The following is a 57,671-nucleotide window of genomic DNA, read 5'->3' as shown; positions in this document are numbered from 1 at the left end:
GTTAATTTTTGCTGTTGTAGATAGATGCGAATCGCCAAGAAGGTTAATGCGGCAGCAATCACGGCGCTGATTGCGTGGTGGAAGACTAAGTGACTTATCAGGAATGTGGGCAAGTCTTCAAAGCTGTCGATAAGGAAAAGCTTAGTGATTAAGCCGATATAGACGAGAAGATGCAGAGCCGCGCCAGTGATAAAGAGTCGTTTAAATTTATCAATCAGTTTGATATCTAACTTGATATTACACCATCGACAAAATAGGTACCCACTCAGGCCGATGATAATCGATATCCAGCCAAGCCCGAGTAATGAGGTTTTGATTAATACGGCAGACAGGATAAACAGCCCAAGCAACATTTCTTATTTCCTTAAATCAGCTTTAGATTTAACTTACTGTTTTAGCTTACATTAAGCGTATCAGCATTTGGGGCAGATAAGCCTCGCATCATATTGGCGCAGAGACTAGCTTAATAGGCTTAAAAAAATGTGAAAATAAAGGGAGCCAGTGGCTCCCTTTATTTCTTTAGAATAATGTTTATCGCCTAAACGATTTCTACTCTGTTGATATTAAATCAAACTCAAAGTGCCTTTAAAATGGCTTCAACACTGGCCTTAGCATCCCCAAACAACATTTGGGTATTTTCTTTGAAGAACAGTGGGTTTTGCACGCCGGCATAACCTGTGTTCATCGAACGTTTAAAGCCGATCACGTTTTGCGCTTTCCACACTTCCAGCACTGGCATACCTGCGATTGGACTGCCTGGATCTTCCATTGCCGCGGGGTTAACCGTGTCGTTGGCGCCGATAACGAGCACGACATCTGTGTCTTTAAAGTCTTCGTTGATTTCGTCCATTTCGAGCACGATATCGTAGGGGACTTTCGCTTCAGCGAGTAGTACGTTCATATGGCCTGGTAATCGACCAGCAACTGGATGGATACCAAAACGCACTTTCACGCCGCGATCACGTAGTTTTTGAGTGATTTCCGCAACAGGATATTGCGCCTGCGCCACTGCCATACCGTAACCCGGAGTGATGATGACTGAAGTGGCATTTTTCAGCATATCCGCCACATCTTCGGCGTTGGTTTCACGGTATTCACCCATTTCTTCATCACCGGTTGAGGCCACACCATCTGTGCCAAAGCCGCCCGCGATAACTGAAATAAACGAGCGATTCATGGCCTTACACATAATGTAAGACAGAATAGCACCCGATGAACCCACTAACGCGCCGACCACAATCAAGAGGTCGTTCGACAACATAAAGCCTGCCGCTGCCGCTGCCCAACCTGAGTAGGAGTTCAGCATAGACACAACCACTGGCATATCCGCGCCGCCAATGGATGCCACTAAATGCCAGCCAAAGGCGAAGGCAATCAAGGTCATCAACAGCAGTGCTGGCATAGTGCCACCTGTCTGAACGAAGTATACCAACAGGGCGAAAGACACTAGCACTGCGACTAGGTTTAGCTTGTGGCGATGTGGCAGCATCAGAGGTTTAGATGAAATCAGTCCGCGTAACTTACAAAAGGCAACGATAGAACCCGTAAAGGTCACCGCACCGATGAAGATCCCGAGGAAGACTTCGACCAAGTGAATGTTAAGCATAGCGCCAGTGAGGTGCTCTTTGCTGGCGGTCTTCACCGCTTCACTTAGCGCATCTTGTACTGCGGCGAGGGTCGTATTGATATCACCACCGACTGCCACCACGACTTGTGATACTTCCTGTGGGTGTAAGTCGATAAAGCTGTTGAAACCCACTAATACCGCGGCCATACCCACAAAGCTGTGCAATATAGCAACCAGTTCAGGCATTTCAGTCATTTCGACTTTTAGTGCTAAACGGATACCAATCGCGCCGCCAATCACCATAGCGATTAAGATCCACGCAATTCCGTTAGTATCGGGGTTGAAAATGGTAGCCAGTAGGGCGATTGCCATACCTAAGATACCGAATAAATTGCCGTGTTTTGCCGTCTCTTGCTTCGACAGTCCCGCGAGACTGAAGATGAAGAGAATGGCGGCAATAATGTAAGCTGCTGTTACCAGTCCTTGAGACACGTTAAACCCCCTTAATCCTTACGGAACATCTTCAGCATGCGCTGAGTGACGGTAAAACCACCGAAGATGTTAATACTGGCGATCAGCACGGCGATAAACGCCAGTACAGTGACCAAAGTTGAACCCTGACCGATTTGCAGTAGGGCGCCGACCACGATAATGCCCGAAATCGCGTTAGTGACTGACATTAAAGGCGTATGCAGTGAGTGGGATACGTTCCATACCACGTAATAGCCAACAACGCAGGACAGCAAGAATACTGTGAAATGCGACAGGAACTCTGGTGGTGCTACCGATGCCACGGCAGCAAATCCTGCAACGCCTAAGGCGGCGAGCACGTATTTGAGCTTAGATGGTGCCTTCGGAGTGGTATTTTTAGGCTCGATTTTCGCCGCTGGTTTTGCTGGCGCCGCAGAAACCGAAATCGGTGGCGGCGGGAAGGTCACTTCACCTTCTTTAATCACTGTCATATTGCGCATGACTACATCATCAAAGTTGATGCTGGCTGTGCCGTCTTTTTCTTTACACATTAACTTCATCAGGTTGACTAAGTTAGTGCCGTAAAGCTGTGACGATTGCGCCGGTAGACGACCGGGAAGGTCGGTATAACCAATCACTTTTACGCCGTTAGGAGTAACAAACAGCTCACCCGATTGCGTGTATTCGCAGTTACCACCCGTCGCAGCGGCTAAATCGACGATCACTGAGCCGCTCTTCATGCTATCAACCATGGCTTTGGTGATGAGCTTAGGCGCTGGACGACCAGGGATTAGCGCTGTGGTGATGATGATATCGACTTCTTTGGCTTGTTCGGCAAACAGTGCCATTTCGGCGGCAATAAATTCATCCGACATGGTTTTAGCATAACCGTCCGATGAACCACCTTCCTCGTTACCAAAATCCAGTTTAAGGAATTGGCCGCCCATAGATTCGATTTGCTCGGCCACTTCTAAGCGGGTATCGAAGGCGCGCACTATGGCGCCAAGCGAACCAGCAGTACCAATGGCGGCAAGGCCAGCTACACCAGCACCAATGACTAACACTTTGGCGGGCGGTACTTTACCAGCAGCGGTAATTTGGCCAGTAAAGAAACGGCCAAATTGATGTGCGGCTTCAACAACTGCGCGATATCCACCAATGTTTGCCATAGAGGAGAGGGCATCAAGTGACTGGGCACGGGAGATGCGTGGTACCATGTCCATTGCCATCACGTTGATCTTACGTTTAGATAACTTCGCAACCAGCTCAGGGTTTTGTGCGGGCCAAATAAAGCTGACGATAGTCGCCCCGTCTTTGATTTGTTCAATTTCGGCGTCGCTTGGCGCATTGACCTTAAAGATCAGATCGGCTTGCCAAACGTTTGTTGTCACCTTCGCGCCCGCAGCTTCAAAGGCTGCATCATCGAAACTTGACAGTTGACCTGCATTGGCCTCAATAACAACTTCAAAGCCGAGTTTTTTAAGCTGCTCAACGGTGGCTGGGGTCGCGGCGACCCTAGTTTCACCGGCGAGACTTTCTCTCGGTATTCCAATCTGCATGACTACTCCCTGATGGTTTATATAATCGTTCCGCCTGCTGTTCTTCCTTCATCGTACTCAACTGCAAAATCTGTCGTCACCAGCGTTTATTCGGCGGGTGATTCGAGTCAGTTAGGGCATTCAATCTAGGATGGACACTTTTTGTTTTTAAAACAAACTATTCTGTGGGCAACAGAAATTATTGTTCGACAGGCTAATGACCATTGTGGCAATACTTTAGCTTGGCACAAGTGCATATTTCTCAAGCAGGCCGTTTCTGCACTGGTCGGATCAAAAACTTTTAACCAGTGCACACTTTTGTAGCTTAAATTTTGCACTTTGTATATTCCAAAATGGAATTAAAAATCCTATTTTATTCTTTTTTGCTTTTCTTAAACCGCGATAAGCTTGTGGACATTACACTGTCATAGGGCCGTCTCATGTTGTTAAAAGAACTTTCATCGCTGGCTTCGCCATTGTCTCAAGGACAAGTCGATAAGCTAAAACAACTCACTTCTGAGTTAAGTGCTGTGCAATTGGCCTGGGTGAGTGGCTATCTTGCTGCCACAGCCAATGCGGGCCAATTAGCGCCTGCCGCACAGGCGCAAACGGCTCAAACTGTGACTATTCTCTATGGCAGCCAAACGGGTAATGGCCGTGGTGTCGCTAAAGCGCTCGCCGATAAGGCGCAGGCGCAAGGTTATGCGGTCAATCTGGCTTCAATGGGCGAATACAATGTTCGCCAATTAAAGCAAGAAGCTGTGCTTTTATTGGTGGTCAGCACCCATGGTGAAGGTGAAGCGCCGGATGATGCGATTGAATTACACAAGTTTTTAGCATCGAAACGTGCCCCTAAGTTAGACAATTTACATTACTCAGTGCTGGCGCTGGGGGATTCTAGCTATGAATTTTTCTGCCAAACCGGTAAAGACTTCGATGCCCGCCTAGCAGCGCTGGGTGCTAAATCACTATTACCTTTAATTGAATGTGATGTGGATTATGAAGCTGCCGCGGGCCAGTGGCACGCCGATGTATTAGAGGCCGTTAAGCCGCTAATCGAAACCTCGTCCGCCAGTGTGGTATCCATCGGCACCGCTAAAGCGATTGGCGAAAGTGAATTTACTAAGCAAAACCCCTATAGCGCCGAAGTGCTTGTGAGCCAAAAAATTACCGGCCGTGGATCAGACCGAGATGTGCGCCATGTTGAAATCGACCTTGGCGACTCAGGCTTAACCTATCAAGCGGGTGATGCCCTTGGTGTGTGGTTTAGTAATAACGAAGTCTTAGTCGATGAAGTCTTAGCGGGTTTGTCATTAGCCGCCGATGAGTTAGTGACCCTTGGTACTGAATCCTTGTCCCTTAAGCAGGCTTTGGTTGATAAGAAAGAATTGACTCAGTTATACCCTGGATTAGTCAAAGCATGGGCCGAATTGAGCGGCAGCGCAGAACTGCTGGCATTGAGCGAAGATAAAGAACAAGTGCGCCACTTTATCCTTAAGCATCAATTTGCCGATTTAGTCACTCAGTATCCGTTATCAAATAACTCAGTAACCTTAAATGCAGCAAAACTGCTTGAGCTACTGCGTCCATTAACGCCAAGACTTTACTCTATCGCCTCAAGTCAAAGCGAAGTCGAAACAGAAGTCCACTTAACTGTGGCCTTAGTGGAAGATGAGCGCCACGGCTCAGCACGTTTTGGCGGCGCGTCACACTTCTTAGCATCTGCGCAGGAAGGCACGCAAGTTAAGGTTTATGTTGAGTCGAACAAGCATTTCCGTTTGCCTGAAAATCCAGAAACACCAGTGATCATGGTGGGGCCTGGCACAGGTGTTGCGCCCTTCCGTGCCTTTATGCAGGAGCGCGTAGCACAAGGGAGCCAAGGCGATAGCTGGTTATTCTTCGGCAATCCTCACTTTGAGCAGGGTTTCTTGTATCAAACTGAGTGGCAACAGTATCTGAAAAATGGCGATCTCAGCCGTATCGATGTGGCGTTCTCACGCGATCAAGCTCATAAGATTTATGTGCAGCACCGCATTAAAGAACAAGGCCAAGCCCTGTGGCAATGGTTGCAAAATGGCGCGCATCTTTATATTTGTGGTGATGCTGAACGTATGGCCAAAGATGTTCACCAAGCCTTGATTGAGGTGGCAGTCGAAGTCGGTGGTTTGAATACCGAAGCTGCTGAAGCCTATTTTGAAACCCTGCGCAGCGATAAACGTTACCAAAAAGACGTGTATTAATCTCAACCGTTGCGCAGATAAGAAACGCATAAGAATAGCCAACGTTGCACACGTGATGATCTGTGCAGCCAGCGAACCCAATTTTAAGAGGCAGTTGCCATGAGTGAGCAAAAATTAGCGTTAAACGAATACCTAAAGACCGACAGTGATTACCTGCGAGGGACCATCAAAGAAGGTTTAGATTCTTCTGTGACTGGCAGTTTCAGTGACGGCGATCAGCAGCTGATCAAATTTCATGGCTTCTATCAGCAGGATGACCGTGATTTACGTAACGAACGTAAAGAGCAAAAACTCGAACCTTTATATAGTTTTATGTTGCGCGCCCGTGTACCCGGCGGTATTTGTTCTCCGCAGCAATGGTTAGGCGTAGATAAAATTGCCTCGACGCTCACAAGCTCGAACAGTATTCGTTTGACGACCCGCCAAACCTTCCAATACCACGGTATTCCTAAGCGTAATTTGAAGACCATTATTCAAGATTTAGATCGTCAAGCGCTGGATTCAATTGCTGCCTGTGGTGACGTTAACCGTAACGTGATGTGTAACCCCAATCCGGTGGAATCTAAACTGCACGAGCAGGCCTATGCGGTGGCGAAACAACTGTCTGATCATCTATTACCACACACTCGCGCCTACGCCGAAATTTGGTTAGATGAAGAAAAGTTACTCTCAACCGAAGATGAAACCGTTGAACCTGTGTATGGCAAAACCTATCTGCCACGTAAGTTCAAAATGGCGGTTGCGGTTCCTCCAGATAACGATGTTGACGTTTACACCAACGATTTAGGCTTTATTGCTGTTGCCGAAAATGGCGAGCTAGTTGGCTTTAACTTAACGGCTGGCGGCGGCATGGGCTCGACCCACGGCGAAGTGGAAACCTTTCCACGCCTAGCAGACGACTTTGGTTTTATCAAAACTGAAGACGTGATGAAGTTTGCCGAAGCTGTGATGACAGTGCAACGTGACTGGGGCAATCGCTCTAATCGTAAGCGCTCGCGCCTTAAATACACAATCGTTGACCACGGCTATGAGAAATTTAAAGCCGAAGTTGAAGTACGTGCTGGGGTGAAATTTGAACCTAAACGTGATGTAGTGATTGGCGATCGCGGCGATCGTTATGGTTGGGTCGAAGGCGTTGACGGTAAGTGGCATTTAACCTTATTTATCGAAAGCGGTCGTATTAAAGATTTACCAGGCCAAACCCTGCAAACGGGGCTGCGTGAAATCGCTAAGATCCACAAGGGCGATTTCCGCATGACCTCGAATCAAAACATGATCATCGCAGGCGTCGCAGCTGAAGATAAAGCTACCATTGAAGGTTTAGCCCGTAAACATGGTCTGCTGGGCCAAGTGTTGACGCAAACCCGCGGTCACTCGATTGCCTGTGTGGCGTTGCCGACATGCCCATTAGCGATGGCGGAAGCCGAGCGTTATTTCCCTGAGTTTATCGATCATATCGATGCGCTGCAGGCAAAACACGGCATTAGCGAGCAAGCGATTGTCGTGCGTATGACGGGTTGTCCTAACGGTTGTGCTCGCCCATTTGCCGCTGAAATTGGCCTTGTGGGTAAAGCGCCGGGCCGTTATAACTTGTACTTAGGTGCAAGTTTTGAAGGGACTCGTTTGAACAAAATGCACAGAGAAAATATCCAAGAGGCGGACATTCTCGCCGAATTGGATACCCTGTTTGGCCGCTACGCCGTAGAGCGTGATGCAGGCGAAACCTTTGGTAACTTCACCGTCCGCGTGGGTGTAGTGAAGGCGGTGATCGATGCCGCTAAGGATTTTCATGGCTGATATTGAGCAAAAAACCAGTGATAAAGTGCCGACTGTGGTCAGCGCTGCCGAACTCAAGGCATTATTGAGTGCGCCTAAGGCAGAGCAAGCGATAGAGCTTGAACGTATTAATCAGTTCTTAGGTGGATTAAGCGCACAAGAGCGAGTTCTATGGGGCTTAACTTATTTGCCCGGTAATCATGCGCTGTCCTCAAGCTTTGGGATCCAAGCCGCTGTAATGCTACATATGATGAGTCAGGCACAGGCGAATATTCCGGTTATTCTCACGGATACGGGTTATTTATTCCCTGAGACTTATCAGTTTATCGACGAGCTGACAGAGCGTTTATCACTGAATTTAAAAGTGTACCAAGCAGTGATGACATCGGCATGGCAAGAGGCGCGCTTTGGCCAGTTATGGGAACAAGGGGTAAACGGACTAGAGCAATACAACCGTTTAAACAAAGTTGAGCCTATGCAACGCGCCTTAGCCGAGCTTGACGTCGGTACTTGGTTTGCAGGGCTGAGACGTAGCCAAGCCAGCACCCGTGAGGCGCTGCCGATACTGGCGATTCATGGCACTCGCTTTAAGTTACTGCCGATTATCGAGTGGTCGAATAAAGATGTGCACCTATATTTGACTCAATTTGACTTGCCGTACCACCCACTTTGGGACCAAGGCTATGTTTCTGTGGGTGATACCCATTCGAGTAAACCACTTGAATTAGGCATGACGGAGGAAGAAACGCGCTTTAATGGGCTGAAACGTGAGTGTGGTCTGCACTACGATATCTAGTCATTTTATTGATTTTAAATATTAAACGCCTCAACTTAGTTTGGGGCGTTTTTTTTATCATTTTAAGGTAGGTGAGGTTTGGGGTGAATTTAATACTCTGGACTGTCGAGGAAGTTAAGTGATGTCATTTAAGCGTCATTTAACTAAGATAGATTGATATTCATAGAGTTAGTTTGCATTCATTTTTAAATGCTAAAAATGTTGTACATTTTTACTCACAGAGTTATGCACATTGGTTAAGCCTGCGCTATATTTTGAAGTTCCCGTAGATGGTTTTGAAGCGTTTTACTGCGTTAATTGACATGATTCATGTCTTTTATGAGGTTAAGTTGTTGTATATCGGTATTTATGGGCTGGGTTTGCTGTGTATCGATATGGCTTAATTAGATGCAGTGAAAGCGTTGAAAACCTGACTCGCACCTGCGAGTATCAAGCAGTTTGATTGACTTGCTAGCTCTCGTTAATCAGCCATCATTACCTCGGTCAGCTGTCGTCAAAGCTGCCGAGGTCAAGTTAAGTCGACCCCAGTTAATCTCTAATAGTGATTTGTTCTTGTTATGGTTATTTCTCAACCTATCTTTGATTATCGAGTAAGATATCCTTGGTGTTTCCTTTATTCTCGTAGCATGATCAGCTTGCAACTTGCGTAAAGCTTTAGAATATTTTCTGTAAGCCTAGGTTGCCCCAAAGAATCCTTGCAATGGGATGGCTTGACTGGATAGATGAGAAACAAGAAATGAGAGTGTGTGGATGAGATGGTATAAATGACGGCCCCTTTATATGCGATGCGAGATCATGTCAGGCGTCCAAGTGTTAATAAGTCGAGTGACCCAGCACCTCAGAGACGAAAGCGTGGTTTTCGTCGTTTATTGTCTTGGTTATTTAAGGGATTAGTTTGGGCATTTATTTGCTCAATTTTATTAGTGATCCTATTACGATTTGTCGATCCTCCTATGTGGACTTGGCGTATCGAGCGTGCCTTATTTCCACCTGCACCTATCGGTGAGATTAGGCATCAATGGCGCGATTTAGCGCAAATTTCTCCCGAATTACAATTGGCTGTGATTGCTGCGGAAGATCAACGTTTTGTTGAGCATACTGGATTCGATTTAGCCGCGATAAGTTCGGCGCTGAAATACAACCAAAAAGGTACCAAAGTCCGCGGGGCAAGTACCTTAAGTCAGCAGGCGGCGAAAAACCTTTTTATGTGGTCGAGTCGCAGTTTCTTTCGTAAGGGATTGGAAGCTTGGTTTACGTTATTGATGGAGTTGACTTGGGATAAGTCGCGTATTCTTGAAGTGTATTTAAATATTGTAGAATTTGGCCCAGGTATTTACGGCGCCGAAGCGGCATCAAAGCATTATTTTGGAAAGTCAGCGGCAAAACTCACCCAATACGAGGCCTCATTACTCGCAGCCATTTTACCCAATCCTTGGCGCTATAAGGTGTCTCCACCGTCATCCTATGTACAGCAGCGCTCAGCTTGGATCCGTAAGCAAATGCGCCAGCTAGGTGACGTCACGCTTAAAAAAGTTCATGAAGCACGATGACGCTCTGGTGAGGTAGTTTGAGTGAGATGAGCTTAATTTGTCATTGGGTTCTTTGCTTAATCGTCGATGACTTTGAGATGTTTTATTACCGAATTGAAATAAGATTGGAGTTATGTTTAATAAACGTTAATTCTAATGCGTTTTTAATGCTGCGAACTCCTATCCTGTTCGCTTCTGTGTCGGTTTAATGTTAAATTATCGGGAAAATTTTATACCTTAGTTTCGCTTAGCCTAAGCATTTTAAACTGGGTTTGTATTGCGTAGGGCTGAGTCGTTGCGTTTTCTGATTTTGCATTATCTGCATAAGGGATATGTAAGAGCGGATAAATATTTAAATACCTAAGGTGAGTTCTTTAGGTATTGTTTTCATAAAATTGAATGTCATTAAATGGAGTTTCTTAAATGAAAAAGATTGTGATTGCCGCGGCAATTATTGCAGCAGGTGCTGGTGGTTATTGGTATATGCAGAATGGCGCGGGTTCTAGTGCCTCTGCTAATCCTTTGCTCGACTATGTGCCTGCCGATACGCCGATATTTTCGGGCCAGTTAAAACCCTTCCCGTTAAAAGCGTATTTACAGTCTATTTCTGGAAATTATCAGCAATATCCAAGTAATACGCTTGATGAACTCGGTGTGCAGGATAGCCCTATGGGCAAGTTCTTCGTTAGCATTTATCAGCAGTATATGGATGGGATGAAAGATCCTGCCTTATTGTTAAAAACCTTCGGTTTCCCCGATGAAGTTAAACCTTATATTTATACTTTAGGTGCTTTGCCAGTATTAAAGATTGATGTTAATCAGGCTGAAGCATTTTGGGCTGTATTAGATAAAGCCGAAAAAGATAGTGGTGTAACCCACGAAATGCGTAAAGTGGGCGATGTTGATTATCGCGCTTATGCACTATCGGATGAAAGCTCAGCAGAGAAAGCTGAACTGTTATTTGCCCAGAAAGATGGCATATTAACGATGACTTTCAGCACCTCTATTACCGAGCCTGAGTTATTAGAAATGGCATTTGGTATTAAGAAGGCGCCGCAGTCATTAGCCGCTTCTGGCATATTAGAAGATATTATTAAGACCCATGGTTTTAAAGATGACAGCATTAGCTTTATTAACCATGTGGAAATTGTAAAGGCATTGACCTCTGCAGATAGCAATATGCTAGCTAAGCAACTGACTCAATTTTTTGCTGATGAAAGTGAGGGGGAAGACCCATTAGCTCAAATCAGAACACCAGAATGTCGTACCGAACTGACTGCGATTGCCGCTAACTGGCCGCGTACCGTTGCTGGTTTAACGGCGTTTTCTGTGACAGAAAAAGAAAGCCATATGGCGGCTTCATTTGTTGTCGAAACGAAGAATCAACCTATTCTTGCGGCAATGCAAAAGATGCGTGGTTTTATTCCATCGCATCTGGCGGATATCGACAGCACTATCTTCTCCATGGGAATAGGCTTAGATATCAATGAAATTACCCCTTCATTAACGGCTATTTGGGATGATCTGCAAAAGCCACAACTGACCTGTGCACCATTGGCAGAGTTGCAGGCTGAGTTGAGCCAACAGAGCCCTGCTATGCTAGGCATGTTTACTGGCATGGCTAACGGTGTGAAAGGCATGAGCGTTTCATTGCTCGATTTTAAAATGAGCACACAAGATCAAGAGCCTAAGTTAGAAAGCTTAGATGCTTTAGTCAGCCTTAGCGCCGAAAACCCATCTATGTTGTTCAATATGGTCAAACCTTTCGCCCCTATGCTGGCTGAAGTGCAATTAGCCGATAACGGCGATGCTACTGATTTATCTCCAATATTGATGTTGCCTCCAGAGTTAGGTGTTAAGCCAATGCTGGCGATTAAAGGCCAACATTTAGTGGTGTATAGCGGTGATAAAGGCTTGGCTTTAGCCAACAAATTAGCAGGCGAGAAACTGTCAGCTAATGGCATGTACAGCTTGTCTGCTGATTACGGCAAGATGTTTACGCCAGTGCTAACACTGTTAGAAATGAGCGGTGAGCCGATCCCTGAAGAAATGCAAATGCTTAAAGATTACAACATGCGAGTTCAAATGAGCTTCGATGTGAATAAGCAAGGCTTGGTCATAGGTTCAGTCGCCAATTCTAAAGCGACTGAAAAGAAGTAATGCGTTAGTAAACTCATATTTGTTTGAAATGAGCCAGCAGATTGCTGGCTCTTTTTTTGGCTTAATTTAGCTTAGCTTGAGCCAACTTAGTGTGCTGTGCTGGCAGAACAAGTTGCGCTTTGGGCTTGGCGGAGCGCATTAAACTAACGAGCCCTTGCCATTGAATATCACTGTTCTGAGGGAGCAAAATATCCGGTTCAGTCCCGATACCGGACAGGAGTCGCCCCTGTGCATCATAGGTTAACGAACTGCTGAATCTTATGTTTAATCCACTGTTTGGCAGTTTGAAATGATACTGACGTGCAAAGTCGCCTGAGGTTTTTTCACCAATCAAATTTGCCCTAGACCAAGATTTAGTACGATAGGCAATCCACTCGCATTCTTGGCGACAATGGGGACTCACGAGTAGAGCTAAGCGATTTTGCCCTTCAGGAGCCACCGCAGGCTTAGTACGAACATACCAAGGGCTGAATTTCTCTTTATCGACAGAGGGTAAGTTACGGGTGAGAGATTTGAGCCTAGGAGGACTGTACTCTAACGCATCCAGAGGCATAAAATTGAGCGGCTGTAGATAATCATTTCTCAGCTCTGGTGAGCGGCGATAGTGCGCAAATCCCATCACATTAGGTGCTAAAGTGTTATTTAAATCCGCATCTTGATATCGCGACAGCATAGTCAATAATTTTGGACTAAAGCCACTGGCATCACGTAAATCAATGATCAGTAAGGGATGTGTCATGCCTTTGAGCAGTTCTTGCTGTTGTTCTTTATCTAATTCAAAGGCGTAGAGATCGCTGATCTTAAGTTTGACAGTCGTATTGTTGACCCTCTCTAATTGATTTGGCATGTCTTGAAATTCGGTGCGCTCAAATTGAGATAATTGGTTAATAAACTCGAGCACATTAATATCTTGAGTCTCGTCTTTTTCACTGATAGTTGCTAATTGAACTTGCGGTTTATGGCTTGGCAGGGCGAGAGTCACCTGCTGGCTTTGCAGGTCATCATTAATTAGCGTAATGACCACATAGGGCTTTATGCTGAGTCCTAAGTCTTCGCGCAGTAGGTTAAGTTTTTTCAGCCAAGGTAACTGCATTTCTTGACTCTGTTTTGCCGGCTCAGGTAAGTAGGCTTGGCTGGTCGCTACCCATTTGCTCATAGGTAAACCATCGATATGAGTGATAAAGGGGAAGTCGTTGTTGACTGGATTATTATCGTTATCCAAGGCTAACCATTGGTCGTTGACTGGCCTTAGCGTTAACGGGAGATCGCCGCTTTGATCATCGAAGTTATGCACTTGAGCGCCTGGATCTTTGAGGGTATTGAGTAATTTAGTGACTTCAGCAGCAAAGCGATCATTGGGAGTAATATCTTGATACTGTTCAACAATAAGGCTAGCCATAAATTTAAGCTGCGGGTTGGCTTTGTCGGCCGTTAAGGCATAAAACGCTGAGTGTTGCTCGATTTGATCCAATAAGGCATAGAGATCTTGGCGTACCTCTTGTGCATTCAGCACTGGTGCAGCGCTATCTTTTGGCGCAGCGAAAAACGCGAGCTTAAGTAAGCTCGCGAAAATAATGACACTGAGTAGCATTACTATGCTGCGGTAGCTAAAACTCATATTCCTCCATGATGTTAAGGCGCGGCTTCAGGGCACAAAAAGGTGTGCGACTATCGGCTTAAATGCCATTAGGATCAATGTAAATCGTCCTGCCCAGCCATAAACTCAGGTCCATCTGAGCAATTTAGCAGCAGGTTTGGTAGATTAGCAGCAAATTATGGTCGATTTTTGTACTTAGTCACTTTATATACCCAAACAATCTTAAATAGCGGGATCAAGTGGGTATATCTTTCTTAAAGAATATCGTTGAGTGAAATTCCGATACCAATACGTTGATTGTGATAGTTGTAATCGATTAGGCTTTCGCCATAACCATTAAAGTATTGAGTATAAAAGCGTAAGTTGCCGACGATAGGATGACTCCAAGTCAGTTCTGCTGAGCCTCTGTCGATATCTTCTAGATTCGTTTTAACGGTTAAAGTGAATCTATGTTCATCAATACCATAAACGCCAATAAACTCTGCTTTACCTATATAGTCATCAATATTCGGGTTATCGTCGCCGCTGGCTTTATATGGATCTATCTTTTCATCTTCAGGAATACGCCACCACACTTTGGTGGAGAAGGCGAGTGGGCCTGCATCAAAAATCATAGTGGCATAGAGTCGATTCCAACTGCGGGAAAGTGGCCCTGCTTTACCATTCGATTGATGTACGGCACCAAATCCCCAAAAGGAATTGGTCACACTGCCAATTTTCCAATCGTTATTAAACAGCATAAAGACTTCAGGCTCGTGATTGGTTTCCCTAAAAGGTGATGAAGTGTCTTTGTTATAAACCTGCCAATAGGATTGATTGGTGTAAGCAAAAAATAAATGGCCATTATCACCAAACACATTGTACCAAATAGGAAATTTAAAACTGATTTGGAACTTAGCCTCAAACTCATCTAAAGAATAGGGGTTGAGTATTGCATCTTCGGTGAAAGGTGCCATGTTGGGATCTGGGCTGTAGGTGACTGGTAAAAGGTAATTCACTTTATGTGGCGTAATCACAAAAGGTAGATCCGCCGTGGCAAGTTCATCTTTTACTCTTCCTTTGACTAATGATTCTTCGGCATTTATGTCCGTACAGGCTAATAGCCCTGCCAATGCAATACCTGAGTAAAGTGGTTTCATCTGCCCTCCTTGATGTGTTTATTTATTTGTCAGTCGTACTCAACAAAGATAGTTATTTCCAGCTTAACATTAGAAAGTGAATTTATGGTTATGGAAAAATCCTGTGTCACTTAATGACAAATCTTGTAGTCAGCCATTTTTAGTCCCATAGAGACATGTTTAGGTAGAATTTTTGGCAATAACATAGTGCCAAAATCATGCACTTAGCGGACAGAAATTATTTTGATGCAATTCGCTTAATCTTATTAAGTCATTTTCATTTCAATGGGTTAACTTGGATTTAGGGCATTTTTGATTTTGAAACCTAAGGTTTTCCCCACTTTAAGTGAGTGGTCACTTATTCTTTTATATCTAAATGATATAAAAACTAATAATTATCTATTTATTATGGAATATAAGACGCGCTATATTTCTACAGACTAAAGTGATCTTGGGGATTCTGATGGAAATTTTCTCTTTACCGGGCCAAGCGGCCAAAGGCAAAGTCTGGCTGGTGGGTGCAGGTCCCGGCGACGTTGAGCTATTGACGTTAAAGGCATGGCGCATCCTTAAAACTGCTGATGCAGTGCTATACGACGCTTTAGTCAGCCAAGATATCCTCGATCTTATTCCCAAAGACGCTGAGAAGATTGCCGTAGGTAAACGTGCGGGCAAGCATAGCGCCGCACAGGACGAGATTAATCAGTTACTTGTCACTAAAGCCTACACTCGTAAAAATGTGGTGCGCCTTAAAGGTGGCGATCCTTTTATTTTCGGCCGCGGGGGCGAAGAGTTACAAACTTTAGTCGAAGCTGGGGTTGAGTTTGAAGTCGTTCCCGGCATTACCGCTGCCAGCGGCACGTCAGCCTATGCGGGAATTCCCCTAACCCACAGAGACCATGCCCAAGGCGTCACTTTTATCACTGGCCATTGTCAGTTAGAGAGTCGCCCTATGGATTGGCAAGGTTATGCTAATCCTAACAATACTTTAGTCGTGTATATGGGGATTCTGAACGCAGGCATTATTCGCCAAGGTCTAGTCGATGCGGGCCGAAGCCCTGAAACACCCGTGGCGATAGTGTCAAAGGCGACCACTAAAGAGCAACGTCGTTTTATCGGCCGTTTAGGTGAGCTTGAACAGCTTGCCGCCGATCCAGAATTACAAATGCCAGCTTTGATGATCATAGGTGAAGTCGTCACGCTGAGTGACACCTTGCATTGGTTCAAACCTGAAGCGATTGAATCGACTCCGGTCAGCGATGAACAGACTCAATCGGTTAGAGTCTCGGCCGTCGCGTCGATAAGCTAAGCCGCAAACAGTTAAAGCTATTAAGCAGTTAAACAAATTAAGCTAATCCATGCTGTGGTAACACGGCGAATTTAAGGTAACGGAGAATAGTATGGCCGGGCGTGAACTAAGCCACTTACAACAACTGGAAGCTGAGAGCATCCAGATCATTCGTGAAGTTGCAGCCGAATTCGATAATCCTGTGATGTTGTATTCCATCGGGAAAGATTCTTCCGTTATGTTGCACTTAGCGCGTAAAGCCTTTTATCCGGGCAAGATCCCATTCCCGTTGCTGCATGTCGACACGGGGTGGAAATTCAAAGAGATGATCGCGTTCCGTGATGCGCAGGCAAAGAAATTTGGCTTCGAGTTACTGACGCACATCAACCCAGAAGGTTTGGCGCAGGGAATTAACCCCTTCGACCATGGCAGTGCAAAACACACTGACATAATGAAAACCCAAGGTTTAAAGCAAGCACTTAACCAATACGGTTTTGATGCGGCTTTCGGTGGGGCTCGCCGCGATGAAGAAAAATCTCGCGCCAAAGAGCGCGTGTATTCCTTCCGCGACCGTCACCACAGATGGGACCCTAAAAACCAACGTCCAGAATTATGGCGTACCTATAACGGCGCAGTGAACAAGGGCGAAAGTATTCGCGTGTTCCCACTATCTAACTGGACTGAACTGGATATTTGGCAATATATTTATCAAGAAAACATTGAGTTAGTGCCTTTGTATTTTGCCGCTAAACGTAAAGTGGTTGAGCGCGGTGGTCAGTTAATCATGGCCGATGACGAGCGGATGAAGTTAGCCGAGGGCGAGCAGATTAAAGAAGAAGTGGTGCGTTTTAGAACCTTAGGTTGCTACCCACTCACGGCCGCCATGTATTCTGAGGCCGACAGTCTAGAAAAGATTATTGAAGAAATGCTGTTAACCCGTTCGAGCGAACGTCAGGGCCGATTGATCGATTCAGATCAAAGTGCCTCTATGGAGCAGAAGAAGCGTCAAGGCTACTTCTAATCTCTACAGGGTTAACCCTATTTCGCGAAAGTGGCGCAAGTAAAGCGCGACCTTCAGCCAAGCAGATCAAGAGTGAGAATAAGATGGACAAAGCGGTCAATAAAACCAATCTCATGGCGGCAGAAATTACCCTCCATGGTGTGAAAGAATATCTAGCCCTGCAGCAGCACAAAGGCTTACTGCGCTTTTTAACCTGTGGCAGTGTCGACGATGGTAAAAGTACCTTAATCGGCCGTCTGTTACACGACAGCGCCCAGATCTATGAAGATCAATTAGCGAGCCTCAAGAGCGACAGTGCCAAGATGGGCACCACAGGTGAAGCCATTGACTTAGCCTTGCTGGTGGATGGCCTGCAAGCTGAGCGCGAGCAGGGCATCACTATCGATGTGGCTTATCGTTATTTTTCAAGTGATAAGCGCAAGTTCATCATCGCCGATACGCCAGGGCATGAGCAGTACACTCGCAACATGGCAACGGGTGCATCAACCTGTGATTTAGCAGTGATTTTAGTCGATGCCCGCTACGGCGTGCAGACTCAGACTAAGCGCCATGCGTTTATCGCGTCATTACTCGGTATTCGTCACTTTGTTGTTGCTGTGAATAAGATGGATTTGCTCGGGTTTGACGAGCAAGTATTCAACCGTATTCGTGCCGATTTTACGGATTTTGTTAAAGATTTCGGTAATCTCGATATCCACTTTGTGCCGTTATCGGCGCTTAATGGTGACAACGTGGTTGAGCGCAGCACCCAAAGCCCTTGGTATCAAGGCGGTACTCTGCTTGAACTGCTAGAAACCATTGATACTCAACGTGAACTCAGCTCATTGCCAGTGCGTTTTCCGGTACAATATGTGTCGCGCCCTCACTTAGATTTTCGCGGTTTTGCAGGCACGTTAGCCTCTGGCATCATTAATGTCGGCGACGAGTTAGTCGCTTTGCCATCGGGCAAACGCAGCAAGGTTGAACGTATTGTGACCTTCGATGGCGACATACAAGAAGCGGTTGCTGGCCAAGCTGTGACTATCACGCTGGAAGATGAAATTGATATTTCCCGTGGCGATTTACTGGCAAAACCCGATTCTGCGCCAGCCGTCGCTAACGTGATCAGCGCTGATATAGTGTGGATGGATGAAAAGCCATTACAACTCGGTCAGTTATACGACATCAAAGTGGCCGGTAAGAAGACGCAAGCCTCTGTGACTGCTATCGATTATGTGGTTGACGTTAACACCTTAGCACGCAGTGCGACGGACACGCTTGGGCTAAACGCGATTGCGCGTGTGACCTTAGAACTGACCGAAGACATAGTGTTTGATGCATATTCGTTAGTGCGTGATACGGGCGGAATGATTTTAATCGACCGCCTGAGTAATGCGACGGTTGCTGCGGTTATGGTGGTGTCGGGTCAACATGTTAACAAGCAAACAGCGTCACAATTTAGTGCCTTTGAAGTCGAGTTTAATGCCTTAGTGCGTAAACACTTCCCCCATTGGCAAGCGATAGATATCACTAAGCTTGGAGCTTAATTTGTGAGTGACTTGTGGCTATTAGCGATTATTTTGATAGGGCTTGTGGCTGGCTTAATTAGCGGCCGTATCAATCCAGCGGTATTGTTTTTATTTGCATTTTTGCTCTGTTATTTGCTTGGCATGGTTGCGCTCGATACCGCATTAACAAGCTTTACCAATATTGGCTTAGTCACGCTGGTCCTGCTGGTGTTGGCCGCGACAGCGTTAGAAAAAACGTCCCTGCTGGGAAAGTTGAGTCAAGTCATAGGCAATAGTTCTTTGCCTATGACAATGGCAAAGCTCGGTTTTTCGACGGCTTTACTGTCGTCATTTACCAATAACACTGCAGTTGTGGCATCACTGATTGGTGTTGTGCGCCGCAATCAAGCACACGCGCCAGCTAAGTTATTATTGCCGTTAAATTATGCGGCAATTTTAGGTGGCACACTGACCCTGATTGGTACCTCGACCAACTTGATTGTGAACTCCTTTGTAGAAAACGCCGGCTTACCCGCCTTAGGCTTCTTCGAGTTTACACCAGTTGCAGTGGTGATCGTCGTCGCAGGCATCTTGTTACTGACCTTACTGGCGAACATTCTGCCCGACAGACGGGAAGAATCAGGTGAAGAAGCGCTGCCATATTTGCTCGAAGCCCATGTGGCGAAAGGTTCGTCCTTGGTCGGTCGCAGTGTGGTGGATAATAAACTTAGGGCGCTGAAAAAGTTATATCTGGTTGAATTAGAACGCAGTGGCATTTGTATTTGCCCTGTGCCGCCCCAGTTAGTGTTGCAAGCGGACGACGTGCTGCGCTTTAGTGGCGCGGTGGAATCGGTTGAGTTATTGCACCAATTCGATGGTTTAGATTGGTTTGGTAAACATCAAGCCAAAGGACAAAATTTAGTTGAAGCTGTACTCGCACCGTCATCCAGTTTAGTGGGCAGTTCGTTGAAAGCATCGCGTTTTCGTGAACAGTTTGATGCGGCTGTGATGGCCATTCGCCGCGGAAATCATCCGCTGAAAGGCGGACTCGGTGACATTATTCTGCAACCCGGTGATGTGTTGTTATTGACACCAGGTGATGGTTTTAGCAATAGCGCAAAGCTGAGTTCAGAGTTTGCAGCGATCAGTGGCTTAGATTTGAATGTGCGTCTAGACAGTCGTCGTGGTCGTTGGGTATTGCTGGGCTTTGCGGCAACGATCATCCTAAGTGTCACTGGCATATTACCCTTGGCTAAAGGTTTAGTGATATTGCTGCTCAGTTATTTTGCCATAGGCGCAGTCACGCTGGCTGAGCTTAAACGCCGTTTCCCATTGGAATTAGTGGTGATCGTGGGGAGTGCATTAGGGCTTGCCAACTTGATGATGAGTACAGGCCTTGCGAACAGTTTAGCCCAAGGATTACTCTCAGTTATTAACGGTTATGGGGTATTTGGCGCTTTTGTCGGCGTGTATTTAATGACCTTATTGCTGACTGAACTGGTGACCAATAACGCAGCGGCGGCGCTGGCGTTCCCTATCGCTTACGCGATTGCGCTTAATTACGGTGTCGATGCAAGGCCCTTTATTATGGCCGTTGTCTTTGGTGCCAGCGCGAGCTTTATTTCACCCTACGGCTATCAGACCAATTTGATGGTATTTAATGCGGGTAATTATCGCTTCAGTGACTTTGTCCGCCTTGGATTGCCGTTATCTGTGCTGTATTCCCTGATAGTGATATTTATGGTGCCGATCATCTTTCCATTTTAGTGATTAGCTTGAGTTTATTGCCCTTATGTTAGCGGTTAGTCAACATGGGGATTGAGGAGTTTTTATGACAAATATCGTGTGGCATCAACATCCTGTAGACCAAGCGGCCAGAGCCGAGCAGAAAGGCCAAAACCCAGTACTACTTTGGTTTACCGGACTTTCTGGCGCGGGCAAGTCAACACTAGCGGGTGCATTAGAGCGGGCGTTATTTGAGGCGGGATTCCACACTTATTTGCTCGATGGCGATAATGTGCGCCATGGCCTGTGTAAAGATTTAGGGTTTACGGTTGAAGACCGTGATGAGAACCTGCGTCGTGTGGGCGAAGTGGCTAAATTGATGGTGGATGCGGGGCTTGTGGTGTTGTCAGCCTTTATTTCCCCGACCCGTGAAGAACGTGATGGTATTCGTGCCCGTTTTCCTGCAGGGCAGTTTATTGAAGTGCATGTAGCTACGCCTTTGAGTGTGTGCGAGCAGCGTGACCCTAAGGGGTTATATGTGAAAGCGCGCAGTGGCGAAATTAGCAATTTCACTGGTATTTCATCACCTTATGAAGCGCCATTAGCCGCCGAATTAACCATAGATACCAGCAAAGGCGATTTAGTGACTCAAGTGCGTGCATTAATCGATTATTTAACGGCGATCAATGTCATTAATGCCGATAAGGCAAAAGCGCTAGCTTAACATTTAGCCCTTATCTTGCTTAAAAGGAGCCTTTAGGCTCCTTTATTATTTCTGGGTTTTATTGCTTATACCATTGATTCATAATTTATTTTTATAGTGCGATAATTATTCTATTTTAAAGTCTTTAGCAAATAAGAGCTGTAGAGCCTTCAAGTATTCTTGATCTGGCTTAGGCTGTACTAGTTGGGCGAGTTCATCGCCAATCGGTGTTAAGCGATAATAACTAAAAAGCAGATTACCGCTCTTGGGCGTAAGCTTCATTTGTATGCCTTGCAGGGCAAATTGAATCGGTGTTTTGTTATTGAGTAAACCGGTTTCGAACTCACTGCTGTGAAGTATTCCTGCATCGACTAAGGTCAGAATACTGGAATAGGGTAGCCCAAACTGGGATAAGCCTAAATTGACTGAGGTGGTTTTACGGAAATACTGGCCAATCCCACCTGACAAGCGGTAGCCACTGATGAGTTTTAGGCGCTGCTCGTTATTTACCTTAGCCGCCATGCCAAGGGCTTTTTCTAGAATTTGTGCTTCCCTGTGAGTCAGTTGCTTGAGCAGCGCTAGGGTACGTAGACTGAAGTTTCCCGGATTCACTATCTCGCTCGACAATATCCGAGCCCACAAATCTTGCATCTTACGGTTATGGATTTGTTCCGCCATCAAGAAAAATTGATGGCTCCAATCGGGATCAAGATCGACCCCAGTGACATCTGAGTGGGTATAACTGAGGGCTAAGGCAAAAATGGTTTCCACATTGGCCTGATATTCGCTCGATAACTTGCGTGCTCTATGTTGAGCTCGCTCGGCTATTGAGGCGTTCGCAGGGCGATATTCTTGCTCACTGGCGAGCCCTAATTGGCGACCAAGTAGCAGGGCTTTTTTGCGAGCGGATACCTCGGATGCTGACTCGCCTTCTTCTGCCAACAGTAAAATATCTGAATCCTTCATCGCGTTATTAATCCTTGAGCCTGCACTGTGGTTGAGGTGTGGGCTTAGTGAACTCTTACATTCGGTTGTAGCTTACTTTAGATGATCATCTCTTTAGTTTGAGCATCTCGTTAAGCCAATTCTTTGGTTCGTTATTATGCCGTTTTATTTAACGACTTTAGCGATTGATTTCGCACTTTTAGTTGGCCAAGACCATAAGGTTTCATTACCCGGTTCAGGATGGCGCGGAACATTCAGCGCTAGCAGTAACGAACATACGGCAAAGCCCGCCCCTATGTAAAATACAAAGGCGGGATCGGTTAACCATAATAAGCCCAAAAGCACAGGAATAATCACTGCGGCTATGTGGTTTATGGTGAAACTGACTGACATAGTGGCGGCAATGTCTTTGCTGTCGGCGATTTTTTGAAAATAGGTTTTCATCGCAATTGCCATCGCAAACAGTAAATGATCGATGACGTAGAGTGCTGCCGCCATATGGGCTTGTTCGACTAGGGCATAGCTGATAAAGACTAAGATGAGTCCAATATATTCCACAGTAAGCGCATTACGTTCACCAATACGTCCAATCAAACGACCAATAGCAGGCGCAAACAGTAGATTAACGGCATAGTTGATTAAGAACAGCGCAGTGATTTCACTGACGGTATAACCAAACTTTTCAACCATCATAAAGCCCGCAAATACCATAAAGATTTGCCGCCTCGCACCTGAAAAAAAGGTGAGCAGGTAATAGAGCCAATAGCGTTTACGCAGTATGATTTTTTTGTGTTGTATTTCCGTTGTCTCAAACTTGGGGTAATACCATGTTATGGTTAGCACAATGATGAGACCTAATACGCCTATAATCAAATACATATGCAGGTAGTCTAGCTTCAACCAAGTCATTACTAGCCAAATGCTGGCATAACCGACTAAAGCGGCCGCCGAACGCCACGCCAGTGCTTTCCCCATAAATCCAGCCGCGTCTTTTTTATCGACCCATTGCAGCGTTAGCGATTGGTTGATGGTTTCAAAATAGTGAAACCCGACAGACATCAACACAGTCGTAAGATATAGGCCTATGACCTGAGGAAAGAAACCTGTTACCGCTACGCCGATACATAAAATGGCGAGCGAGAGCAGGGCGAAGGCTTGTTCTCGAATGAGCAGCAGCACAAAAATCGCCGTAAAAGCCAAGAAGCCGGGGATTTCGCGCAGGCTTTGTAACATGCCGATTTCAGCACCAGTGAATTGGGCTTTCTCAATCACGAAGTTGTTGAGCAATGCCTGCCAAACGGCAAACACGAGTGACATAACAAAGGTCATCCACAGCAAGAGTGCTTTAGGACCTTTTGCTTGAATAGCTTTCATGGATAAGGGACTCAGGCGATAAGTGTTCAAATGCTAATGCTTTTTCCTTAGGTTGGCTATATAAGGTGTGACTTATCCCTTTCAATTTTGTAACAATGTTTAGGCGAATTAACTCTCTAGGTTACAAAGACGCTAAAGCGAGAATATACCTAAGGCGTTATTTTTGTGAGGCAGTTAAAACTACCGCATATACTTGGGGTGTTTGGCGCTAAGTCCGTGATCTATTTCATGTAAATTGGCGGGTAAATCACCTAGTATGAAATATCATAATTGTCATTTTACTTTTGCATACCAAGTTAAATTCCACTGGAATGCCAATGACTCTGGGTGTCCATTGCTACTTTTAGCGCATTTAGTCTGAGCGTTGTGATGTCATTTGATATGCCAAACGGGCATAGAGAGTCGAAATTAAGTCGCCTGCACCGTCTTTTCTAGGCCGCTTATTGTTATTTTGCTTGGGATTAATCGAGGCTAAATTGAAAAGAATTCTTATCATTTACTCTAGTGTTCACGGCCAGACCTCAAAGATTGCTAAAAAGCTCGCACAGCAGTTAATGGCTTTAGGTAATGAAGTGGTTACTGCCGATATCAAGGCCGCTCCAGTGCTCACTGAGTTCGACAAAATCATTATAGGCGCCAGTATTCGCCATGGTAAACATAACCCAAGTTTGTACGAGTTTATTGAAAAGCATCAAGCCGTATTGACGGATAAGGTCAGTGGTTTTTTCTCTGTCAGCTTAGTGGCACGTAAACCCGAGAAAAACACCCCAGAGACCAATCCTTACATGCAGGCATTTTTAAGTAAAACCACTTGGCGGCCACAATTGCTGCGCGTTTTTGGGGGTAACTTGAATTACCAAGGCTATAACGCTTTAGATAGAAATATTATCCGTTTCATCATGTGGTTAACGAAAGGACCTACGGACCCTGTTACCAATGTTGAATACACGGATTGGCAGAAAGTGACTGAGTTTGGTGAGCAGATCCACAGCGCTTAAGCTTGATATCAAATTTCGGTGCTTCATTTAGCCCTATTCTATTCGCGCCCTGAAAGCGGTATGTATGCCTTAGTCACAAGGGCAAAGGAGCATTAAATATGATCAGTATGATGACTAAACTTCGCTCCTTATGCCGAGTTATTATGGCGCAACTGCATGTGTGGATTGTCGTGTCGACTATCTTACTCGTGTGTTCCAGTCCGTGGATTTTTATGGGCCGACGGATACCCGATAACGCCAGTTTTTGGGATTATTTGCATGTATATTTAGGTTTAGCGTGCACTGTGCTTGGGATTCTTTTTTTACTCAGCAATACCTTGCGTGGCAAGTGGCACCAATACTTTGGCTGGTTGGCGGGCGATTGGGCACAGTTAAAGCAAGATATTGTTGGACTTGCTAAAGGCAAATTCCCCGTCGCTGGTGGTAAAGGGCTGTTTAGTGCCATAGAAGGTATTGGCATGCTGTTGCTGGTGGCTACAGGGGTTACGGGCCTAGTTTGGTTTGTTGTTCAAGGGACGCCAACAGCACTGACATGGCGTGGTTATCACCAAGTCTTTGCGCAGGCTTTTATTGGTTTCTTGATCCTACATCTCGTCTTGGCTGCGAGCCATATTCTTGATTTTATTCGGCAATAAACTTCAGAACCCATATTGAGCGCTTATAACAATCACTTGGATTGAACATGCATAAAAATGGCCTCCTAATTTGGAGGCCATTTTTTATTTCAACAATTGTTTTGAATTAGCTAAGACGTTGCTGACGGGTCACACCAATTGCGGCGGCGAAGACTAGAAATAACCAGCCTAGACTGCCACCCGATGAGGTTTTAGCGGGGGCGGCATCTTTCTCAACAGCAAGGTAGTTAATTAACCCAATTAACTCATCTAAGGTTTTGATGCTGTTTAAATTTACCGCATATTTATCGTTCACGATAAAGGCGGGTACGCTGTCGATTTTGAATTCATTCTGCTGGGTGCGCCACAGGGAAAGCTTTTCATTAGTGCTTTTGCTATCGGCTAATTCATCGTATTTAGCAGCATCGACACCAAATTGGGCGAAGACTTTTTTGATGTCATCACGGCTGTTAATTTGCGGCTCGTGCTGATGGCCAGGTGCACTATGATCGTGGCCGTTTGCGCCCTCTGCACCTTGGATTGCGGTAAACATGGCATGGGTTAAGGCGTCTTTGTTATCAACGCTTTGGATCACGGCTAATGAACGCATCACTTCGGTGCCAATGTCGCTATTCATAAAGTCGACATGCTTATTGTCGAAACTTATCTGTTTGTTGAGGTTTGCCTTGATATCAGGCAAATAGTTGGTTTCCATATTGAAGCAGTTATGGCAATAAAATGAATAGAATTCAGTGAGTTTTGGTTCGCTGCTAGGCGCTTTGGTCGAGATTTGAGTGTAATGTGTGCCTTCAACAAAATTGGCGGCAAAGGTGCTCAATGGTGCAATCGCTAAGGTTACAGCCAAGGCTAATTGTTTAATCATAGTTTCCTCAAATTCGGTGGGATTGAATTCACAATGTCAGTCGTTGTTATCGTTGACATTCAACGGTCAACATAAGAGATAGAGTGAGCTTCAACCTAGGAGTTAAGCTAGCCAAAATGCCAGCGTTGACACATAGGTTCAGGTTAAATGGAAAGGCTTAATTATGACTGAATTGACATGAAGCTAGTAGGCTAAATCTGTGATCTCAATGGAAGTTTTACCTTAGATTTGGCAGGACTGTAGACAGGATCGCATCGCTAAGTCGGCGCATGTTGATTAAAGCCCAGTTCTGCATCACCACTGGCTAAATTCTTACGCAATATCCCTAAGCGACTGCCAAGCTTCGCACACCTCGCGAAAACGCGCCGCATCGCCATCGGGTCTGTCTGGGTGCCATTTGAGTGCTAAACGACGCCATTGCTTGCGGATATCACGGGCGGTAGCACTCTCGTCTAATTCGAAAACTCGCAGCGCGTTACCTTTGTTCATCAGATTGATATTTAAGCCAATATAGCTCTTATAATTGCTCCAGAATGCCTCAAGTAATTCTCGTACTACGTTTTCGCTGGTGTCGTAGTTATTCCAATCGAGGTAATACTCACGCAGGGAAGTATCTTGCATTATCAGTAGGTTAACATTTGATGGTACTAAGCGGAAGATTTGAATTTCCATGGCTTTGACTTGTAGCCATTGCTTGGGCAGTAATATTTCCTGCAGCTCAAACAGGGCGTTCATCAGCAGGAAGTTACGTTTGAATAAATCGTTACCCGGATTTTCATCAAGCTGGTGGATCAGCCCTTGGGTTTGTAATTCAGTGGCTAAGTGATGGATTTTCCAACTTTGATTTGAAGCTTGTAAAACCGTAAGCAACGGCCAAATCAGTGGGTTATCGCCCTTAGTGTTTGCAACTCGAATCGATTGAGGTTTTTCAGTGAGTGAGGGTTTGGCAAATAACATACTGACTGTCCCATCCTAAATTGTGAGTGTTACCAATGCGCCGATAAAACCGCTGGGCTGCAACAAATATGACTCGAAAGGCGACGATAAATGATCATTCACTAAGTTGAGCCGCAAACTATGCCACAGAGCCAAAGTGTAGGCAAAGATGAATTTTAGAGCAATACCGTGATGGTTTACTCCTACTTTAGATGGTTTCTCGGCGTAAATAAGCCGTTAACAGCAGTTAGCTTTTAGGGGGCGGCAGTTAAGAGAGGGCTCGCTTTAGACATGATGCCCTTGTTTATATCACATAAAATCAAGGGCATGCTTATTTTTACATAGAGTGAAGGACTAGATCTCGGTGAAGATCACTTCTTGATCTAAGCGAGACTTAGGCAATTTAGCGTTGAAATCATTTTCTGAGTGATAACCTAATGCAACAACCACGCAGGCACATAGACCTTGCTCTCTTAAGCCTAGGACTTGATTCATTTTAGAGGCATCAAAACCTTCGATCGGACACGCATCAATATCTAATACACTTGCACCGAGCATTAAAGTGCCAAGCGCTAAGTAGACTTGTTTTTCCATCCAATGCTGGGCATCTTTCAGCTCAAATTTATGCATATTAGCGAAGAAAGAACGGCCATTATGTTGGCCTTGCTTGGCTTCTTCATTAGCAAAGCGGCCATCCTTCGCTTCTTGCTCGAGTACTTGCAGTAAGTGTGCTTCATCTAATTGAGCACGAGCACAGAGTACGAGTACATGGGAAGCATCGAGAATTTTTTGGGTATTAAACGCATAGTTTTCGGTCGCTTGGGCAACTAACGCTTTACCTTCCGCCGTACTCGCTAACACAAAATGCCAAGGCTGTGAGTTAGTCGATGATGGGCTGTACTGCAATAAGGTTTTGATTTCTGCTATTTTATCCGCAGGAATCGTCTTAGTTGGATCAAAGGCCTTAGTGGTGTAGCGCTTTTTGGCGAAGAAACTTAAATCACTCATGTAACGGCTCCAAATCATTAAGGAATACAAATTCAATGGCAGCATTTTAAGCAGGTTTAAGTAAAAAACAATGTGATCAAAGCAGGTATTAGTTTCAAAAAAAATTTGAAACTGGGAGCTTATGCGCACTAGACAAAGCTTATGTGTGATGGAGTAGATGGCATGAAGTTTCAGACAATCCCAATTATGCGGATCTTTGATGAAGATAAAGCCAAAGAGTTTTACCTTGGCTTTCTGGGGATGGAATTAGATTGGGAACATCGCTTTGAGGATGGCTATCCGATTTATATACAAGTTTCACTTGGTAATTTTGTTTTGCACTTGAGCGAACATTCAGGCGACTGTACTCCTGGCTGTAAGGTTTTTGTGAATGTGAGTGAACTTGATCAATTATTTGCTCATGTGACTTCTAAGCCATATAAATACAACAAAGCTAGTATTGAAGATGCGCCTTGGGGCGATCGTTGCTTTACTGTAACAGATCCGTTTTCAAACAGGATTTTGTTTAATGAAGCAGCAGACACATAACAGAGTGAGGCATTCGAGGCCTGCGGCATTTACAAGTTTACGCGCATGGGCACTGCATTATGCTTTCAGGAGAAAAAATGAGTTCAGTTGAATTGTGGAAAAGCTTTGTTGACGAGTTTGCTCAGTTACATGATGGAGTATTTGAAAAATGGGTCTTGCAAGAAGGGAGCTATCCAAACAGGCAGGAAAATTCAGAAATAAATGAGTTCTTAAAGTCACTAACTGTCCAGCAAAGAGAGATTCTCGTCAAGATGCTTATTAATGCTAGACGTGGTGGTATTCATGATGCCTTAGTACGACTTAATGACAGAATGGACTGCGAAAATGGTCAATATTACGAAAACGGCATTGAGATGGAATTTCAGCCCTTTGGTTCCACCCTTTACTATGACTATGTTTGTCGCCGAGAAGGGGATAATTGGGGGCAAGAATAGGTATTATCGGAATATCTTGCTTCCAATGAACACCCTGCACAGCTGAATGATTTCAGTTACTTAACAAAGCCATCGCTGGTTGAAGGCAAACCAAAAGTGCATTATGTTGTTGATCTAAAATGGATGGCTTGATTTATTATTCGCTAACGCGGATCCGCTTATACCCAATGTTATGTGTAAGGGAATCTTAATGATCGAAAGACCCAAAGTAATAAACCTCACAGAAGCCAGAACGATTCGCAAAGTCCATTGCGGAGAGTGTAACTGGGAGCAGGAAATAGCTGCTATCACTGAAGCTGAGATAAAATGTTGCCCTTGGTGCGGCTGGAGCGATCTGGAAATAAGTACTTTAAAAGCAGAAGGTGGCTTCCAAGAAATAGAATGTCAAAAGCACGGTAGAGTTACGGTTCTACTACCTAGCTGCAATATTGATCCACTAGACTTCATGAACAACTTATTTTGTCCATTCTGTGAGTAACACATAACAATGCAAACCAGCCTGATGGCTTTTTCGTTCCTTGTTTTGCTACGCTACCGCAAAACAATCCACTACAAAGCAGCTGTTTGCAGCTTATGCGTTAAGAGAGATCGGATATATAAATGGAAAAAGCATTAATAGATATTAGGTATTACGCTAGCGACTCCCTATATGAGACAGGTAAGAGTCTACCTTCGAGTTGTTCTAGATTTTTCAAATTTCCTAAGCTGCTTCATTACTGGGGTGCTCGTATAGCCACAATACTTGGTGAAAATGGATTATCCCTCGGAGAATTCGATCACCTATATGTAAACTACACAAATGCTATTCCAGAAGGCACGATGGTTTTTTCCGATAGAACACCAGAAAAGTGGCTTAGGTATATAGACTGTGGTGTAAATTTTGAGAAATTAAAATCATTAAATGAGTCCGAACTTGAACAATTTGTAATTCGCAGTACCTTTGAGTGTCTTGAGCACCTTTGTAAGTTGAGCATAGAAAAAACCGAAAAAATCAAGCTTGCTTCAAACGAGGTGGAAAGATTTGGTTCTGCGGTCGAGCTTCCGGTTAAGGCAAAACATACTAAGTCATATTCGGTTTTGGTTTCATATAAATTGCGCCCAAATGGCGAAGCATCTCATGGGCTTGTAAAATACATTAACCACAAAACAGGTGCTACTTTCACTAAAAGGTTTGTTGATCTTAAGGGACCATCGGATATATTTCCTCTGGTCGGTACAATTTCAGTAAAAGATGGAAAAGTCCTGATCAAGCCGAGGGCATCATTTAAAGCTAGCCTTTACACAAATTCATATCAGATTCCAATGGAGATTGATTTAAGTGAAGCGGCAAGCGCATAACAAGGCGCTCTGGGACAAACCTACGCTGCGCTTTGTCCAGAGCGCGGTGTTAATCCATAGCAATTTTAATTCGAAAATCATAGATTAGAGCAAGAATTCTAACCTATTTATGTCTACTAGCTTTTTACGTATATATAGCAAAACTGGTAGTTAAAATTGGCATTGGGTCACCAGTGAGCGTTGGCGACATGGATGTCGCCGTCGAGCCTATAAGGACATATTCATGGCGTGTCGCTGGAGACACAATGACAATAAACTCCCTGAACAGATAAACGGCTATTTAGCTTTAGTTCAACTCCTGTTAATTCAACGACATAATTTTTATGGTGTTGTGAAAGATGATTGTATCCTGACTTGTCTAATTTAGTCTTTGTCATGAACGTTGAATGTTGGGATCCTAATTTGAATCCTTTGCTCACTGAACGTACTTATAAAGGTCATGACAGTGAGCATGAGGGACAGGACTTAAGCCGCTTAAGCTAACGCAATACTTTGCTTAAAAATGCTTGGGTACGGGCTTCTTTCGGATGGGTGAATAGCTCATCTGGCGGACTAGATTCGACTACATAACCGCCGTCCATAAAGATCACCCGATCGGATACATCACGCGCAAAGCCCATTTCGTGGGTGACAATGACCATGGTCATGCCCTTTAGCGCTAAGTCTTTCATCACGTCTAATACATCCCCGACCATTTCGGGATCGAGTGCCGATGTTGGCTCATCGAACAGCATCAAGTCTGGTTCCATGGCCAATGCGCGGGCAATGGCGACCCTTTGCTTTTGGCCGCCCGATAAACTAGCGGGATAAGCATTGGCTTTGTCACTTAAACCAACCTGTGCCAGTAGATCGAGGGCTTTGGTCTCGGCTTGATCTGGCGTCATCAGTTTTAGACTAATGGGCGCTAAAGTGATGTTTTGGATGACAGTTTTATGGGGGAACAGATTAAAGTTTTGAAACACCATGCCCACTTTTTGCCGCAGTTTATCGACGCAGGCGTTTGGCGCTGTGATCAATTGACCTTCAATCTCAATATCGCCTTGGCTTGGCTGCTCTAACAGATTAATACAGCGCAAAAAGGTACTCTTGCCACTGCCGCTTGGACCGATCACGCTCACCACTTCGCCCTGACGAATATGCTCGTTAATGCCTTTAAGCACTTGGTTATCGCCGAAGTTTTTATGCAGGTTGGTTATTTTAATCACTTTGTTTCAACCTCTTTTCAAATTTCGACAGCACAAACGTGAAGCTGTAGGTTAGGAATAAGTAGATGAGTGCGCAGGTAAATAAGGGCACACTGTCCTCGAAGGTACGGCTACGAATAATTTCACCGGCGCGCATAAGGTCAACACCACCGATAAAGCCAATGACGGCGGTTTCCTTGAGGAGCACGATAAATTCATTACCAAGTGCGGGCAGAATATTCTTAATCGCTTGGGGCAGAATAATCGACTTCATGGTTATTGCTTGGGACAAGCCAAGTGAGCGTGCCGCTTCGGTTTGGCCTTTATCAACGGCTTGAATCCCTGCGCGGATTATCTCAGAAATATACGCGCCGCTATTGAGACCAAAAGCGATAATGGCGGCAGTGATCTTATCGACATCTAAGGCTGAAAGCACGATGAAGTAAAGGATCACTAATTGCACAACTACTGGGGTGCCACGGATCACACCGACATAAAGATTGGCGGGGAAGCGGATATACCACTTAGACGACATCTTCATAAAGGTGGTGCCAATGCCTAACACTGCGCCTAATAACATGGCGAAGAAAGTGACGACTAACGTCACTTTTAAACCATTTAATATCAGCAGCATGCCTATCATGCCATCTTCGCCAATCGGGCTAAACAGCGAGGTATTAATTGCGTCTATCATGCTGATATCACTTTATATGGGTAGAAACGAGCGTCTGATATTGGCCGTCAGCTTTCATGTTAGCCAGTGTTTTATTGATGCTCGCTAGCAGTTCTGGTTGCTTTTTTGACACGGCAAAGCCATAAAACTCAGCAGGAAAATCCAGTTTGATCATCTTTAATTCAGGATTTTTAGCCAGATAGTTAGCGGCAGGTTCGCTGTCGAATAACACTAAATCTACCTTTGAATTTTTAAGCTCCATGATGGCTTCAAAACCCGTATTAAAGGCGGTGATATTTTGGGTGTATTTTTTCGACATAATGTCAGCAGTTGTGCCTAACTGCACCGCAAAGTGCTTGCCTTTAATATCTTCAAGTGTATGAATGCTATCGTTATCTTTGTTGACGAGTACCACTTGAGTCGCTTCGTAGTAAGGGTCAGAGAAGTTGACGTTTGCTTGACGTTCAGCGGTTATCGTCATACCTGAGGCGATAAAATCAATCTTGCCTGAATTGAGTGCGACGATCAGTGAATCGAACTTCATGTTTTCGACTTTCAGTGTCTTGCCGGCGTCTTTAGCGATTTGCTTGGCCAGATCGATATCAAAGCCTTTGATTTCATCGCCACTTTGGCCGCCAACATATTCAAAAGGAGGGAAGGCGGCATTAGTACCAACGACTAACACGTCATCGCTTTTTCCGCATCCAGCTAACAACAAGGTGGCAGTTAAGGTCAGGCCGCCTAATAACATGGACTTTTTCATTTAAGACTCTCTTGTTCGATTTCACTATCAGTGTGGCGACTATAGGCAGATGAGCGTTAAGTGTCAATAATTATGCTGTTAATTTGATTAAAAATTCACTTCTATTTTGCAGTTTTCAGTCGCAAGATTGAGACCCGCTGCTTTCCTGTACAAATTTGTGTGTAAGTTGTTTTTTCTGGGTTGAATTATTGTGCTTTGGTCTATAACTATTGTTACTGTTAGGTTTTTGGCTATCTATACTTTTGTGGTGTTTATTAGCGGCTTCTCAATGAGAGTGTCATAATTTGAACTATCGCCTATTATTCTTTGATTAAATTGGCTAGTTTAGCCGCTCTTTAACGGCAACCTTAGTTGGTGTTATTCCTATTTTATGCAGTTTAATCCTCTGGCTGATTTGATTATCAAGCTAGAAACGATGTTTCAGGAGTCAAAAGTGAACTATCTCAACTCAGCATTAGTGTGCTTAGCCCTGTGCTTATCGAGTGCACTGCAGGCCGAAGAGCAAACTCAGTGGCATTACAGCTTAGGCAGCCATGATTTTGTGGTCGAGGATTCTCACACCTTAGGGGTGAATGCGAGTCTATTGTTAGAACATAAGACCCAAAGTGATATTTTGCTGACGGCGGCGCTGGATGCCTATATAGACGTAGATGTCGATAAACTCGACCCTGACCATATCCCTGTGTGGTTTAAGTCTGCCTATGCCGCGAGCGGTGAACTTTATCGTGTTAATCCCGCGTTTTCATTCGGTTGGCAGTTCGATTTACAGGGAAAGCGTAATACCGTTAGCTCGGTTGAGAAACAAGCGAAGGTATTTCCTGGGCTGACAGCTAACTTTGATGGGCAAGCATTACAGGCTCAGTTCAATGCGGGTGCGGGTTATTACTATCTCGAAATCGATGACGATGTGCCTAGAACTCGAGGTTACGATCGTGGCGATTTTGGCAATGGTACGTTTGCTTATACCTTTATGGGAAGTGTAGGGGCTAATGTGACGCCTAAGCTACATATGCAAGTGGCCGCACAAACCTGGCAAGACGAGGATAAATGGTTAGAGAATCAATATCGCTTTGAGCTGAGTTACCAAACCGATTTTTGGCGGACTAATAGCGTGTTAATGCTGAGTGCTGAGCACACGCAATACAATTTAGACCACTATGCCAAAGTCGATGTTAACTCGGCTGAGTATTTGCCTATTCTGCCATGGGATAGCGATACGCTAGTGCGTTTAAGCTTAGTGGTTCCTTGGTAAGAATAGGGTTATTTATGGGTTAAGTGCTTCTCGACTAAGGCGATCATGGCTTGAGCCGCGAAGGATAAAACTTGGTCTTTGCGCCAAAAGAGGGATAACTCCCAGCGCAGCTCGTCACTCGCCAGCGGGATATTTACGACGCCTGACACGCTGTAGCGCCGCGCGATGGAGCGCGGTAATACCATAACCCCTGTGCCCGCGGCGACTAAGGCAATACCGAAATCGGCTTGGCTAACGCGGGTGATGTTTTTAGGGACAAATCCGGCGTGTCGGCAGGCATTGAGCACTAATTGGTAGAGAGTGTATTCGGTTTCGAACATCACCTGAGGGTCGGCACTAAGATCGCTAAATGACAATATCTGTCGGGTGGATAACGGATTTTCCTTAGGCAGCACTACTACCATAGGATCGTTAAACACGCGTATGCCGTCATAACCCTCATCAAAATCAATAATCCCAGTGGCCAGTTCAATTTCGCCCTTTTGGATTGCCGCGGTTTGCTCTACACCGCCACGGACGAGTAAGTGCATCTCTATCTGCGGATATTGCTGGCGATATTTGGCAATAATCGGGGCAAAAATTTCGGCACTCCCTAGAGGAGCCAATCCGAGATTGAGTTCGCCCGCGGTTAAACTGCGTTGGGCCGTGAGTTCAGCGAGCATGCGTTGTCGGCCAGCGAGTAACTCTTTGCCATGTCGATAAACAACTTCGCCCGCGGGCGTGAGTTTGACTTGGGTGCCGCGTTTACCGCGTTCGAGTAAGATGAGGTCTAGCTCCTCTTCCAATTGGCGTACGGCTTTTGATAGTGCAGGTTGGGTGAGATGGACTTTTTCGCTGGCTTTACCGAAGCCTCCAGCATCGACGATTTCGATAAAATAGCGGATAACTTTGAGGTCCATTAAGGTTCACCTTTAAATGTATTCTTAAAATTCATGCATTACATTCTTAATATTCATTTTTTTTATCAAATAGGCAAGCCTAGAATAGCCCTATAGAAAACTTTGTTCTAACCGAGAAAATCATGTCATTCCCACAAGCCGCAATACGTCAGTGTCGACATTGGGCTTTGTTATTAAGCCAAATCGGCCTCTTCTGTTTACTGTCCTTCGCATGTCACTGGTTCGCCACTTGGGCACATTCTCCTATTCCAGGGAGTGTGATTGGCTTAGGCATACTCTTATTTTTATTAGGTTTTAAACTCATTCCTGAAAATGCCGTACAACTGGGCGCCGCTTGGTTGATTGGTGAGTTATTGCTGTTTTTCATCCCGCCAGTGATATCCGTTATTAAGTACGAAGGTTTGTTTGAGCAATACGGCACCAATATATTGTTCACTTTAGTGATGGGCAGTGTGTGTGTGATGTTTGGTACAGGCTTTGTGGTCGATAGAGTGTTTCGTTTTGAGCGCCAACTGAACATCAAAAAGCAAGCCCGTCGCCACGCTAAGGCGGCTTAATGATGACTGACTCAAAAGTGGTGGATTTTGTGTTGTCGCAGACCGGATTAGCCTTATTCAGCTTATTGCTGACAATATTCTGTTACTTCGGTGCCAAGCGTCTCTATAAGTACCATAGAGTCTGGTGGTTAGCGCCCATAGTGTTAGCGCCAATAGTGATTACCTTATTGGTGTTTAATCTTAAGATCCCGCTGCCAACCTATTTTGAATACACCCATTGGTTGATGGCCATGTTAGCGCCCGCGACTATCGCCTTTGCTTTGCCGATTTATCGTGAGCGTAACTTGATCCGCCAGTATCCGCTGACGATAGGGTTAGGTGTAACGGCCGGATTGTTTCTGGGGATGATGTCTTCTTGGCTGTTGGTGAAGTTTGTGCCCTTGCCGGTGGAATTGTCTAAGAGTTTGCTGGTACGTTCGGTGTCGACGCCCTTCGCGATGGAGGCGACCAGTGCCTTTGGCGGCGTGCCTGAGTTGACGGCCATGATGGTGTTAATTACAGGCGTCATTGGCATCTTGGTGTGCGAGCCACTATTTAAATTTATGCGTATTCGTACTTCGTTAGGTAAAGGTGTTGCTCTAGGCGCATCTGCCCATGGTGCAGGCGCCGCAAAAGCCAATGAAATCGGCAAGCAAGAGGGCGTTATCGCCAGTTTGACTATGATTTTTATTGGTATCGCTATGGTGTTAGGCGCACCCGTTTTTGCATTGATTTTTATCTAGGCTTTGAATGCTATCGTGTGAGTTTTATGACTTGAATTTACACACCTCAATTTCGGCAAATTTGCCTCTTCGAGCGCTAACTCCTTCTCGGTTATGCGCTTTTTTTTTGAGCTTACCTTCATAAAATGTGGCATGCTGTACCAAGTTGAAATACATAGTATTAATGGTGATACCTATGTCTAGTAAGTCAGACAAACAACCAAACACGCAATACAGCGTGAGTTTACGCCCGATTATTGAAAGTGATCTTGAAGCTATTTTTGTGCATCAAAGCGATCCCATTGCTAACCAGCTTGCTCAATTTCCTCCTCGAGATCGAGAAGCATTTTTTAAACATTGGCATCAAAATATTCTGGGACAAGTAAATGTATTGCCAAGGGCGATAGTGGTCGATGGCAAGTTTGTGGGCAATATTGGGCATTGGCAAAGTGATGGACAAGCGCTTATAGGGTATTGGATTGACCGTGAATATTGGGGCAAAGGTATCGCGACACAGACCTTAGCGCAATTTTTGCCTTTAGTCAGTTTAAGACCCCTCTTTGCCCATGTGGCTAAACATAATTTAGCTTCACAGCGAGTGCTGCTCAGACACGGCTTTGTGCTGACAGACCAACTGATACAAGAGTGTGAAGATACTGAAGCTTTACTCGAATTTGTCTTACGCTAGCGGATAAGATGCTATAACGCGACATTTTAGGGCGTATGTTAACGCTTTCATTCGCCTAAAATGACGTATTTAGATGCTTGAAACCACTGTTGTACAGGGACTTTTGTTAAAAGTGCAAAAAGTCGCCCATTATTTTCATTTCAAATTATTCTACTGAAAAAAGCCTCTTCCTAAGATTTTATCTCTACTGTAATTGAAAAGCCTAGATCTAGGTGCTTTATTGCTCTGGATTGGTGACAGGTTAAGCTGGTTTTATATAAAAAAATTGAGAAGAAAGTGCTGATCTTACTGATAAAAGTCTAATTGCATTCTATTTCTTTCACTGTAGAACTCCTATACTTAGCCAAAACCTGTGCCATAGCACAATCGATCCCTTATCTATTCAGTGAAATCTATATGAAGATCCGTTTTCTGCTCAGTAGTTTTATTCTTGCGTGCAGCAGTCTCACCGTTGCCACGACAGCGCATTCAGCCGATTCGGCCTCTGTCGCATATAAAAGCACCAAAACTCAATCGACAGCAAAAACGAAGCAAGCACCATTAAAGCAAGAAATTGCAGGACGTAGTGCGATAGTCGTGGACTTAAAAACCAATGAAGTGCTTTATTCCAATAATCCTAATGCAGTAATGTCAATTGCATCTGTCACTAAGTTGATGACAGCAATGGTGGTGCTGGATGCAAAGTTACCTATGGAGCAAAAGCTTGCGGTAAATATCCGTGATACCAAAGAAATGAAAGGTGTTTATTCTCGAGTTCGTATCGGCAGTGAAATCAGCCGTAAAGAAATGTTATTGCTGACCTTAATGTCATCAGAAAACCGTGCCGCTGCAAGTCTTGCACATCATTATCCCGGTGGTCATAAAGCTTTTATTAAGGCGATGAATGCCAAAGCAAAAGCACTGGGAATGAAAAATACCCGCTATGTTGAACCTACAGGTTTATCCTATAAAAACGTTTCGAGTGCCAGTGATCTGATTGTCTTACTCAAGGCCAGTGAAAAGTATCCTATGCTAGGCCAGCTGAGTTCGACCGAGAAGAAGACGGTTACCTTTGCCAACCCAAGATACAGTTTAGATTTTCGTAATACCAATCGTTTGGTTTATAAAGATAACTGGGATATTCATCTAACCAAAACAGGCTTTACGAATGCTGCGGGGCACTGCCTTGTGATGCGTACTGAAATGGCAAAACGCCAAGTGGCATTTGTCGTGCTCGATGCTTACGGCAAATATACTCATATTGCGGATGCTAACCGTTTACGTAACTGGCTAGAGACTGGCAAAGTCACTCCTATTCCTGCTGAAGCTAAGCAATACAAGAAACAACGTAGCCAGCAGCAATTAGCTAAGTTGAGTGAGACCTAGTTTCTCGGTTGCAGCTTTATAAAAGTACAAACATAAAGGCCAGATGAGCAATCAATCTGGCCTTTATGTTTTAACGCTTTGAGTTGCTACTCAATTTTGGTAAATTTATGATGGATTTGAGCGTACCATAGTCGTTATTTTATGTTCTCAAGGATGACATTCGTGTGGATGTATTTTTAAAAAAAATTCAACTTATCTATTTTCCCTTCTTATTTCTCAGCCTGTTATTTGTTTCTGGTTACAGTTTTGTCCATTGGCTGTTGTTGGTTAACCTTGAGTTTTTTAGCCTAGATGAAGATATCGTTAATTTGTGGCTGCCGCAGATACTGTCTTGGGTATTGTCGATCATTTATATCCGGCCTAGGCTAAAACGACTCAAGTTTGTTAAAGATAATTCGCGCTTTTTCTATTTATTGATCGCGGTGCAATTAATGGCTGTTCCTTGCATTGTTGCGCAGGAATATCTCAAGACGACCACGGGGAAGTTAACGCAATTAGCATCGATACAAGAATTGTATCTCCATAAAAATACTCAGTATTATCAGTTGCAGCAATCTTATATTGATAAGATGCAAATTGGTTTGCAGCGAAGCCTAGAGGTTACAGGTAAACATAGTAGTCACTTAAATATGGCACTGTATATCGCTATGCCGATTTTTGCCGAGCGTGCAGACAGTTGGCATGCTAAGGCCCTCGCTTGGTATGGTAAAGTTTATCAGCAGGAGATCAGTAATCGACTTGAACCCAATGAGAAAGAAGCGCAATTCAAAGCGTTTTTGGCTAAATCCCTAAATGAGTTCAATGAGTTGGACCCCCAGAGTTTTGTTTACCTTGAACGATTAGCTCCATCCTCACTTCGTTCAGAGTTGCTCAGCGCCGCACAAAAAAGTCCGCTTTACCAAGCCGAACATCAAACGATTTTTATGCCCAAATTTGAGCCATTTGAGGCTCGTAATGGCCATAAGTTAGTGTGGATTTTTATCTGGTTTGTTGTTGGCGCTTTAGTCTGGTTTGTACTCTTACTGCGGGTCAATCTGGATGAGAAAAGCGTAAAGCCGAGACGCAAATAAATCACGCTCGGCCTTGGATTTAATAAAGTTTAGGCATGTTCAAACATTAAGAACAAGTAAACGATAAACAAGACTATATGAGTCGCGCCATGCAATGCATTGGTGCGACCGCTACTAAAGCTGACCTTACAGACCATTAAACTGGTGATTAACAGCACCATGTCGGCGGGTGACAGGCCTAAATGGACTTCTTGATCTATCACGCTGCCAATAATTAATACCGCCGGGACTGTGAGTGCAATCGTCGCGAGCACTGAGCCAAAATACAGATTCATCGCCCGCTGTAATTGATTGTTTAACGCGGCCTTAAAGCCTCCCACAGCTTCGGGGGATAAAATCAAGCAGGCCACAATAAAGCCCCCTAATGCCTGTGGAGCGCCTAGGGTTGCTACGCTGTAATTGATGGGCATAGCTAAGGTTTTTGCCAACAAAATGACCACGAGTAAGTAGCCAATTAATAGAATTGTATGGTAAGCATTACTGCGTAGTATGCCGTGGTGTTCCTCATGGTCTTCATGATCGGCATCGACAAAGAAATGGCTGTGGCTCTTCGTCTGTACCACTAAAAAGACGCCATAGAGCAGTATCGAAATAATGATCAGCATCCAAGACATGGCTTTAGACATGCCGCCAATAGTGCCACCTTCGGTAAAATTGGGCAGTACTAAACAGAGTAGGGCGAGGGGAATAATCGCCACGAGATAGGATTTTACGCCATCTAAATTGAAATGCTGGGTATGGTAACGCCAGCCGCCAAGTAATAATGTAAAGCCCACTAAGCCATTGATGATCAACATGACTACGGCGAACATAGTGTCGCGCGCCATGACAGGGTTAGGTTCTCCGGTCAGCATCACGGAGGAGATCATCACCACTTCGAGTGAAATGACCGATAAAGTTAAGATTAAGGTGCCATAGGGATCGCCAAGCTTAATCGCTAGTGCATCTGAGTGGCGTACCACAGAGAAAATAGCCCAAGTCACTACACCCAATAGGGCGAGTGAAACGGGAATATAGGTCGAGAGGGCGGTGCCATCGGCGAGTAAGCTATCGCCACCGGTTTTAAAGAATACTAAGGTCAGTATTCCCAGTAGCAGGGCTAACTCGTCTTTCATAAATGTCTTCATAGGCAATTTGTCCTAAACGAAAAAAAAGGCCGTTAGTATAGACACTGGTTATGGCACACTTTGCATGAAACTTCCTTTAGATTTGGAGTTAAGGATAAATGTTTGAACTAGATCGCTTTTTAATCTAAAACCCCATTTTTAAGCTAGCCATGGTGTTCTGTTTTAATCAGCTTGCCGAGTTGATCATAATGATTCCAATCCCCTGATTCTCGATCGCTGAGATAACTGCCTTCAGTGCGTTTTTCACCATTAGGCCAAAAACTTTGCCATAGACCTTCCTTGCGATCCCTAAGATAAGTGCCTTGTTCGGCTAACTTGCCATTGTTGTGGTAATAGCTGGCATCGCCTTCTTTTTGGCCTTTCACCCAAGTTTCAACGAGTTCTGGCTTACCGTTCTGGTGATATTGCTTAACTTGACCATCAAGCGACCCCTTAGCATAAATTGCCTCTAATTTGAGTTGGCCGTTACTGTAATATTCTTTCGTTTGGCCATGGCTTTGACCGTCTAAAAACTCAGTGCTAGCAGCTTGCATCCCGTCCTCAAACCAGCTTTCCCACAATCCAGTTTGATTACCTTTATTCATAGCCCCGCTGAGTTTTAGCTGGCCATTGTTGGGATAGTACTCGGCATATGGGCCTGTTTTATCATTTTTATCATAGGTTTCTGAGCGGTAAACCACTTGCTTAAAGCTGTAAAACTCTCGAATTCCATGGCGCTTGTTTTCCTGCCAATGGCTTTTTTGCTGGATATTCCCCTCGGGGATTGTGCCATAGGTAGGGTCTTTTTCTTCGTAGCGATAATCCGTCCACAGACCGGTTTTTTGGTCGTCCAGATACTCCCCTGTCACACGGCGGCGTCCGTGGTAATACTCTGCATAGTTACCATTAAGTTTGCCATTGGCGAAGGTTTGCTCCCGTTGTTTCAGGCCTTCGCTGTACTGTATCCATAGGCCTTCTTTATTGCCGTTTTGATATGTGCCTTCTTCATTGGGATCACCATTGGCATACCAGCGGGCGAAATGGCCATCAAGAGGGTAACGACTGGCATTGTCTTTTTTATCCCGTGCGTAGTGAGATACTTCCCGAGGTTTACCGTTATCGTAAAATGACTCATATTTTCCGACCCATTGGCCATCGATACGTTCGCCGCGCTCACTCACTGTGCCGTCGTCAAAATAGGTTTCTGATTTCCCTGTTGGTTTACCTTCAACGTATTGATCTAGCGTCCGCAGCTTGCCATTGTTGTGGTAACGGCGTGATTCACCGTGACGTTGCCCTTGTCGCCATTGCTCGGAGGATTGCAGCTTGCCAGCGTGATAGCGCTCAAATAGACCATCCTTAAATCCCATGTCGTAGTGGCTTTTTTCGAGCAAATTGCCTTCGGTATCATAACGCTCCGATGGTCCATGAAGCGGGTATTGGCCATTGTCAGTCAGCTTTGAGTCTTGGTAGTTACGTAATTCTTTAAGTTGGCCGTTGTTGTGGAAATACTTTTGCGTACCAGCGAGTAGATCCTGTTTATAGTTGAGAGCGCTGGTGAGAATGCCCTCGGCATTAAAATATTGCTGTGGCCCGTCTAATGCACCATTAACATACTGTTCTTCAACTTGTAATTTACCTGCATCATTAAATTGCTGGCATTTCCCTTGGCGTTGCCCAGCGCTATATTGGCAGCGGCTGGCGAGTTCACCATTGGGGTAAAATGTCCGTTCTTCACCCTCGAGCAGATTGAGATTAAACTGGCTGCTGCTCGATTTAGTCCCGTCATCGAAAAAGGTTTCCCATGCTCCTTGGCGACGGCCTTCGGCATCGAAGCGGCCCGTCACTGTGGCTTGTCCATTGGGATTTTGTTCTAAATAAGAACCTGAGAGTTGGTTGTTCGCATAGCTCTGGCTTTGGGACAAGGTGCCGTTTTCATAGAAACTTTCCCATTTCCCGTGGCGCAGGTTATCGAGGTAGCTTTCTTGGGCTTGCAGTTTGCCACTGTTATAGAAACGTTTTACTTGCTCCTTTTTACCGTCTTGATAGCGCGTCGTTTGGCTGAGATGGCCGCTGCTGTTGTATTCCTTCCATTCGCCCGTGGGCACGCCTTTGGCAAATTGCTGTTCCTCAGTAACTGCGCCGCTCAAATCGAACATATGCCAAGTGCCATCTTGATAACCCTGCTGATAGTTTCCTTCGACTAGCTTGCTGTTATTGGTATGAAATACTTGCCATTTACCATTAGGGATCCCCTCGGAAAACTGCCCTAAGGTATAGCCTTGGTTATCGCGCACTATTGCGATATCGCCATTTAAGGGCATTCCAGTGGCGAGATTGTAATAGCTGGGAATTCCGTCCTGTTGGCGGATTTCGACCATCATGGAGGAGAGATTTTGCGCTGCTTGTACATGGACACTGGTTAAGCTGGCTCCCGCAATCGCGAGGCTGATAAAGCTAAATGGCGTATTGAACATGCTGATTCCTTGCTCTGTTCTGGGTCTTAAGGCCGCGCGGTTTGCAGCCTATACAAGAATCCTAATTTTTTGCTGTTGAGTTTATTTATCGGGCTGTGCACTTATATACAGTGCACAGCGCCAAGGGTTAAGTTAATCGATTAAGCGAATATGCTTAGGCTAAAAAATAGGGAAAACATGGTCCGAGGTAATCACCGGCGGCGGTATTTCCCGATTTAAAAACTCGCCATGATGGAAGCTATTGATCACTTCTATCCAGCCATTATCCCTAAATTCGTATTGTTTACCATGAAGCCTGCCCTGCTCGTCATAATTCGCTATTTCAAGCACATAGTCTTCGGTATTACGCAGTTCCCAGTGGCCGACTTGTTTGCCTAGATCGAAGCGTCCGTACCAATAGTGTCTCTCAGGATTTGGCATTGGGTTGAAACCGAACTCACCATGGGTGTACAACCAGTCGCCATCCTGTTGCCCATTGCGGTATTCGCCCTTTTCATACAATTGGCCGTCAGTGGCGTAGCGTTGTACTAATCCTTCGGGTTTGCCATGGTTAAAGTTTATTAATTCAAGCAATTGCCCAGAACTTGTCTCATTACGGAACTCACCATCGAGCTCGCCTTGGGCATCATAGCTAAAGGTGAGGGTGGCATCTTCTTGTTGTTTCTTCCAAGCGCCAACGGGCTTGTCATTGGCATATTGGCCGCGCTCGGCCACCCACTGCTCCCCTGTCTCATGGTTAATTTTCAGCATCTCGTAGGGGCCTTCGCGCTTACCCTCTTTAAAATACTCGCGGGTAATCACTTTTACAGTTTGACTACGGTTTAGGGTTTGCAGATATAAACCGGTCAATTGGTTATCGATATGCTCGCTGCGGCTAATTAACTCACCTTGCTCAAATATTTCGTTGAGGACCCATTTTTTAAGTTTGTCCTCCTCTGTGTTAGAGGTAAGTTGACCTTCACTAAAGCGTTGATGCTTACGGTAAACCCAGTTGTTGTCTTGGTGTTTTTCTTCGGTTGAACTGAGCATTTCGCCCTTTTCATTGTATTTAATCGATAACTTCACATTCCATGGCGCCTCTATGATTTCCTTTTGGGCTATCTGGCCATTTTTAAAGTAATCCAGTTGTTCACCGACTTTATAATCATTGTGGTAGCGGTAGTGGCGCTTTACCTTGCCATCGTCGAAATATTCGAAGTAATCCCCGTGTTTCTTACCTTTGACATAAGCTTGGGTCGAAATGATTTTACCAAAGCCCCAATTGGTCTCGTTGCCATGTGTAAGCCCATCCACCATAGGGATTTCGACGTGTAAGTTGCCATTGTCATAGTACTGGGTAACACAAGTACCACTATTACAGACTTTGCCCCTAAGCTTGCCCTCGCTATCAAAAAGCTCGCTTATACCGACCTCTTTGCCATCTTTATAGGTCGTTTTGTACCGGATCTTCCCACCTTCCCAGTAACCCGTTTCAAGGCCTTGTTTAACGCCATTTTCATAGTGCGATTCAACATACAATTGACCCGTGGCGATATATTTTTTGAGCAGGCCATGAAGTTGACCTTGCTCGTTGCGAAAGCCTTGCTCGTACGGCTTGCCATCCTCAAAGTAGCATTGATAAGCACCGCGGAATTGTTCGCTTGTGAGGGTTTTGCCAATTTTGTTATCGGCGAGGGCACTGGCGCAGAAAAGCATATCGTTATTTTTGTAATAAACTTCAGCCTTATAATTTCCGTCGATAACTTCGGTCGATTGTTTTAGATAGTATTGAGCCTGTTTTTCATCTTTGACAACCTTCCAATGGGCATCGAGTAACACCTTTTGTGCATTGGCACTGGCACTGATAGTGATACAGATAAGTACCAGTGCTCCAAGGAGCAGTTTTACTGTAAATAGACGCATAACCGCTCCTTTTTATGGCAAAGGTTTAAAGGTGAATTCATAGGGGATGTCGACGGGGTTTTGAGAGAGAGTCATATAACTCACCTTAGCGGCAGGGCCCGCAACACTCAAATAGCGGCCATCGACCAGCGCCTCTTTAATCCGCAGTTCGGTGGTTTCGGGCAGTCGAATCGTTAGGGATTTGCCTTGGGCATCCTCGACTTTAAAGTAGTTCTTAAGATCTTTACTCGGCTCGTCACCATAACCGGTTTTTGTTAGCCAAGCTTGTAAATCGATTAACCAAGGACGTGGGTTAGCTGCCTGCTCTAAGGGTTGCCAACTGATATCACCTTGGCAATGGATCTTGCCCTTGATCTGTTTATCGTAGAAAAACTGCCGCTCGCGGTCGGGCGTCATCAGGGTATAGGCTGGTCCGTTTGGGGCATTATGCTCAAACAGCCAAGTGACTTCGTGTTTTCCCTCTTTAAAACCTTGTTCTATTTCAGGTTTACAGGCACTCGCTAATGCGGCTGACATAGGAATATACAGATTATGGCCATTTTCAGTCTCAGGTTTTATCCCTTGGATCGCACTGATTTCGGCGTTTGATGGCTCAAGATCTTGATAGAGGTAGTTATTGAGGCTCGAATCGCCAAACTCGCTTAGGGGATTGGCCAGATTTTGGTTGTAGTCGGTAAAGGTCACAAAGCGGATGTTCTTGGTTTGGCTTAACTCCGGCTGTGGCTGGCTCTCCAGTATTACAACGGTTTTAGGGATTTCATCTAGCTTAAGTAGCAGGGCGCGGGTGCTAAGGTGATGAGGATCATCGACACCGATTAATTCCCCCAGCAGTTCCTTATCCGTCACCGTTAACCATTTGGGATAATCACCATCGCGACGGGCTTCGGCCATCTTTCCTTTAAATTGCTGAAAAGGAAGGTTAATGTTTTTAGTCTTACTCTGCTTTGTCACGACTTTAAATAGCTTTGCCTCGGCGTCGAGCACCTGAATCGTGAGGCTCGCATCGCCAAAGGTATAGGGAGTGGTGACCAGTTCATCCCACGATTTTTCGACTATCTTATTGCTTTCGGGGATAAGGGTCAGCTTGGCGCTGATATGGTCTATCTGTTTGAGTTTATTGGCGGTGTTGTCCCAGCCTGTGGCGATAAGATCCACCGAAGACTCAATCGAGCGGTTGAAATTCATCGCCACACCTTTGCTGTGCTGCCAGAAGTGAATATCTATCGGATTTCCGCTGGCATCAAAGGCGGCTAAGTCTTCATAATTCACATTAGCAACCACATATCGCGGGCTCATATTATGCACAAAGCGCAATTGCAGCACTTCTGGCGTGTCAGCGCCCCATGGGCCAATATTATCAAGAATACCTTGCTGATCAGGTAATAAGGATTTTATAAAGTCCTTATCATGGGCTTTGTATTCCCGAGGAACATCGCTGATGGAGTACAGCTCTTTTTGCAGATCATCTATATCTCGCTCGGCATCGTAGTTAGCGTCGGCATGCCAAAGCATGTTCATGATATAAGGGCTATCCTTGGGCGCCATGGCGATGCGGCGGGTGAGGGTACTGCCTTTGCTCTCTTCCTGTTGAAAAAACGCCATGCTCTCTAACCAGCCGGTTTTGCGGTTAAGCTCGAACTTTCCATAGGCCTTAAAGTTGTCTTTCTCACCTTGTACTACTGCAAATAACTTATCTTCGGTCACTTGCTCAACCGTCCAAGTTAGGCGTGCATCCATGGGGGCGCTGATGCTATAACCGACCCTAGGCTCAAGTGCTACAGGCAAGGTTGGAGCTTGTTTAAACAAGCTATTAAGATTCACCCAGTGGTCAAATAATTCCTTGATATCTTTTTGATCCATCTTGGCAATGGGAGTCAGTTGGCGGACTTCACCATTGTTAAATTCCACATTAAAGCCATCTTTAACCAACTGAAAGATTTCATTAGAGTTACCTTTAGGGTCGATATTACTCACCGGAATCGGCATGCCATAATCGCTAATTTGCAGCATATTAGGTTGGATAAAAAAACGGGCGTTATGGGTTAACGGCGTTGTTAAGCTGGTCGCCTTACCCTCTGCATTCTGTAATTGGTAATCCAGCAGCAGTCGTGCCTGCAGCACTTTGCGGGTTTCAAAGCCATCATTGAGGTTTATGGTGGAGATAATCTGATATTCACGCTCTGTGGGTATGTTGGTATTAACTGAATTGGAGGGTGACGTTGAGTTATCGCAGGCGGTTAACAAGAGTGTTATACCTGCCATTGTCAGTGTGATTGCGGCGTTAACTGCCTTGTATTTCACTATGGCCATTCGTACTCCTTTGGCTACGCATGTTATTGAAATGTAAACTCATTAATCTTTTTCTGGCGACATTATACACAAAAAATATCTGAGGCATAAAAGAAAACCCAAACCAAGCTTGCTTGATTTGGGTTTGTGTTGATCGCGGTTTTGCTGCGCGAGAGTGGCTAACTTAGTGGTTAACTCAATGGTGAGATGAGTGCCTAAAAAAGCCCAAGCTGATGGATTACAGCGAGAGGATCACGCTGGCAATTGCCGCACTCATGAGGTTAGCGAATACGCCAGCGGCAATGGCGCGAAAACCATTACGGGCGATAAATTCGCGGCGCTCTGGCACCATGCTACCCAGTCCACCGATCAAAATTGCCATGGTTGAAATGTTCGCAAAACCACACAGGGCGAAAGTCACAACGGCCTGAGAATGGGCGCTCAGTTGGTCTTCGACTTTCATTAACTGAATAAAGGCCACAAATTCATTCACCACGATTTTTTGGCCAATGAGTGAGCCTGCAGTAATGGCCTCATGCCAAGGAATACCCAGCAGCCACGCCATAGGGGCGAACAGATAACCGAGTAAAAATTCGAAGCTTAATTGGTAACCGAACCATTCACCCACAGCACCTAACATGCCATTCAGTAGGGCGATAACACTGACAAAGGCCAGTAGAGTGGCACCAATCCCGACAGAAATCCGCATGCCAGACATAGCGCCATCGGCTAAGGCTTCAACCACATTGGTGGCGCGTGGCAATTCGACAGAGGTGATTTCATCGGCACTATTTTTGTCATTGTCGCTAGGCGGCATGAGGATTTTTGCCATCAACAGACCTGCGGGTGCCGACATAAAGGCGGCGGCGATCAAATAGTTAAGATCGACACCTAAAGCGGCATATCCGACTAAAGTACCGCCCGCGACTGAGGCTAAACCACAGCTCATGACCGCGAAGAATTGCGAATCGCTCATGTGCTTTAAATAGGGTTTAATCACCAGCGGCGCTTCAATCATGCCGACGAAGATGTTCGCCGTGGCAGATAAAGACTCGGCGCGGCCCGTGCCCAGTAAACGCTGCAGACCACCACCAATAATGTTGATCACCTTAGGCATTAACCCAATATGGTATAAGGCTGAAATCAGTGCCGAGAAAAAGATGATGATACCTAACACATTGATCGCAAATACGAAGCCGACTTTACCCGTGGCGAGATCGCCAAACAGGAAGCCAATCCCTTCGTTACCATAGGCTATCACGCTCGACACGCCCGCCGTAACAGACTGCAATACGGCCTTACCCGCAGGAACGTAGAGCACTAACAGAGCAAATATAATTTGTAAGCCTAGGGCTAAAATCACAGTGCGGTAGGGAATGTTCTTGCGGCTCACTGACAGTAACCAAGCAAAAAACAAGATACTAATCATGCCTAATATCGCGGTCATAAGGGGTTATTCTTTTGAGTTAAGGAAGAAGCCGCGCATTGTAGGCCGAGTCGCAGTAAGGGCAAGTCGAGGGCGTTACTGGGCTGTTACGATAAAACAGTCGAAAATAGCAACAGTTTAAGTTACTGTTTATGCAGGAGAATAAAAGCTATTTTAGCTACTGTTGCCGATAGGAAATAATATTTGTGCCTGTGGCAATAATCGAAATCATGCCACAGGCGGCTTTGGACTGGTGTAGTCGTCAGTGCTGGTTTGAAATGCAACTTAAGTGACTGCAGCTTAAATGACTGCAGCTTAAGTGGTTGCAGTTTAAGTGACTGTCTTACCTAACCAAGGTTTGAGCTTTTTATCCCAGTAGGGCGGGTGGCCGATATGGGACTTTAAACACTCGATTATCACTTTGTACTTAGTCGGTAAATGGCGCCGCCTTGGGTAAACCACATAGACGGGCATCTGTTGCAGCGGTTTCCAATCGGGTAAGAGCTGGATCAGTTTTCCGCTTTGAAACTCATCACTGAGTAAATACGTGGCCACATAGCCTATGCCGCGCCCGGCAATCACCGCATTACGCACGGCTTCGGCTAAGTCGACACGGTAATTTCCCGCCACATGCACGGTTTGTTCGAGATCATCCTTAGCAAAACTCCAGCGATCATAATTACGGCTCTTGCTTTGATAGATAACGCAATTGTGTTGAGCTAACGCCTGTGGATGGTGTGGCACGCCGTGCTTGAGTAAATAATCGGGAGAGGCGACCACCACAAAGTTAGTCTCGGCAAGGTGCTGGGCGATATAACCTTCGTTCAGCTGTTCATGGTTAGTGATCCACAGATCTAGGCCTTCTTCTAGCATGTCGGCTTTATGGTCGAACAGGCTTAGCTCAAATCGCAATTCGGGGTATTTTTGCTGCAACACTTCCAGCGCAGGGATGATGTGTAAGGTGCCAAAGGACTGGGAGGAACCGAGGCGAATCGTCCCGCTAATGTCATCGCGGGCATCCAGCATAATCGCATCGGCATTTTGCGTCGCTTCAAACACTTGCTCACAGTAATGGGCAAACTGTTGGCCCGCGTCGGTTAGCACTAAGGTGCGAGTGGTCCGCTGGACTAATAGCAAGTTCAGCTCGGCTTCCAGTGCGCCAAGCTGTTTGCTGACATAGGATGTCGAGGTTTTTAATTTGGCCGCCGCTTGGGTAAAACTACCACTGGTCACCAGAGTGTGGAATATCACCATCTGGCTAGCTCTATGTTGTATCACGCTAGGCCCTCTAGAATTTAAATCGCTATTTTAAGCTAGCCTTGCCCTAACCGACAGCCGTTTGTGCCGATCGTGTGCTATTTCAAAACAAACTTACCAAACGGCACACGTTAAAGTCAGTTGCCCTAAGTGCGATTCTTCCTTTACTCTTGAGTTAAATCTTAACACCCGCAAGCTAGGGAAGACGTGTTACCTGTGGTTAGCTTGTTCAATGGAGGAATAACGATGACACAACAAGACAAGCAAGCCTTAGCAGAAACAAGTCAGATACATGCCCAGAAAGTACAACCGATACCGCAGGAAGCCTTTGACTGGTATGACGAATATGCCCATGGCATTATCGATCGCCGTGAGTTTATGGGGCGGCTCGCTGGGCTGGTGGCGCTAGGTTTCACCATGACGATGCTCACGGGCGCACTTTTGCCGAACTATGCCCTCGCCGAGCAAGTCTCCTTTAACGATCCCAGTATTCAAGCCAGCTATGTTAAGTTTCCCTCGCCAAATGGTTATGGTGAAGGGCGCGGCTACTTAGTCATGCCCGATGAGTTATTGCTCGCGGGCAGTGCCGCAGGTGAGCCGAAAACCTTAGATCTCAGTAAAAAAGCCGCTGTGGTATTAGTGGTGCACGAAAATCGTGGCCTTAATCCCTATATCGAAGATGTGGCTCGCCGCTTAGCCGCGCAGGGGTATATCGCCTTCGCCCCCGATGCACTTTATTCCCTAGGTGGTTATCCGGGCAATGATGATGCGGGCCGCGCCATGCAAAGCAGTTTAGACAGAGCCAAAATCGAGCAAGACTTTATTGCCGCAGCGCAGTTTTTAAAATCTCATCCCCAGAGCAATGGCAAACTCGGTGCCGTAGGTTTTTGTTTTGGCGGCTATATCGTCAATATGCTCGCCGCGACCATTCCCGATGATCTCAATGCTGGCGTACCTTTCTATGGCACGCCAGCCGCTGCGGAACTGCGTAGCCGAGTAAAGGGGCCACTTATGTTGCAATTTGCTGGGCTCGATCAGCGGGTGAACGACACTTGGGCCGAGTACGAAACCCAGCTAAAAGCCAACAAAGCCGATTATGTCGCCTATCTTTACCCGAATGTGAATCACGGTTTCCATAACGACTCCACTGGCCGATACGATAAAGCCACCGCCGAACTCGCTTGGGCGCGCAGCTTAGCTTTCTTTGATACTCGACTGCGTGGCTAAGTGAAAGTGAAGCTCCGCTTACTCTGATCCCGCTTACTTTGATTAAGTTGATGAGTGACCGATTCTCGCGCTCTATATCATTCAAGCAAAAGCCGACGCTAGAGTCGGCTTTTATTTTAAATCTCCCACATACCCATGCGGCTTTTATCTTAAATCTCCCACATACTTATGCGGGTTAGTCGTGCTCGAGGATCACTTCTTTCAAGCTTTGGATGGTCTTCACATCGAGATTACCGGGTTGTGTGCTCCAGGTGAGTCTTAGGTAATTGGCTAAGTCTTTAATCTGCTCGTCGCTTAACTCATCAGCATATCCTGGCATAGCATAAAAGCTGGTGGTGAGGTTGTAATGCTGGCTCTTAATGCCTTTTAGCATCACGGCGACGATATTGTGTGGACTGGCCTTATCTAAGGTGGCGTTACCAGCCATCGCGGGGGCGACGTTGGGGCGACCTTCACCATTTTGACCATGGCAACCGGCGCAGTAACCTTTGTAAAGCGTATAACCTGGCAGTTCAGGTTTATGGCCGTTAAAGGTGAGCGCTTGTGGTTGAATATCTTCATCGGTATCGAGCAGATAACTGCTCACCGCGCGCATATCATCGTCGGTTAAGTGGCTAAAGCTGTGATACACCACGGGATACATGCCGCCAAAGACAGTACCTTTTCGGGAATAGCCTTCAGTAAACAGCGACTTAAGATCCTCATGGGTCCAGTTCTGCCTGTTAAGCTCGGCGGGGCGAATGTCCGATGCTTCAAGCCCTTCGATAATCGCGCCCTCAAAGTGCTTGTCCTGCTCCATGGCAAACAGCGTGTCTCTTGGGGTGTGGCATTCACCGCAGTGCCCTAGGGCATTGACTAAGTAATTGCCGCGGTTCCAATGTTCGCTTTTTTCCTTGCTCGGGGTAAATTCCTTAGCATCGTGTGCGACTAAGTTCCAAGCTTTTAGGCCAAAACGCAGGTTAAACGGAAAGTAAACATCATTGTCGCGATTGGCTTGTTTGATGGGTTTAGTACTCATCAAATAGGCATAAATCGCCTGAGTGTCTGCGTCCGTGAGCAAACTGTATGAAGTGTAAGGCATAGCAGGATAAAGGTTGCCGTTGACGCCAACACCGTGGTGCATGGCATCAAAAAACTCCTCGTAACTGTATTTGCCAATCCCGGTTTCTTTATCTGAGGTGATATTGGTTGAGTACACAGCACCAAAGGGCGTTTCGAACGGCAAACCGCCCGCGAGTTCGCGCCCACCCACCGCAGTATGGCAGGCCACGCAGTCACCTATCTTCATCAGATACACGCCGCGTGCGATGTCGTTATTCGTATTGCCGCCTTCATCGGCAACGCTGCTGGAACAGGCGAGCAAACCTAGCCCTAAACTCAGGAGTAGATTGTGACTCAACAGATTTTTTATCCTACTAATGTGCGGGAAATAGCGCGAGAAATGGCGCAGATTGGCTGATGTCATCACAGGGTTAGCCCCTTAGTTTTGAGGATCAGATCTTTGACCGCCGCATAGTATTTTACGTAGCCAGTACAGCGACATACGTGTTCACTCAAGGCATCTTCAACGACTTTTTCAACTTGATCTTTAGCGATAGGTTGTCGCTCTAATCGCTCAAGCAGCGCGGTCGATTCGTTGACAAAGCCCGAGGTACACCAGCCACATTGAAACGAGAAATGTTCCAAAAAAGCCTCTTGTACTGGGCTCAGGGCGGTGATTTCGCCAAGGGAGTTTTGTCTAGCATGACCTTCGACAGTGCGGACGCGTTTACCATTAAAACGCTCTACACCATTGATGCAGGTACGCACCACTTCACTCATGCCTTGCTCGTCGTCGACGATCACAGTGCAGGCGTGGCATACGCCCGCGCCGCAACCAAACTTAGTGCCTGTGAGGTTTAAGTATTCATGTAGAAACTCAATCATCATCACACCATCGGCGACTTCAATCGGGCCTACGGCTTGGTTATTAATGGTCAGTTTAATAGACTGGCTCATGCCATGGCCTCCTTAATTTTTTTCGCTGTCATAGGTAAATCGTAAAAGCGGACATGGGTTGCTTGATACACGGCTTCAATCAGCGCCGCGACCACAGGGATCATCACCACTTCGGCGATACCACGGCTGGGATCGTTATCAGATAACTGCGGCAATATGGTATGACGTTGATCCCATACGCCCACATGCCGCGCTAACGGCACCTGATAGCGATTGAGGTTCCAGGTACCATTGCCGGCGCCGGCTTCAAATGGCGGTAAGCCTTCATGCAGTGCATGGCCTATTCCCATCGCAAGGCCACCTTGAATTTGCCCTTCGACTAATTCTTTAACAATCACTTTGCCCGCCTCTAACCAAGTATGAGAACTCAGTAGCGTGACTTCGCCATTGCCTTCGTTAACGGCCACTTCAACCAAAGTGGCGCAGGGGGCGTAGTAAGTCACCATGGCATTGTTCAGTTCGGCCTTGGGATAACTCATGGCTTGACGATCGATCAAGTGATAGCCGTTAGACTTCATGCTGGCTTGACGCGCTTTGATACTCTTAGTCGTGTCGGAGGTGGCCGCAAACGTCGCGTTGCCTTCGCCGTATTGCAGCGCCAGCGCATCGAGTGCTAAACGCTCTTTAGTGCCAAGAATGTCGAAATCGGCTTCGGCCCAAGCCCAGCGATTAAAGGCATGGCCCATCACGCCGACCACTAAGCCCATGTCGTGGGCGCGTTTAGCGAGAATATCTAGCGACAATGGCGGAAAACCCAAGGCGGTTAGCTTGCCATCGACCCAGCGGCCATCGCGGGCGTTATGCAAATTAGTTGAGCCCATTGGAGTGTTAAAATACAACTCGTTCCAAATCGATACCGCTGCAGGCCATAGGCCGTGGCGATAGATAATATCGGCGGCGATGCGGCTGACATGGCTTTGGTAATAGGCCGACATAGACGCCGACGATGCCATGGCTTTAACGGGCGTCCAGCGTGGATTGGCCGCCATTTCATCTTGGCGTTGCTGCGAAATAATATAAGGATTATCGGTTTGCACTAATTGCATCGCATCCCAAATATCCACTTCGGCGAGTTTTACCTCATCGGCAAAGTTGCCGAGGGCATCGCTGACCACCACAGCTTGGGAGGTTTGCGTGCCTGTGCCCATTTCGATAAAGCCGATTTCTAGGGTGATTTTGCCGTCTTTAGCTAGGCGAACCGCCGCACTTGGCGCGGCGGCGCCCGTACCATAATCTTTGGTGGCGATACCAAAACCGACGCCGTAACGCATCCCCGGATGTTTGGCCTCATAGTCCTTTTTATTCACCGCGCGGTTTTGCCACACGGGAGCTTGCTCGGCCATCTCGAGCATTTCGCGGTAACGTAAAGTGCCGTTAGGAATTGCACCTTGAGTATTACGCTGGCCAGACTCCATCACGTTGGCGGCGCGCAGTTTAAAGGGATCAACCTTTAGCTCATCGGCTATCTCGTGGATCATGCATTCCATCGCCGTCATCGATTGCAGCGTGCCATAACCACGCATCGACCCCGCATCTGGGTTACGCGACGCATAGGCTGTGGCGATAATATCGTTGCGCGGCGTGTAATAAATGCTTTGCATCGCTGTTGCGCCAACCGAGGTCACAGACGGAGTAAAGTTGACTCGTCCGCCGCCATCGACTGTCATCTGCGAAGTTAAGGCTTGGATTTTTAAGGTCGATTTATCCACCGCTAAGCGGCTTTTCATGATGAACGGATGACGCTTAAGGCCAGACTGGAATTGTTCGAATCTGTCATTGGCGAGTCGGATTGGCCCTTTGGCATAAACGGCCGCGATCACGCCGTAATAAGGAAATATCGAATGGTCTTTCGCGCCAAATCCACCGCCGATATAGGGCGAGTGCACCACAAGATGTTTTACCTTGCCTGCCAGTGGGCTAGATAACAGCATGTGCACTGCCATCTCTTGAAAGTCCTGCGGCGACTGCGAGGTAATCACAGTATGAAATGTTTGGCTAGCCGTATCATACCAGCCGTTAAAGGCTTCGGGTTCCATCATCATAGGATCGATGATCTGGGTGCGATATTCCCGCTCTAACACTTGCCATTGTTGATTGGCTTGGGCGCTAGCAATTTGCTTATCTATCTCGCCCGCATAATAAAGCCCGCGCTCAGACACTGTCCCTTTGGCATTCGGATTGCCTAACCATTCAGGCTTGCGATCTTTTACGCTAGGGAAAAACAGCCCATCGTGGAGCGGGCTATATAAATCTTCCCTTGCGCCATTTTCACCTTCTACTCGAATAAGGCGCCAGCTGGCGTACGGGTCTTTCGAGTCCGACACAAACGGCGTTTGCTCACCAAAGCGCAGTAAGGTCTGGTCAAATTGCAGTAAAGACTTAGCTTGCTTAAAGGCGGGAAAATTGTCGAACAACAATATCGCCACCGCATGACCTAAGTAGTCAGCGGTTTGCCCCTCGGCCAGTAACATATTGTCACCGTAAAAATCGGGCAGCTTGATTTTATCACGGGCCAGATCGGCCGCAGTGATCACTTTATAGGGCTTAGCCGAAGCGGGCAGGTGGTCGAGTGAAAAGCCTTGATAAACATGGGAGGCATCGGCGGCGCGTAGAATAAAAGCGTAACCTTGCTGCTTGGGCCAGCCTTCCATGTCCATAGCGCGGTAATCACGGCCATAGACCTTTTGGCCTGTGACTTTCGCTATGCCGTCGTTACGAAACTTAGGTTTGGATTGACCATTAACCTGAGTTTGCCATTGGGCTGCCAGTTCAGGTGAAACAATCGCCGCATTCGCGCGACTCATTTCCCACAACAAAGGGGCCGAATATACGGCAACCCCGCCAATCACACATTGCTTAATAAAGGTCCGGCGTGACGTATTAGATGGTTCCATATCTCAACCTCAGTTGTGCTTCCGTGTAATATCAGCCGCGCTGCATGGTATCGCCCGATATAAGCTTGTTGTCGATCGACTTTTTATTGATTGTTGCGACATAGCTTTGATAAACACTGAATGTAAATTTACATTAGCCACGTTAGCATGTAGGGCCGAAAATGCAAATTTAGGCGGTTAATCGTTGCAGTTTTGACCAAGCTAAATCAGAGTGTAAAGCCCGTGTTATCAGGCTTCTGCAGTGATGTTCGCACTGTGATTCAACTCAGTTACGTTATGGCTGAATTTTGTTCAGTGCCCTTTAGCCAATGTGTGCACTGCACCTAATTTTCGCATGTCAAAATTGGCCACTTGTCAAAACCAAACCGCCTGTCACGGCAAGACTTCATTGCCACCGCAAGATCAAGAGATAGTGCTATTTGATGGCGATTGGTTGAGTCACATGTATTCATATCAACATTGTTAAATCAGTGCTTGCTTAATTACTTGATTTGTAATGCTAAAGTTATAGACAAGTGTACGCTATGTCGCTATCTTAGGTTTTTAACAAGGATGAGCTTTAATCGCGTACCCGCGATTCGAGTCACTTGCATCAGGAAGATGTGTCTTATTTTTTCCTAGATAACTCCTCCTGAACAATATGCGATAAGTCTCTGGGCGCAAGGCGCTAGAACCTAGGGCCTAGAATCTAGAACCTAGAATCTATAAAAGCATTACAGCAGTGCAATCCCTTGGCTAATGGGTGTTGGCCAAGTGCGGTAGCAATGGGGAAGGTTTGTCGAACGACAAAGTTGAAATGTTTTGATAGTGCTGATTTGTCTGGCTAGCTAATGGGCATTGATATCTCTGCCAATTATCATTGCAGCTAATTGCCTGCCGCAGGCTTTCGCACTGTTACACCAGTGACTCGCCGTGAATACATCCCTGTAGGCTCTACTAAAACATCCATGTTTTAGAAGGTCACTGGTGCAACAATGCCAGTTCGGGTGTATCCCGTAGTATTTATGTTTTCCTATGAAAAATGAGTAATTCAGAATAGTAATGGACTTTGGAAGTTAGGGATGAAATCAGTTTTACAAATTACGTTGGGTATCTTGTTAGCGGGTTTGGTCACTTTATTAGTGCGAATTGGCTATTTGAGTTATGTCGAATACCGCCTGACACAAGGGCTTAATGAGTTTGCTATGCAACAAAAGCAAACGGAACTTGCTCGCCAGCAGGCTACGAAAGATCGCCAGCTTGCTGAGTATCAGATTCAGCAAGAGTTACAACAAAATGCGGCAGAAAAATCCAGACTAGCCAAACAAAACGAGGCCGCTCGATTACGCAAAGCCGAAGCATGGCGTAAGTATTATCTAGTCCCCGAAGACTGTAAAAACTTTAAGTCCGACGAACATATGGTCAATTGCATCAACCACAAAGCCGATGCAAAAGCAGAATTTGATAGAGCATACGATTCAGGGGAATTGGTACTTCCGAAATAAAGTAGTCGATATTTTTACCATAAATCAAGGTCGTGGGTCTTCAACCCACACCCGACCAAGGAGGACTGCTCGTCCTATCCTCCTTGGATGCTCCATGACGCCCCCAACGGAGTTGAAAGCCCCTTGTGCTCATTGGCAAATTTGCTATCGCTTCCGAAGGATGCGTCCCTGCACCTGCGAAAGCTAGCTCGCCATATATGGACCCATCCGGTTTGCAAGACATTCGATAGCGATTATGAGAAGAGTTCATTGCACCCATATATTCGGCCTGTTATTGAGGTATGCCTCTGGCCCTGATGGATATCTGCTTCTACTGTCCTTATCATCCTTGCGGCTTCATTATGAGCCTATGGCGAGCTAAGGTTTTCAGTAGATCAGTCTGACT

General features: G+C 45.8%; 47 protein-coding genes (1 of these 47 running past the window's edge). 24 read left to right on the top strand and 23 right to left on the bottom strand.

The window, feature by feature from the left end; genetic code table 11:
- From L5L98_RS17870 to L5L98_RS17860, 3 genes are all read right to left on the bottom strand, one after another.
- Positions 1-353: the 5' portion of a hypothetical protein gene (locus tag L5L98_RS17870; RefSeq protein ID WP_263142654.1), read on the bottom strand. It extends 28 nt beyond the left edge of the window; 353 of the gene's 381 nt are visible here — the first part of the coding sequence; the start codon lies at positions 351-353; its stop codon lies off the left edge, out of view.
- A gap of 221 nt (positions 354-574) precedes the next feature.
- The gene (pntB, locus tag L5L98_RS17865; RefSeq protein WP_263142653.1) at positions 575-2,059 is read right to left on the bottom strand and encodes a Re/Si-specific NAD(P)(+) transhydrogenase subunit beta; all 1,485 of its coding nucleotides are present in this window, start codon (positions 2,057-2,059) and stop codon (positions 575-577) included.
- Between the two features lie 11 nt (positions 2,060-2,070).
- Entirely contained in the window at positions 2,071-3,597 is a 1,527-nt protein-coding gene (locus L5L98_RS17860; RefSeq protein ID WP_105251577.1) for a Re/Si-specific NAD(P)(+) transhydrogenase subunit alpha, read from the bottom strand.
- 419 nt (positions 3,598-4,016) lie between these two features.
- Here L5L98_RS17860 and L5L98_RS17855 point away from each other — a divergent pair, with 419 nt between their 5' ends.
- The 5 genes from L5L98_RS17855 to L5L98_RS17835 all read left to right on the top strand — a co-directional run bounded on the left by L5L98_RS17855 (position 4,017) and on the right by L5L98_RS17835 (position 12,077).
- Entirely contained in the window at positions 4,017-5,816 is a 1,800-nt protein-coding gene (locus tag L5L98_RS17855) for an assimilatory sulfite reductase (NADPH) flavoprotein subunit (RefSeq protein ID WP_263142652.1), read from the top strand.
- A gap of 99 nt (positions 5,817-5,915) precedes the next feature.
- Positions 5,916-7,613: an assimilatory sulfite reductase (NADPH) hemoprotein subunit gene (cysI, locus tag L5L98_RS17850; protein ID WP_263142651.1), complete on the top strand. Its 1,698-nt coding sequence runs from the start codon at positions 5,916-5,918 to the stop codon at positions 7,611-7,613.
- Entirely contained in the window at positions 7,606-8,388 is a 783-nt protein-coding gene (locus L5L98_RS17845; protein ID WP_263142650.1) for a phosphoadenylyl-sulfate reductase, read from the top strand. The genes cysI and L5L98_RS17845 overlap by 8 nt, the downstream gene beginning before the upstream one ends.
- 764 nt (positions 8,389-9,152) lie before the next feature.
- The gene (mtgA, locus tag L5L98_RS17840) at positions 9,153-9,938 is read left to right on the top strand and encodes a monofunctional biosynthetic peptidoglycan transglycosylase (protein WP_105251581.1); all 786 of its coding nucleotides are present in this window, start codon (positions 9,153-9,155) and stop codon (positions 9,936-9,938) included.
- Between the two features lie 402 nt (positions 9,939-10,340).
- Positions 10,341-12,077 (top strand): hypothetical protein, encoded by a 1,737-nt coding sequence (locus L5L98_RS17835; protein WP_173496778.1) that lies wholly within the window; start codon positions 10,341-10,343, stop codon positions 12,075-12,077.
- A 61-nt stretch (positions 12,078-12,138) separates the two neighbouring features.
- On the opposite strand, the gene L5L98_RS17830 is transcribed toward L5L98_RS17835, so the two are convergent.
- Both L5L98_RS17830 and L5L98_RS17825 read right to left on the bottom strand, forming a co-directional pair.
- Complete coding sequence (locus L5L98_RS17830; protein WP_263142647.1) at positions 12,139-13,695, bottom strand: S41 family peptidase; 1,557 nt, start codon at positions 13,693-13,695, stop codon at positions 12,139-12,141.
- A gap of 233 nt (positions 13,696-13,928) precedes the next feature.
- Positions 13,929-14,813 carry a phospholipase A gene (locus L5L98_RS17825; RefSeq protein WP_263142645.1) on the bottom strand — a complete coding sequence of 295 codons (885 nt, stop codon included), beginning with the start codon at positions 14,811-14,813 and terminating at the stop codon, positions 13,929-13,931.
- 442 nt (positions 14,814-15,255) lie between these two features.
- Here L5L98_RS17825 and cobA point away from each other — a divergent pair, with 442 nt between their 5' ends.
- The 5 genes from cobA to cysC all read left to right on the top strand — a co-directional run bounded on the left by cobA (position 15,256) and on the right by cysC (position 21,037).
- On the top strand, positions 15,256-16,101 hold the full coding sequence (gene cobA, locus L5L98_RS17820) for a uroporphyrinogen-III C-methyltransferase (RefSeq protein WP_263142643.1): 846 nt from the start codon (positions 15,256-15,258) through the stop codon (positions 16,099-16,101).
- 91 nt (positions 16,102-16,192) lie between these two features.
- Positions 16,193-17,101 (top strand): sulfate adenylyltransferase subunit CysD, encoded by a 909-nt coding sequence (cysD, locus tag L5L98_RS17815; RefSeq protein ID WP_105251586.1) that lies wholly within the window; start codon positions 16,193-16,195, stop codon positions 17,099-17,101.
- An 83-nt stretch (positions 17,102-17,184) separates the two neighbouring features.
- Entirely contained in the window at positions 17,185-18,627 is a 1,443-nt protein-coding gene (gene cysN / locus L5L98_RS17810; protein ID WP_219233805.1) for a sulfate adenylyltransferase subunit CysN, read from the top strand.
- Between the two features lie 3 nt (positions 18,628-18,630).
- Entirely contained in the window at positions 18,631-20,355 is a 1,725-nt protein-coding gene (locus L5L98_RS17805) for an SLC13 family permease (protein ID WP_173242986.1), read from the top strand.
- A gap of 64 nt (positions 20,356-20,419) precedes the next feature.
- Positions 20,420-21,037, top strand: coding sequence for an adenylyl-sulfate kinase (gene cysC / locus L5L98_RS17800; RefSeq protein ID WP_105251589.1), 618 nt, complete (start codon positions 20,420-20,422; stop codon positions 21,035-21,037).
- Between the two features lie 105 nt (positions 21,038-21,142).
- Here the strand turns inward: cysC and L5L98_RS17795 are convergent, their stop codons facing one another.
- Both L5L98_RS17795 and L5L98_RS17790 read right to left on the bottom strand, forming a co-directional pair.
- A complete protein-coding gene (locus L5L98_RS17795; protein WP_028761753.1) occupies positions 21,143-21,982 on the bottom strand; it encodes a TIGR03899 family protein in 840 nt (279 codons plus the stop codon).
- A gap of 144 nt (positions 21,983-22,126) precedes the next feature.
- Entirely contained in the window at positions 22,127-23,335 is a 1,209-nt protein-coding gene (locus L5L98_RS17790) for an MFS transporter (protein ID WP_263142639.1), read from the bottom strand.
- A 476-nt stretch (positions 23,336-23,811) separates the two neighbouring features.
- On the opposite strand from L5L98_RS17790, the gene hemG reads away from it, so the two are divergent.
- Positions 23,812-24,333: a menaquinone-dependent protoporphyrinogen IX dehydrogenase gene (gene hemG, locus L5L98_RS17785; protein WP_263142638.1), complete on the top strand. Its 522-nt coding sequence runs from the start codon at positions 23,812-23,814 to the stop codon at positions 24,331-24,333.
- A 107-nt stretch (positions 24,334-24,440) separates the two neighbouring features.
- Positions 24,441-24,968, top strand: a complete 528-nt coding sequence (locus L5L98_RS17780) for a cytochrome b/b6 domain-containing protein (RefSeq protein WP_263142700.1) — start codon at positions 24,441-24,443, stop codon at positions 24,966-24,968.
- Between the two features lie 106 nt (positions 24,969-25,074).
- Here the strand turns inward: L5L98_RS17780 and L5L98_RS17775 are convergent, their stop codons facing one another.
- From L5L98_RS17775 to nfsB, 3 genes are all read right to left on the bottom strand, one after another.
- A complete protein-coding gene (locus L5L98_RS17775; RefSeq protein WP_105251591.1) occupies positions 25,075-25,830 on the bottom strand; it encodes a DsbA family protein in 756 nt (251 codons plus the stop codon).
- Between the two features lie 312 nt (positions 25,831-26,142).
- Positions 26,143-26,787 (bottom strand): DNA-J related domain-containing protein, encoded by a 645-nt coding sequence (locus tag L5L98_RS17770; RefSeq protein ID WP_173496782.1) that lies wholly within the window; start codon positions 26,785-26,787, stop codon positions 26,143-26,145.
- A 333-nt stretch (positions 26,788-27,120) separates the two neighbouring features.
- On the bottom strand, positions 27,121-27,774 hold the full coding sequence (nfsB, locus tag L5L98_RS17765; protein ID WP_173496783.1) for an oxygen-insensitive NAD(P)H nitroreductase: 654 nt from the start codon (positions 27,772-27,774) through the stop codon (positions 27,121-27,123).
- A gap of 162 nt (positions 27,775-27,936) precedes the next feature.
- Between nfsB and L5L98_RS17760 the strand changes: the two genes are divergently transcribed.
- The 3 genes from L5L98_RS17760 (at position 27,937) to L5L98_RS17750 (ending at position 30,074) form a co-directional block, all read left to right on the top strand.
- A complete protein-coding gene (locus L5L98_RS17760) occupies positions 27,937-28,302 on the top strand; it encodes a VOC family protein (protein WP_263142637.1) in 366 nt (121 codons plus the stop codon).
- A 77-nt stretch (positions 28,303-28,379) separates the two neighbouring features.
- Positions 28,380-28,736, top strand: coding sequence for a DUF6547 family protein (locus L5L98_RS17755; RefSeq protein ID WP_263142636.1), 357 nt, complete (start codon positions 28,380-28,382; stop codon positions 28,734-28,736).
- A gap of 600 nt (positions 28,737-29,336) precedes the next feature.
- Positions 29,337-30,074, top strand: a complete 738-nt coding sequence (locus L5L98_RS17750) for a hypothetical protein (protein WP_168822632.1) — start codon at positions 29,337-29,339, stop codon at positions 30,072-30,074.
- A 479-nt stretch (positions 30,075-30,553) separates the two neighbouring features.
- Here the strand turns inward: L5L98_RS17750 and L5L98_RS17745 are convergent, their stop codons facing one another.
- From L5L98_RS17745 to L5L98_RS17735, 3 genes are read right to left on the bottom strand one after another with little or no spacing between them, the layout of a single operon-like run.
- The gene (locus L5L98_RS17745) at positions 30,554-31,279 is read right to left on the bottom strand and encodes an amino acid ABC transporter ATP-binding protein (protein ID WP_025007605.1); all 726 of its coding nucleotides are present in this window, start codon (positions 31,277-31,279) and stop codon (positions 30,554-30,556) included.
- Positions 31,272-31,952, bottom strand: a complete 681-nt coding sequence (locus L5L98_RS17740) for an amino acid ABC transporter permease (RefSeq protein WP_263142633.1) — start codon at positions 31,950-31,952, stop codon at positions 31,272-31,274. The genes L5L98_RS17745 and L5L98_RS17740 overlap by 8 nt, the downstream gene beginning before the upstream one ends.
- 7 nt (positions 31,953-31,959) lie before the next feature.
- Positions 31,960-32,694: a basic amino acid ABC transporter substrate-binding protein gene (locus tag L5L98_RS17735; RefSeq protein WP_011788295.1), complete on the bottom strand. Its 735-nt coding sequence runs from the start codon at positions 32,692-32,694 to the stop codon at positions 31,960-31,962.
- A 433-nt stretch (positions 32,695-33,127) separates the two neighbouring features.
- On the opposite strand from L5L98_RS17735, the gene L5L98_RS17730 reads away from it, so the two are divergent.
- Positions 33,128-33,946: a hypothetical protein gene (locus tag L5L98_RS17730; RefSeq protein ID WP_263142632.1), complete on the top strand. Its 819-nt coding sequence runs from the start codon at positions 33,128-33,130 to the stop codon at positions 33,944-33,946.
- Between the two features lie 8 nt (positions 33,947-33,954).
- Here the strand turns inward: L5L98_RS17730 and L5L98_RS17725 are convergent, their stop codons facing one another.
- Positions 33,955-34,845 carry a LysR family transcriptional regulator gene (locus L5L98_RS17725; RefSeq protein ID WP_113938996.1) on the bottom strand — a complete coding sequence of 297 codons (891 nt, stop codon included), beginning with the start codon at positions 34,843-34,845 and terminating at the stop codon, positions 33,955-33,957.
- A gap of 122 nt (positions 34,846-34,967) precedes the next feature.
- Here L5L98_RS17725 and L5L98_RS17720 point away from each other — a divergent pair, with 122 nt between their 5' ends.
- From L5L98_RS17720 to L5L98_RS17700, 5 genes are all read left to right on the top strand, one after another.
- Positions 34,968-35,402 carry a CidA/LrgA family protein gene (locus L5L98_RS17720; RefSeq protein WP_028761649.1) on the top strand — a complete coding sequence of 145 codons (435 nt, stop codon included), beginning with the start codon at positions 34,968-34,970 and terminating at the stop codon, positions 35,400-35,402.
- A gap of 2 nt (positions 35,403-35,404) precedes the next feature.
- Positions 35,405-36,124, top strand: a complete 720-nt coding sequence (locus L5L98_RS17715) for an LrgB family protein (protein WP_263142698.1) — start codon at positions 35,405-35,407, stop codon at positions 36,122-36,124.
- A 175-nt stretch (positions 36,125-36,299) separates the two neighbouring features.
- Entirely contained in the window at positions 36,300-36,791 is a 492-nt protein-coding gene (locus L5L98_RS17710) for a GNAT family N-acetyltransferase (RefSeq protein ID WP_198571830.1), read from the top strand.
- 396 nt (positions 36,792-37,187) lie between these two features.
- Entirely contained in the window at positions 37,188-38,156 is a 969-nt protein-coding gene (gene pbpG, locus L5L98_RS17705; RefSeq protein ID WP_105251600.1) for a D-alanyl-D-alanine endopeptidase, read from the top strand.
- Positions 38,157-38,320: 164 nt separating this feature from the next.
- Entirely contained in the window at positions 38,321-39,226 is a 906-nt protein-coding gene (locus L5L98_RS17700) for a hypothetical protein (RefSeq protein ID WP_263142631.1), read from the top strand.
- Positions 39,227-39,255: 29 nt separating this feature from the next.
- On the opposite strand, the gene L5L98_RS17695 is transcribed toward L5L98_RS17700, so the two are convergent.
- From L5L98_RS17695 to L5L98_RS17675, 5 genes are all read right to left on the bottom strand, one after another.
- Positions 39,256-40,353 (bottom strand): calcium:proton antiporter, encoded by a 1,098-nt coding sequence (locus L5L98_RS17695; protein WP_025008445.1) that lies wholly within the window; start codon positions 40,351-40,353, stop codon positions 39,256-39,258.
- A gap of 143 nt (positions 40,354-40,496) precedes the next feature.
- Positions 40,497-42,809, bottom strand: a complete 2,313-nt coding sequence (locus L5L98_RS17690; protein ID WP_263142630.1) for a toxin-antitoxin system YwqK family antitoxin — start codon at positions 42,807-42,809, stop codon at positions 40,497-40,499.
- A gap of 159 nt (positions 42,810-42,968) precedes the next feature.
- Complete coding sequence (locus L5L98_RS17685) at positions 42,969-44,711, bottom strand: toxin-antitoxin system YwqK family antitoxin (protein ID WP_263142629.1); 1,743 nt, start codon at positions 44,709-44,711, stop codon at positions 42,969-42,971.
- Between the two features lie 12 nt (positions 44,712-44,723).
- Positions 44,724-47,021, bottom strand: a complete 2,298-nt coding sequence (locus L5L98_RS17680) for a hypothetical protein (protein WP_263142628.1) — start codon at positions 47,019-47,021, stop codon at positions 44,724-44,726.
- 217 nt (positions 47,022-47,238) lie between these two features.
- Entirely contained in the window at positions 47,239-48,447 is a 1,209-nt protein-coding gene (locus tag L5L98_RS17675; protein WP_263142627.1) for a NupC/NupG family nucleoside CNT transporter, read from the bottom strand.
- Between the two features lie 252 nt (positions 48,448-48,699).
- Here L5L98_RS17675 and L5L98_RS22460 point away from each other — a divergent pair, with 252 nt between their 5' ends.
- Positions 48,700-48,777 (top strand): pentapeptide repeat-containing protein, encoded by a 78-nt coding sequence (locus tag L5L98_RS22460; RefSeq protein WP_411569213.1) that lies wholly within the window; start codon positions 48,700-48,702, stop codon positions 48,775-48,777.
- Here L5L98_RS22460 and L5L98_RS17670 read toward each other — a convergent pair.
- The gene (locus L5L98_RS17670) at positions 48,757-49,704 is read right to left on the bottom strand and encodes a LysR family transcriptional regulator (RefSeq protein WP_028761657.1); all 948 of its coding nucleotides are present in this window, start codon (positions 49,702-49,704) and stop codon (positions 48,757-48,759) included. The two genes, L5L98_RS22460 and L5L98_RS17670, sit on opposite strands and share 21 nt — an antisense overlap.
- A gap of 225 nt (positions 49,705-49,929) precedes the next feature.
- Between L5L98_RS17670 and L5L98_RS17665 the strand changes: the two genes are divergently transcribed.
- Positions 49,930-50,910, top strand: a complete 981-nt coding sequence (locus tag L5L98_RS17665; protein WP_263142625.1) for a dienelactone hydrolase family protein — start codon at positions 49,930-49,932, stop codon at positions 50,908-50,910.
- Positions 50,911-51,085: 175 nt separating this feature from the next.
- Here L5L98_RS17665 and L5L98_RS17660 read toward each other — a convergent pair whose 3' ends face one another.
- Genes L5L98_RS17660 through L5L98_RS17650 form a run of 3 tightly spaced genes read right to left on the bottom strand, consistent with a single transcriptional unit; the run spans position 51,086 to position 55,802 of the window.
- Complete coding sequence (locus L5L98_RS17660) at positions 51,086-52,375, bottom strand: cytochrome c (protein ID WP_263142623.1); 1,290 nt, start codon at positions 52,373-52,375, stop codon at positions 51,086-51,088.
- The gene (locus L5L98_RS17655) at positions 52,375-52,908 is read right to left on the bottom strand and encodes a (2Fe-2S)-binding protein (RefSeq protein ID WP_006082848.1); all 534 of its coding nucleotides are present in this window, start codon (positions 52,906-52,908) and stop codon (positions 52,375-52,377) included. Before L5L98_RS17655 ends, L5L98_RS17660 begins: the two co-directional genes overlap by 1 nt.
- Positions 52,905-55,802: a xanthine dehydrogenase family protein molybdopterin-binding subunit gene (locus L5L98_RS17650; RefSeq protein WP_263142622.1), complete on the bottom strand. Its 2,898-nt coding sequence runs from the start codon at positions 55,800-55,802 to the stop codon at positions 52,905-52,907. Before L5L98_RS17650 ends, L5L98_RS17655 begins: the two co-directional genes overlap by 4 nt.
- 1,061 nt (positions 55,803-56,863) lie before the next feature.
- Here L5L98_RS17650 and L5L98_RS17645 point away from each other — a divergent pair.
- Positions 56,864-57,286, top strand: a complete 423-nt coding sequence (locus L5L98_RS17645; RefSeq protein WP_263142621.1) for a hypothetical protein — start codon at positions 56,864-56,866, stop codon at positions 57,284-57,286.
- Positions 57,287-57,671 lie beyond the last annotated feature (385 nt).

The organism is Shewanella sp. SM23 (assembly GCF_025654295.1).
Classification (GTDB): domain Bacteria; phylum Pseudomonadota; class Gammaproteobacteria; order Enterobacterales; family Shewanellaceae; genus Shewanella; species Shewanella oncorhynchi.
This window is presented reverse-complemented; position numbering and strand designations above follow the sequence as displayed.

Coding starts and splice junctions, on each gene's coding strand:
- L5L98_RS17860 (WP_105251577.1), bottom strand. CDS start 3,597: ATGCAGATTGGAATACCGAGAGAAAGTCTCGCCGGTGAAACTAGGGTC.
- L5L98_RS17855 (WP_263142652.1), top strand. CDS start 4,017: ATGTTGTTAAAAGAACTTTCATCGCTGGCTTCGCCATTGTCTCAAGGA.
- cysI (WP_263142651.1), top strand. CDS start 5,916: ATGAGTGAGCAAAAATTAGCGTTAAACGAATACCTAAAGACCGACAGT.
- L5L98_RS17845 (WP_263142650.1), top strand. CDS start 7,606: ATGGCTGATATTGAGCAAAAAACCAGTGATAAAGTGCCGACTGTGGTC.
- mtgA (WP_105251581.1), top strand. CDS start 9,153: ATGACGGCCCCTTTATATGCGATGCGAGATCATGTCAGGCGTCCAAGT.
- L5L98_RS17835 (WP_173496778.1), top strand. CDS start 10,341: ATGAAAAAGATTGTGATTGCCGCGGCAATTATTGCAGCAGGTGCTGGT.
- L5L98_RS17830 (WP_263142647.1), bottom strand. CDS start 13,695: ATGAGTTTTAGCTACCGCAGCATAGTAATGCTACTCAGTGTCATTATT.
- L5L98_RS17825 (WP_263142645.1), bottom strand. CDS start 14,813: ATGAAACCACTTTACTCAGGTATTGCATTGGCAGGGCTATTAGCCTGT.
- cobA (WP_263142643.1), top strand. CDS start 15,256: ATGGAAATTTTCTCTTTACCGGGCCAAGCGGCCAAAGGCAAAGTCTGG.
- cysD (WP_105251586.1), top strand. CDS start 16,193: ATGGCCGGGCGTGAACTAAGCCACTTACAACAACTGGAAGCTGAGAGC.
- cysN (WP_219233805.1), top strand. CDS start 17,185: ATGGACAAAGCGGTCAATAAAACCAATCTCATGGCGGCAGAAATTACC.
- cysC (WP_105251589.1), top strand. CDS start 20,420: ATGACAAATATCGTGTGGCATCAACATCCTGTAGACCAAGCGGCCAGA.
- L5L98_RS17795 (WP_028761753.1), bottom strand. CDS start 21,982: ATGAAGGATTCAGATATTTTACTGTTGGCAGAAGAAGGCGAGTCAGCA.
- L5L98_RS17790 (WP_263142639.1), bottom strand. CDS start 23,335: ATGAAAGCTATTCAAGCAAAAGGTCCTAAAGCACTCTTGCTGTGGATG.
- L5L98_RS17780 (WP_263142700.1), top strand. CDS start 24,441: ATGATGACTAAACTTCGCTCCTTATGCCGAGTTATTATGGCGCAACTG.
- L5L98_RS17775 (WP_105251591.1), bottom strand. CDS start 25,830: ATGATTAAACAATTAGCCTTGGCTGTAACCTTAGCGATTGCACCATTG.
- L5L98_RS17770 (WP_173496782.1), bottom strand. CDS start 26,787: ATGTTATTTGCCAAACCCTCACTCACTGAAAAACCTCAATCGATTCGA.
- nfsB (WP_173496783.1), bottom strand. CDS start 27,774: ATGAGTGATTTAAGTTTCTTCGCCAAAAAGCGCTACACCACTAAGGCC.
- L5L98_RS17760 (WP_263142637.1), top strand. CDS start 27,937: ATGAAGTTTCAGACAATCCCAATTATGCGGATCTTTGATGAAGATAAA.
- L5L98_RS17755 (WP_263142636.1), top strand. CDS start 28,380: ATGAGTTCAGTTGAATTGTGGAAAAGCTTTGTTGACGAGTTTGCTCAG.
- L5L98_RS17750 (WP_168822632.1), top strand. CDS start 29,337: ATGGAAAAAGCATTAATAGATATTAGGTATTACGCTAGCGACTCCCTA.
- L5L98_RS17740 (WP_263142633.1), bottom strand. CDS start 31,952: ATGATAGACGCAATTAATACCTCGCTGTTTAGCCCGATTGGCGAAGAT.
- L5L98_RS17735 (WP_011788295.1), bottom strand. CDS start 32,694: ATGAAAAAGTCCATGTTATTAGGCGGCCTGACCTTAACTGCCACCTTG.
- L5L98_RS17725 (WP_113938996.1), bottom strand. CDS start 34,845: ATGGACCTCAAAGTTATCCGCTATTTTATCGAAATCGTCGATGCTGGA.
- L5L98_RS17720 (WP_028761649.1), top strand. CDS start 34,968: ATGTCATTCCCACAAGCCGCAATACGTCAGTGTCGACATTGGGCTTTG.
- L5L98_RS17715 (WP_263142698.1), top strand. CDS start 35,405: ATGACTGACTCAAAAGTGGTGGATTTTGTGTTGTCGCAGACCGGATTA.
- L5L98_RS17710 (WP_198571830.1), top strand. CDS start 36,300: ATGTCTAGTAAGTCAGACAAACAACCAAACACGCAATACAGCGTGAGT.
- pbpG (WP_105251600.1), top strand. CDS start 37,188: ATGAAGATCCGTTTTCTGCTCAGTAGTTTTATTCTTGCGTGCAGCAGT.
- L5L98_RS17695 (WP_025008445.1), bottom strand. CDS start 40,353: ATGAAGACATTTATGAAAGACGAGTTAGCCCTGCTACTGGGAATACTG.
- L5L98_RS17690 (WP_263142630.1), bottom strand. CDS start 42,809: ATGTTCAATACGCCATTTAGCTTTATCAGCCTCGCGATTGCGGGAGCC.
- L5L98_RS17685 (WP_263142629.1), bottom strand. CDS start 44,711: ATGCGTCTATTTACAGTAAAACTGCTCCTTGGAGCACTGGTACTTATC.
- L5L98_RS17680 (WP_263142628.1), bottom strand. CDS start 47,021: ATGGCCATAGTGAAATACAAGGCAGTTAACGCCGCAATCACACTGACA.
- L5L98_RS17675 (WP_263142627.1), bottom strand. CDS start 48,447: ATGACCGCGATATTAGGCATGATTAGTATCTTGTTTTTTGCTTGGTTA.
- L5L98_RS17665 (WP_263142625.1), top strand. CDS start 49,930: ATGACACAACAAGACAAGCAAGCCTTAGCAGAAACAAGTCAGATACAT.
- L5L98_RS17660 (WP_263142623.1), bottom strand. CDS start 52,375: ATGACATCAGCCAATCTGCGCCATTTCTCGCGCTATTTCCCGCACATT.
- L5L98_RS17655 (WP_006082848.1), bottom strand. CDS start 52,908: ATGAGCCAGTCTATTAAACTGACCATTAATAACCAAGCCGTAGGCCCG.
- L5L98_RS17650 (WP_263142622.1), bottom strand. CDS start 55,802: ATGGAACCATCTAATACGTCACGCCGGACCTTTATTAAGCAATGTGTG.
- L5L98_RS17645 (WP_263142621.1), top strand. CDS start 56,864: ATGAAATCAGTTTTACAAATTACGTTGGGTATCTTGTTAGCGGGTTTG.